The sequence below is a fragment of the Vibrio sinaloensis genome (assembly GCF_000808535.1).
Lineage (GTDB): Bacteria > Pseudomonadota > Gammaproteobacteria > Enterobacterales > Vibrionaceae > Vibrio > Vibrio sinaloensis_D.
Map to the genome: position 1 here is coordinate 1 of NZ_JWLV01000049.1, position 57,671 is coordinate 57,671.

At 46.9% G+C, this 57,671-nt stretch carries 56 protein-coding genes and 2 riboswitches (1 of these 58 running past the window's edge); of the genes, 38 read left to right on the forward strand and 18 right to left on the reverse strand.

All coding sequences use genetic code 11. From position 1 onward, the window contains the following. Nucleotides 1-325: 325 nt before the first annotated feature. The 6 genes from RJ47_RS21110 (at nt 326) to rplI (ending at nt 2,697) form a co-directional block, all read left to right on the forward strand. Entirely contained in the window at nt 326-514 is a 189-nt protein-coding gene (locus RJ47_RS21110) for a (2Fe-2S)-binding protein (protein ID WP_005472761.1), read from the forward strand. Between the two features lie 81 nt (nt 515-595). After that, entirely contained in the window at nt 596-1,072 is a 477-nt protein-coding gene (bfr, locus tag RJ47_RS19895) for a bacterioferritin (protein ID WP_038140490.1), read from the forward strand. Between the two features lie 205 nt (nt 1,073-1,277). Next, nucleotides 1,278-1,658 carry a 30S ribosomal protein S6 gene (rpsF, locus tag RJ47_RS19900; protein ID WP_005472655.1) on the forward strand — a complete coding sequence of 127 codons (381 nt, stop codon included), beginning with the start codon at nt 1,278-1,280 and terminating at the stop codon, nt 1,656-1,658. A gap of 8 nt (nt 1,659-1,666) precedes the next feature. Beyond that, nucleotides 1,667-1,969 (forward strand): primosomal replication protein N, encoded by a 303-nt coding sequence (priB, locus tag RJ47_RS19905; RefSeq protein WP_008073614.1) that lies wholly within the window; start codon nt 1,667-1,669, stop codon nt 1,967-1,969. Between the two features lie 16 nt (nt 1,970-1,985). Then, the gene (gene rpsR, locus RJ47_RS19910) at nt 1,986-2,213 is read left to right on the forward strand and encodes a 30S ribosomal protein S18 (RefSeq protein ID WP_000090472.1); all 228 of its coding nucleotides are present in this window, start codon (nt 1,986-1,988) and stop codon (nt 2,211-2,213) included. Nucleotides 2,214-2,244: 31 nt separating this feature from the next. After that, the gene (rplI, locus tag RJ47_RS19915; RefSeq protein ID WP_005472678.1) at nt 2,245-2,697 is read left to right on the forward strand and encodes a 50S ribosomal protein L9; all 453 of its coding nucleotides are present in this window, start codon (nt 2,245-2,247) and stop codon (nt 2,695-2,697) included. Between the two features lie 69 nt (nt 2,698-2,766). Here the strand turns inward: rplI and RJ47_RS19920 are convergent, their stop codons facing one another. Beyond that, the gene (locus RJ47_RS19920) at nt 2,767-3,534 is read right to left on the reverse strand and encodes a DUF481 domain-containing protein (RefSeq protein ID WP_039486439.1); all 768 of its coding nucleotides are present in this window, start codon (nt 3,532-3,534) and stop codon (nt 2,767-2,769) included. Nucleotides 3,535-3,706: 172 nt separating this feature from the next. On the opposite strand from RJ47_RS19920, the gene RJ47_RS19925 reads away from it, so the two are divergent. Further along, entirely contained in the window at nt 3,707-5,119 is a 1,413-nt protein-coding gene (locus RJ47_RS19925; RefSeq protein ID WP_005472719.1) for a replicative DNA helicase, read from the forward strand. Nucleotides 5,120-5,123: 4 nt separating this feature from the next. After that, on the forward strand, nt 5,124-6,209 hold the full coding sequence (alr, locus tag RJ47_RS19930; RefSeq protein ID WP_231565979.1) for an alanine racemase: 1,086 nt from the start codon (nt 5,124-5,126) through the stop codon (nt 6,207-6,209). A gap of 49 nt (nt 6,210-6,258) precedes the next feature. On the opposite strand, the gene RJ47_RS19935 is transcribed toward alr, so the two are convergent. Further along, nucleotides 6,259-6,684 carry a secondary thiamine-phosphate synthase enzyme YjbQ gene (locus RJ47_RS19935; RefSeq protein ID WP_005472716.1) on the reverse strand — a complete coding sequence of 142 codons (426 nt, stop codon included), beginning with the start codon at nt 6,682-6,684 and terminating at the stop codon, nt 6,259-6,261. 294 nt (nt 6,685-6,978) lie between these two features. Here RJ47_RS19935 and pgi point away from each other — a divergent pair, with 294 nt between their 5' ends. Further along, nucleotides 6,979-8,631 (forward strand): glucose-6-phosphate isomerase, encoded by a 1,653-nt coding sequence (gene pgi, locus RJ47_RS19940; RefSeq protein ID WP_039486441.1) that lies wholly within the window; start codon nt 6,979-6,981, stop codon nt 8,629-8,631. A gap of 201 nt (nt 8,632-8,832) precedes the next feature. Here the strand turns inward: pgi and RJ47_RS19945 are convergent, their stop codons facing one another. The 7 genes from RJ47_RS19945 to RJ47_RS19975 form a co-directional block, all read right to left on the reverse strand. After that, the gene (locus RJ47_RS19945) at nt 8,833-9,729 is read right to left on the reverse strand and encodes a TIGR03899 family protein (RefSeq protein WP_005472681.1); all 897 of its coding nucleotides are present in this window, start codon (nt 9,727-9,729) and stop codon (nt 8,833-8,835) included. Nucleotides 9,730-10,023: 294 nt separating this feature from the next. Next, on the reverse strand, nt 10,024-10,518 hold the full coding sequence (locus RJ47_RS19950) for a DUF3299 domain-containing protein (RefSeq protein ID WP_038140482.1): 495 nt from the start codon (nt 10,516-10,518) through the stop codon (nt 10,024-10,026). 4 nt (nt 10,519-10,522) lie between these two features. After that, entirely contained in the window at nt 10,523-11,782 is a 1,260-nt protein-coding gene (locus tag RJ47_RS19955) for an ABC transporter permease (protein WP_039486444.1), read from the reverse strand. Further along, nucleotides 11,779-12,486 (reverse strand): ABC transporter ATP-binding protein, encoded by a 708-nt coding sequence (locus RJ47_RS19960; RefSeq protein WP_039486447.1) that lies wholly within the window; start codon nt 12,484-12,486, stop codon nt 11,779-11,781. The genes RJ47_RS19955 and RJ47_RS19960 overlap by 4 nt, the downstream gene beginning before the upstream one ends. 55 nt (nt 12,487-12,541) lie before the next feature. After that, a complete protein-coding gene (gene zrgA / locus RJ47_RS19965; protein ID WP_039486449.1) occupies nt 12,542-13,285 on the reverse strand; it encodes a zinc uptake protein ZrgA in 744 nt (247 codons plus the stop codon). Nucleotides 13,286-13,382: 97 nt separating this feature from the next. Then, complete coding sequence (locus tag RJ47_RS21115) at nt 13,383-13,679, reverse strand: DUF2607 family protein (protein WP_231565980.1); 297 nt, start codon at nt 13,677-13,679, stop codon at nt 13,383-13,385. Nucleotides 13,680-13,751: 72 nt separating this feature from the next. After that, nucleotides 13,752-14,303, reverse strand: a complete 552-nt coding sequence (locus RJ47_RS19975; RefSeq protein ID WP_038140472.1) for a YtfJ family protein — start codon at nt 14,301-14,303, stop codon at nt 13,752-13,754. Nucleotides 14,304-14,504: 201 nt separating this feature from the next. On the opposite strand from RJ47_RS19975, the gene RJ47_RS19980 reads away from it, so the two are divergent. After that, a complete protein-coding gene (locus RJ47_RS19980) occupies nt 14,505-14,705 on the forward strand; it encodes a DUF1107 family protein (protein ID WP_005472658.1) in 201 nt (66 codons plus the stop codon). Between the two features lie 37 nt (nt 14,706-14,742). Here the strand turns inward: RJ47_RS19980 and msrA are convergent, their stop codons facing one another. Further along, complete coding sequence (gene msrA / locus RJ47_RS19985) at nt 14,743-15,372, reverse strand: peptide-methionine (S)-S-oxide reductase MsrA (RefSeq protein WP_039486453.1); 630 nt, start codon at nt 15,370-15,372, stop codon at nt 14,743-14,745. Nucleotides 15,373-15,490: 118 nt separating this feature from the next. On the opposite strand from msrA, the gene RJ47_RS19990 reads away from it, so the two are divergent. From RJ47_RS19990 to RJ47_RS20000, 3 genes are read left to right on the forward strand one after another with little or no spacing between them, the layout of a single operon-like run. After that, nucleotides 15,491-17,203 carry an autotransporter assembly complex protein TamA gene (locus RJ47_RS19990; protein WP_005472639.1) on the forward strand — a complete coding sequence of 571 codons (1,713 nt, stop codon included), beginning with the start codon at nt 15,491-15,493 and terminating at the stop codon, nt 17,201-17,203. Next, the gene (locus RJ47_RS19995) at nt 17,200-20,949 is read left to right on the forward strand and encodes a translocation/assembly module TamB domain-containing protein (protein ID WP_039486456.1); all 3,750 of its coding nucleotides are present in this window, start codon (nt 17,200-17,202) and stop codon (nt 20,947-20,949) included. Before RJ47_RS19990 ends, RJ47_RS19995 begins: the two co-directional genes overlap by 4 nt. A 31-nt stretch (nt 20,950-20,980) precedes the next feature. Next, nucleotides 20,981-21,328, forward strand: coding sequence for a gamma-glutamylcyclotransferase family protein (locus RJ47_RS20000; RefSeq protein WP_039478305.1), 348 nt, complete (start codon nt 20,981-20,983; stop codon nt 21,326-21,328). Between the two features lie 70 nt (nt 21,329-21,398). Here the strand turns inward: RJ47_RS20000 and ppa are convergent, their stop codons facing one another. Then, entirely contained in the window at nt 21,399-21,926 is a 528-nt protein-coding gene (ppa, locus tag RJ47_RS20005; RefSeq protein WP_039486457.1) for an inorganic diphosphatase, read from the reverse strand. 164 nt (nt 21,927-22,090) lie between these two features. Then, the gene (gene fbp / locus RJ47_RS20010) at nt 22,091-23,110 is read right to left on the reverse strand and encodes a class 1 fructose-bisphosphatase (RefSeq protein ID WP_039486460.1); all 1,020 of its coding nucleotides are present in this window, start codon (nt 23,108-23,110) and stop codon (nt 22,091-22,093) included. 312 nt (nt 23,111-23,422) lie between these two features. On the opposite strand from fbp, the gene mpl reads away from it, so the two are divergent. The 5 genes from mpl (at nt 23,423) to thiQ (ending at nt 28,977) form a co-directional block, all read left to right on the forward strand. Beyond that, nucleotides 23,423-24,784 carry a UDP-N-acetylmuramate:L-alanyl-gamma-D-glutamyl-meso-diaminopimelate ligase gene (gene mpl, locus RJ47_RS20015; protein WP_039486464.1) on the forward strand — a complete coding sequence of 454 codons (1,362 nt, stop codon included), beginning with the start codon at nt 23,423-23,425 and terminating at the stop codon, nt 24,782-24,784. Between the two features lie 18 nt (nt 24,785-24,802). Further along, a complete protein-coding gene (locus RJ47_RS20020) occupies nt 24,803-25,426 on the forward strand; it encodes a flavin prenyltransferase UbiX (protein ID WP_039486467.1) in 624 nt (207 codons plus the stop codon). Nucleotides 25,427-25,478: 52 nt separating this feature from the next. Further along, nucleotides 25,479-25,610: riboswitch (TPP riboswitch) on the forward strand. Nucleotides 25,611-25,667: 57 nt separating this feature from the next. Beyond that, complete coding sequence (gene thiB / locus RJ47_RS20025; protein WP_005472657.1) at nt 25,668-26,675, forward strand: thiamine ABC transporter substrate binding subunit; 1,008 nt, start codon at nt 25,668-25,670, stop codon at nt 26,673-26,675. A gap of 9 nt (nt 26,676-26,684) precedes the next feature. Further along, entirely contained in the window at nt 26,685-28,289 is a 1,605-nt protein-coding gene (gene thiP / locus RJ47_RS20030) for a thiamine/thiamine pyrophosphate ABC transporter permease ThiP (protein ID WP_039486469.1), read from the forward strand. Continuing rightward, entirely contained in the window at nt 28,273-28,977 is a 705-nt protein-coding gene (gene thiQ / locus RJ47_RS20035) for a thiamine ABC transporter ATP-binding protein (protein ID WP_039486473.1), read from the forward strand. The genes thiP and thiQ overlap by 17 nt, the downstream gene beginning before the upstream one ends. Before the next feature lie 55 nt (nt 28,978-29,032). Here the strand turns inward: thiQ and yjgA are convergent, their stop codons facing one another. Then, nucleotides 29,033-29,560 carry a ribosome biogenesis factor YjgA gene (gene yjgA / locus RJ47_RS20040; RefSeq protein ID WP_039486475.1) on the reverse strand — a complete coding sequence of 176 codons (528 nt, stop codon included), beginning with the start codon at nt 29,558-29,560 and terminating at the stop codon, nt 29,033-29,035. Between the two features lie 108 nt (nt 29,561-29,668). Between yjgA and pmbA the strand changes: the two genes are divergently transcribed. Further along, complete coding sequence (gene pmbA / locus RJ47_RS20045) at nt 29,669-31,012, forward strand: metalloprotease PmbA (protein ID WP_039486478.1); 1,344 nt, start codon at nt 29,669-29,671, stop codon at nt 31,010-31,012. Between the two features lie 62 nt (nt 31,013-31,074). Here pmbA and lysC read toward each other — a convergent pair whose 3' ends face one another. Continuing rightward, on the reverse strand, nt 31,075-32,427 hold the full coding sequence (gene lysC, locus RJ47_RS20050; RefSeq protein WP_039486480.1) for a lysine-sensitive aspartokinase 3: 1,353 nt from the start codon (nt 32,425-32,427) through the stop codon (nt 31,075-31,077). Nucleotides 32,428-32,534: 107 nt separating this feature from the next. After that, nucleotides 32,535-32,712: riboswitch (Lysine riboswitch) on the reverse strand. Nucleotides 32,713-32,938: 226 nt separating this feature from the next. Between lysC and RJ47_RS20055 the strand changes: the two genes are divergently transcribed. Continuing rightward, nucleotides 32,939-34,060, forward strand: a complete 1,122-nt coding sequence (locus RJ47_RS20055; RefSeq protein ID WP_039486482.1) for a pyridoxal-phosphate-dependent aminotransferase family protein — start codon at nt 32,939-32,941, stop codon at nt 34,058-34,060. Between the two features lie 29 nt (nt 34,061-34,089). Here RJ47_RS20055 and RJ47_RS20060 read toward each other — a convergent pair whose 3' ends face one another. From RJ47_RS20060 to RJ47_RS20075, 4 genes are all read right to left on the reverse strand, one after another. Then, complete coding sequence (locus tag RJ47_RS20060) at nt 34,090-35,874, reverse strand: PglL family O-oligosaccharyltransferase (RefSeq protein ID WP_039486484.1); 1,785 nt, start codon at nt 35,872-35,874, stop codon at nt 34,090-34,092. Between the two features lie 68 nt (nt 35,875-35,942). Beyond that, complete coding sequence (gene uvrA / locus RJ47_RS20065; protein WP_039486487.1) at nt 35,943-38,765, reverse strand: excinuclease ABC subunit UvrA; 2,823 nt, start codon at nt 38,763-38,765, stop codon at nt 35,943-35,945. A 131-nt stretch (nt 38,766-38,896) separates the two neighbouring features. After that, on the reverse strand, nt 38,897-39,772 hold the full coding sequence (gene galU, locus RJ47_RS20070) for a UTP--glucose-1-phosphate uridylyltransferase GalU (RefSeq protein WP_038216307.1): 876 nt from the start codon (nt 39,770-39,772) through the stop codon (nt 38,897-38,899). Nucleotides 39,773-39,888: 116 nt separating this feature from the next. Further along, nucleotides 39,889-40,536, reverse strand: coding sequence for a LuxR C-terminal-related transcriptional regulator (locus RJ47_RS20075; protein ID WP_038140438.1), 648 nt, complete (start codon nt 40,534-40,536; stop codon nt 39,889-39,891). A gap of 275 nt (nt 40,537-40,811) precedes the next feature. On the opposite strand from RJ47_RS20075, the gene RJ47_RS20080 reads away from it, so the two are divergent. From RJ47_RS20080 to RJ47_RS20715, 18 genes are all read left to right on the forward strand, one after another. Then, nucleotides 40,812-41,345 carry a single-stranded DNA-binding protein gene (locus tag RJ47_RS20080; protein WP_038140437.1) on the forward strand — a complete coding sequence of 178 codons (534 nt, stop codon included), beginning with the start codon at nt 40,812-40,814 and terminating at the stop codon, nt 41,343-41,345. A 156-nt stretch (nt 41,346-41,501) separates the two neighbouring features. Continuing rightward, nucleotides 41,502-43,499, forward strand: a complete 1,998-nt coding sequence (gene csrD / locus RJ47_RS20085; protein ID WP_039486490.1) for an RNase E specificity factor CsrD — start codon at nt 41,502-41,504, stop codon at nt 43,497-43,499. Between the two features lie 13 nt (nt 43,500-43,512). Then, nucleotides 43,513-44,952, forward strand: a complete 1,440-nt coding sequence (locus RJ47_RS20090; RefSeq protein WP_039486492.1) for a hypothetical protein — start codon at nt 43,513-43,515, stop codon at nt 44,950-44,952. Further along, nucleotides 44,949-45,599 (forward strand): type II secretion system protein GspM, encoded by a 651-nt coding sequence (gene gspM / locus RJ47_RS20095; RefSeq protein WP_038191664.1) that lies wholly within the window; start codon nt 44,949-44,951, stop codon nt 45,597-45,599. The genes RJ47_RS20090 and gspM overlap by 4 nt, the downstream gene beginning before the upstream one ends. After that, the gene (locus tag RJ47_RS20100; protein WP_043887017.1) at nt 45,592-45,915 is read left to right on the forward strand and encodes a hypothetical protein; all 324 of its coding nucleotides are present in this window, start codon (nt 45,592-45,594) and stop codon (nt 45,913-45,915) included. The genes gspM and RJ47_RS20100 overlap by 8 nt, the downstream gene beginning before the upstream one ends. 15 nt (nt 45,916-45,930) lie before the next feature. Continuing rightward, a complete protein-coding gene (gene mshL / locus RJ47_RS20105; RefSeq protein WP_038140431.1) occupies nt 45,931-47,565 on the forward strand; it encodes a pilus (MSHA type) biogenesis protein MshL in 1,635 nt (544 codons plus the stop codon). Nucleotides 47,566-47,568: 3 nt separating this feature from the next. Continuing rightward, on the forward strand, nt 47,569-48,411 hold the full coding sequence (locus RJ47_RS20110; RefSeq protein WP_038140430.1) for an ExeA family protein: 843 nt from the start codon (nt 47,569-47,571) through the stop codon (nt 48,409-48,411). Continuing rightward, on the forward strand, nt 48,411-49,484 hold the full coding sequence (locus tag RJ47_RS20115; RefSeq protein ID WP_039486496.1) for a tetratricopeptide repeat protein: 1,074 nt from the start codon (nt 48,411-48,413) through the stop codon (nt 49,482-49,484). The genes RJ47_RS20110 and RJ47_RS20115 overlap by 1 nt, the downstream gene beginning before the upstream one ends. Further along, a complete protein-coding gene (locus RJ47_RS20120; protein ID WP_039486499.1) occupies nt 49,484-51,208 on the forward strand; it encodes a GspE/PulE family protein in 1,725 nt (574 codons plus the stop codon). The genes RJ47_RS20115 and RJ47_RS20120 overlap by 1 nt, the downstream gene beginning before the upstream one ends. A gap of 8 nt (nt 51,209-51,216) precedes the next feature. Next, nucleotides 51,217-52,437: a type II secretion system F family protein gene (locus tag RJ47_RS20125; protein WP_005472745.1), complete on the forward strand. Its 1,221-nt coding sequence runs from the start codon at nt 51,217-51,219 to the stop codon at nt 52,435-52,437. Beyond that, nucleotides 52,421-52,900 (forward strand): hypothetical protein, encoded by a 480-nt coding sequence (locus RJ47_RS20130; protein WP_039486501.1) that lies wholly within the window; start codon nt 52,421-52,423, stop codon nt 52,898-52,900. Before RJ47_RS20125 ends, RJ47_RS20130 begins: the two co-directional genes overlap by 17 nt. A 76-nt stretch (nt 52,901-52,976) precedes the next feature. Beyond that, nucleotides 52,977-53,552 carry a prepilin-type N-terminal cleavage/methylation domain-containing protein gene (locus tag RJ47_RS20135; RefSeq protein WP_038140424.1) on the forward strand — a complete coding sequence of 192 codons (576 nt, stop codon included), beginning with the start codon at nt 52,977-52,979 and terminating at the stop codon, nt 53,550-53,552. 32 nt (nt 53,553-53,584) lie between these two features. Next, entirely contained in the window at nt 53,585-54,061 is a 477-nt protein-coding gene (locus RJ47_RS20140) for a type II secretion system protein (RefSeq protein WP_038140421.1), read from the forward strand. Nucleotides 54,062-54,196: 135 nt separating this feature from the next. Then, the gene (locus RJ47_RS20145) at nt 54,197-54,676 is read left to right on the forward strand and encodes a type II secretion system protein (RefSeq protein ID WP_039486503.1); all 480 of its coding nucleotides are present in this window, start codon (nt 54,197-54,199) and stop codon (nt 54,674-54,676) included. Beyond that, nucleotides 54,673-55,224 carry a type IV pilus modification PilV family protein gene (locus RJ47_RS20150; protein ID WP_039486504.1) on the forward strand — a complete coding sequence of 184 codons (552 nt, stop codon included), beginning with the start codon at nt 54,673-54,675 and terminating at the stop codon, nt 55,222-55,224. The genes RJ47_RS20145 and RJ47_RS20150 overlap by 4 nt, the downstream gene beginning before the upstream one ends. Beyond that, nucleotides 55,224-55,946 (forward strand): PilW family protein, encoded by a 723-nt coding sequence (locus tag RJ47_RS20155; RefSeq protein WP_038140414.1) that lies wholly within the window; start codon nt 55,224-55,226, stop codon nt 55,944-55,946. The genes RJ47_RS20150 and RJ47_RS20155 overlap by 1 nt, the downstream gene beginning before the upstream one ends. Then, nucleotides 55,936-56,370 carry a hypothetical protein gene (locus RJ47_RS20160; protein WP_039486505.1) on the forward strand — a complete coding sequence of 145 codons (435 nt, stop codon included), beginning with the start codon at nt 55,936-55,938 and terminating at the stop codon, nt 56,368-56,370. The genes RJ47_RS20155 and RJ47_RS20160 overlap by 11 nt, the downstream gene beginning before the upstream one ends. A gap of 2 nt (nt 56,371-56,372) precedes the next feature. Further along, a protein-coding gene (locus tag RJ47_RS20715) for a DUF6701 domain-containing protein (protein ID WP_052237995.1) crosses the window boundary here: on the forward strand, nt 56,373-57,671 show its 5' end (the start). It continues 2,619 nt past the right edge of the window; 1,299 of the gene's 3,918 nt are visible here — the first part of the coding sequence; the start codon lies at nt 56,373-56,375; its stop codon lies beyond the right edge, outside the window.

Consider the following 57,671-nt stretch of genomic DNA (forward strand, 5'->3'; position numbering starts at 1 on the left):
GCTAAGATCTTCGACTAATTATTAGTTGAGTCTTGCAGCCTTCTTCTTTAGAAGAAAGCGCATCTGAAAAGGGAAGCTTATGCTTCCCTTTTTGCATTTTGGTTATAAGGAATTTTCGTTTAGCTGTAACCGCTCGGTACTGTTTTAACTAAAAAATACAGGGAGTTGAATTTACTGCCTTCCATCCATCTCTTTTAACTAGAAGTGTTCACTCGATCTCGCTAAAACCGCTATAACCAATCGTTCTAGAAAGAGAATAAATACCACTGGTAATAATAATGATTCTTTTTTATATTTCTGCTGTAGATTTTATATAGGGTCCAGTATGTACGTTTGTTTGTGTCACGGTGTCTCGGACAAGAAAATTCGTAAGTTAGTGTCAGAGCAGGGAGTGACGGATATTAAGGGGATCAAAAAATGCACGGCATTGGGAACTCAGTGTGGCAAGTGCATTCGAATGGCGAAAGACATCATCAATGAATCAGCCGTTGTGCTGTACAAGCAGGCAAGCTAACCTGCGCAAAAAATAAGCTTTCTTTTTGACAGCTTCTCATTTGGAACTAGAGTTATAGGAGCCAAAGAGGAGGGCTTTGTCATGAAAGGCGATCCAATAATAATCCAACATCTCAATAAAGTGCTCGGTAACGAGCTCGTCGCAATAAACCAGTATTTTCTTCACGCCCGGATGTACAAAGATTGGGGCTTAAAACATCTTGCTGATAAAGAGTATCATGAGTCCATTGATGAGATGAAACACGCCGATCACTTGATTGAGCGCATCCTATTTTTGGAAGGTCTACCAAATCTACAAGACCTCGGTAAGTTGAGTATCGGAGAAGACACCAAAGAAATGCTCGAGTGTGATTTAAAACTTGAGATGGCGGCGATCCCTGATCTTAAAGATGCCATCGCGTATGCGGAAGACACACGTGATTATGTCTCTCGAGACCTGTTCCAAGAGATCTTAGAAGATGAGGAAGAGCATGTAGATTGGCTTGAGACTCAGTTAGGGTTGATTGAGATGTCTGGTATTGAAAACTACCTACAAGCTCAATATGTCGATGAAGATTAAGCTCTGTCGCTCTCAAAATTGAATTCTATAGACAGCTACTTTACCAAAGTAGCTGTTTTTGTATCTCTTCACATTTTCCTTGCTTCAACTGCTTTCTTTCTGTACTATTCGCTCTCCTTAAACTCGGTCAATTATCTTTAGTTCCTTGCTTCCTCTGGATGACCGGGCCATTTGTGGAAGCTGAATAATCCGTAAGGAGCAACCAATGCGTCATTACGAAATCGTATTCATGGTGCACCCAGATCAAAGCGAGCAAGTTGCTGGCATGATCGAGCGTTACACTGGTTCAATCACTGAAGCTGGCGGTACTATCCACCGTCTAGAAGACTGGGGCCGTCGTCAACTGGCTTACCCAATCAACAAGCTTCACAAAGCTCACTACGTTCTAATGAACGTTGAAGCTGACCAAGCTGTAATCGATGAGCTAGAAACTGCTTTCCGTTTCAACGATGCAGTTCTACGTAACATGATCATGCGTACTAAAACAGCGATCACTGAGCAATCTATCATGCTTAAGCAGAAAGAAGAGCGTGCTCCTCGTCGCGAAGAGCGTGCTGAAGCTAAGCCAGAAGCAGCTGCTGAGTAATTTCTCTTATGACCAATCGAATGGAGCTGAGCGGCACCATTGCCAAACCGCCCATTCGAAGTAAAAGCCCTAGTGGTATTGAACACTGTCGATTTTGGTTAGAGCATCGCTCAACGGTTATCGAAGCTGATTTACCGAGACAAGTTTATTGTCGCATGCCGGTAGTTGTCAGCGGGCAAAGGTCACAAGCATTAACTCAGAATTTAGTACAAGGCAGTAGCATTAAGGTAGGGGGCTTTGTCGCTTACCAAACCGGCCGAAATGGTGTGGGAAAATTAGTGCTTCATGCCGACAACATTACTCAAATTTAAGATCAGGAGATAGCCCATGGCTCGTTTCTTCCGTCGTCGTAAATTCTGCCGTTTCACTGCAGAAGGCGTACAAGAGATTGATTACAAAGACGTAGCAACTCTTAAAAACTACATCACTGAAGCTGGTAAAATCGTACCTAGCCGTATCACTGGTACAAGCGCTAAGTACCAACGTCAACTAGCTCGCGCGATCAAGCGTTCTCGCTACCTAGCTCTACTACCGTACACTGACAAGCATCAGTAATCGGTTCGTTTTTAAAAAGAGGAATTAAACAATGCAAGTTATTCTACTTGATAAAATCGGCAAACTAGGTGCTCTAGGCGAAACTGTTAACGTTAAGTCTGGTTACGCTCGTAACTTCCTTATCCCTCAAGGTAAAGCAGTTATGGCTACTAAAGCTAACGTTGAAATGTTCGAAGCACGTCGTGCTGAACTAGAAGCGAAAGCAGCTGAGCAGCTATCTGCTGCAGAAGCACGCGCTGAAAAGATCAACGCTCTAGAAGCAGTTGTTCTAGCGTCTAAAGCTGGTGACGAAGGTAAACTATTCGGTTCTATCGGTACTCGCGACATCGCTGATGCAATCACTGCAGCTGGCGTTGAAGTTGTTAAGAGCGAAGTTCGTCTTCCAGAAGGCGCACTACGTAACACTGGTGAGTTCGAGATCAGCGTTCAACTTCACTCTGAAGTTTTCGCAACTGTTACTCTTCAAGTTGTTGCTGCTGAATAATTCAGTATCAAGACGTATGTTAAAAGCACCTTTCGAGGTGCTTTTTTTATATCTGTAGAAAGGTAAGTGTTAAAAAACAAATAGTAGATTAACCGAGAAGATGCTGTCGGCTTTTTCCAAACCATCTGGTACCTTGTCATGGAACTGTCGCGAGTGTGACAGTTTAAGAGCGATATCTTCGGTTATGTTGTTGGTGACACTGATGTCACTGTCTGTGCGGGTATTGCTTTTACCTGAGACTAGAGTCATTGATGCGTCAATACTCAAGTTGTCGAGCGCTTGCCAGCGTGTTGTTACTTTACCTCGGAAGATAGCCTCTTCGACAATTTCTGGGAAGATGATGTCATCGTCATCTATTTCATCGAGATTGGGCTCCTGATATCGAAAACCTGGACCGAGTTCCATCTCGAGCACCCACTGTTCGGTATTGGAAAACTGGTAACCGAGACCGCCAGATAGTGTGAAATCACGAAAGTAGGCACTATACAGAGAGTCTACCCCTTTGAAGCTGCCGTAAAGGTAAGTTTTTGCGCCTAGCTTATAGTCACTTTGTACCGTGTAGGTGGATTGGCGCTTGTCCTCTTCGCCATCTTTGTAGAGCAAATAGTATTTCCATTCACCACTGCTGCGATGTCGACCTGATATATAGTCCGCACCAAGGCGCGCATTCATCGAACGAGAATCTGAGTTCCCCGTATGCGATTGGTAGCCAAACTCTACTTCCGTATTCCATGGTGAAGGTACATCAATATCTGTGCTTCCCTGATCCTTTTCTGCTGCTGCATAGCAGTGCGTCGCACTTAATAAGCCGACGGCAAGTAACCAATGCTTAGACACTAATGACCTCTTTGTGGATGAACTGAGTAACGGATAGTAAAGGGAATTTAGCCTGTATCCGTCAATGCTCGGTTAATTATCGATGAGAAGCCGATAAACTCTCTCTTGGCTACAGACAATAATTTCGATCTCGTTATAATGAGCGATCTAGAGAAAGTTGTAGAGCAATATCATGGCTGACCCAAGAACAGATAATCGAAATAAAAAATTCAGTGATGCACAGGTTGATGCTATCAAAGTACCACCACATTCATTGGAAGCAGAGCAGTCCGTTATTGGTGGTTTGTTATTGGACAACGAGCGTTGGGACACGGTTGCCGAGCGCGTGGTGGCCAAAGATTTTTACAGCCGACCTCATCGACTGATTTTCGAGGCGGTGAAATCCATTCTCGAAGAGAGCAAGCCTCTCGACTTGATTACCTTGTCAGAATTTTTAGAGCTTCGAGAGCAACTCGATGATGTGGGTGGTTTTGCTTACCTTGCTGATCTGGTGAAAAACACGCCAAGTGCGGCAAACATTAATGCCTATGCCGACATTGTTGCTGAGCGTGCCTTGGTGCGTGATTTGATCGGTGTGGCAAATGAAATTGCGGACGCAGGTTATGACCCTCAGGGCCGCTCTTCAGAAGACTTACTTGATCTTGCGGAAAGCAAAGTCTTCGCCATCGCAGAGTCGCGAACCAATGAAAACGAAGGTCCGCAAAACGTTGACAATATTCTAGAGAAGACACTTGAGCGTATCGAACTGCTGTACAAAACGCCGCAAGATGGTGTGACAGGTGTCGATACGGGCTTTACCGACCTGAACAAGAAAACCGCGGGTTTACAAGGGTCTGATCTGGTGATCGTCGCGGCGCGTCCATCGATGGGTAAAACGACCTTTGCGATGAACTTGTGTGAAAATGCGGCAATGTCACAAGACAAGCCTGTGCTGATTTTCTCGCTAGAGATGCCATCTGAACAGATCATGATGCGTATGCTGGCATCGCTTTCACGTGTTGATCAAACCAAAATTCGAACTGGTCAGCTTGATGATGAAGATTGGGCTCGTATTTCTTCGACCATGGGGATTCTCATGCAGAAGAAGAACATGTATATCGATGATAGCTCGGGTCTGACGCCTACTGAAGTGCGCTCTCGTGCTCGTCGTATAGCCAGAGAGCACGGCGGCCTATCTATGATCATGGTCGACTACCTTCAGCTCATGCGTGTACCTGCACTTTCTGACAACCGTACCCTTGAGATTGCGGAGATTTCGCGCTCTCTTAAAGCATTGGCCAAAGAGTTGAATGTGCCAGTGGTTGCGCTATCTCAGCTTAACCGTTCCCTAGAGCAACGTGCCGATAAGCGCCCTGTGAACTCAGACTTACGTGAATCAGGCTCTATTGAGCAGGATGCCGACTTGATTATGTTCATCTACCGCGATGAAGTGTACAACCCAGACAGCTCAATGAAAGGCACTGCAGAAATCATTCTTGGTAAACAGCGTAACGGTCCTATCGGCTCTGTACGTTTGACCTTCCAAGGTCAATGGTCTCGTTTTGACAACTACGCAGGCCCTGCGTTTGACATGGATGATGAATAACAGCATGAGTTACATGAAAGCGGCGACGGCTTACATTGACCTAAGCGCTCTACAACACAATGTCGAGCAGATTAAACAGCAGGCGCCAAACAGCAAGGTAATGGCGGTGGTTAAAGCCAACAGCTATGGTCATGGATTACGTCACATTGCCAAAAATGCCACCGGTGCGGATGCATTTGGTGTCGCGCGTATCGAAGAGGCGTTGCAACTGCGAGCGTGTGGCGTGGTTAAGCCGATTCTACTGCTCGAGGGTTTTTACTCTCCGGGTGACTTACCTGTTTTAGTGACCAACAACATTCAAACGGTGGTTCACTGTGAGGAGCAGTTGGTCGCTTTAGAGCAAGCAGAGCTAGAAACGCCAGTGGTAGTGTGGTTGAAAATTGACAGTGGAATGCATCGTTTAGGCGTGCGCCCAGAGCAGTATGATGACTTTGTATCGCGACTCAAGACTTGCAGCAACGTGGCTAAACCGCTGCGTTACATGAGTCATTTTGGCTGTGCCGATGAGCTGGACAAAGACACGACACATCAACAAACCGAGCTGTTTCTCAAGTTGACGCAAGGGTGTGAAGGTGAGCGCTCATTAGCTGCCTCAGCGGGGTTGTTAGCTTGGCCGGAGAGTCAGCTTGAATGGGTTAGACCCGGCATAATTATGTACGGTGTGTCCCCATTTAATGATAAACATGCCCAGCAGCTGGGCTATCAACCTGTGATGACGCTTAAATCGCACTTGATTGCAGTACGTGATGTGAAAGCCGGTGAGAGTGTCGGTTATGGTGGCAAGTGGACCAGTGAGCGCGACACTAAGGTTGGTGTTATTGCCATTGGCTACGGTGACGGCTATCCACGCACCGCACCGAATGGGACTCCGGTTCGAGTCAATGGCCGAGAGGTGCCGATAGCAGGGCGCGTCTCGATGGATATGTTGACCGTCGACCTTGGCCCAGAAGCGACAGATAACGTGGGTGATGAGGCAATCTTATGGGGGAAAGATCTCCCTGCCGAGCAAGTTGCAGCGCACATCGGGACCATCGCGTATGAACTGGTAACGAAGCTGACATCTCGTGTAGAGATGGAATACTCTCGCTAGTTGGAACTCGAGTCTTTACCCCTTTAAACGGAGCCTTGTGGCTCCGTTTCTATTTTAACTCACCTTGTAATGTGGCGATCACGTTGCGGTTGCCACCGTAGTCTCGATGCTCACCTAAATAGATTCCTTGCCAAGTGCCTAGAGCGAGTCGCCCGTTGCTGATAGGAATCGTCACACTACAACCAATCGTCGAGGCTTTGATGTGCGCGGGCATGTCGTCATCCCCTTCATAGGTGTGCTGATAATAAGGCGCACGCTCAGGGACAAATTTATTAAAGTGTTTTTCCATATCGTGTCTTACCGTTGGGTCTGCGTTTTCATTGATGGTCAGACTGGCAGACGTGTGTTGGATGAAGAGCTGTAATAATCCGACAGAATAGTCAGCAATTTGAGGTAATTGTTGTTCAATTTCATCGGTAATGAGATGAAAGCCTCGTGAGCGGGCGCGGAGACGTAAGACATTTTGCTGCCACATAACAGAGCCTGTAATCAATATTTCGTTAACCAGACGTTAAGCTTAACCTAGCTTGATGGTAATATCCTAAAGCGGGTAACAGATTTGTTTAAATTTGACTCAGGGAACGTGACCTAACTCAATGTGAGTGAGAGTCGGCTGGGTCATAATGCTAGCCTGAAAAAAAATTACAAAGTCTTGTTTTGTGGCAATTTGCCCTAACATACCTAATATTATTATTTTGCTTAATCGGGGATTCCTCAGTTTTCGCTAGACTGTATGGAATAGAACCTACTGAACATCGGGATCGTAACCATGTTGAAAAATATCAACCCAACGCAAACACAAGCTTGGAAAGCGCTAACCGCGCATTTTGAATCTGCACAAGATATGGATCTGAAAGCACTTTTCGCACAAGATTCAGCTCGTTTTGACAAATTCTCTGCTCGTTTTGGCAGTGATATTCTCGTTGATTACTCTAAGAACCTAATCAATGAAGAAACCATGCAGCATCTTTTCGCTTTAGCTAACGAGACTGAGCTAAAGTTAGCTATTGAAGCGATGTTCAGTGGTGAGGCGATCAACAAGACAGAAGATCGCGCCGTACTTCACACCGCACTTCGCAACCGCAGCAACAAGCCAGTGATGGTTGATGGCGAAGACGTAATGCCAGCAGTAAATGCTGTGCTAGAGAAAATGAAATCGTTCACTGAGCGCGTAATTGGCGGCGAGTGGAAAGGTTACACTGGCAAAGCAATCACTGACATCGTAAACATCGGTATCGGTGGTTCTGACCTTGGTCCTTACATGGTCACTGAAGCGCTAGCACCATACAAAAACCACCTAAACCTGCACTTCGTGTCTAACGTTGATGGCACGCACATCGTTGAAACGCTGAAGAAAGTAAACCCAGAAACAACGCTATTCCTAGTGGCGTCTAAGACGTTTACCACACAAGAAACCATGACTAACGCCCATAGTGCGCGTGATTGGTTCCTAGCGTCAGCTGGCGATGAAGCACACGTTGCTAAGCACTTCGCTGCACTTTCTACTAACGCGCCTGCAGTATCTGAGTTTGGTATCGATACAGACAACATGTTTGAGTTCTGGGATTGGGTTGGCGGTCGTTACTCTCTATGGTCAGCAATCGGTCTTTCAATCGCACTTTCTGTAGGCTACGACAACTTCATCGAGCTACTAGACGGTGCACACGAAATGGACAACCACTTCGCGTCTACTGAGCTAGAAAGCAACATCCCGGTAATCCTTGCGCTTGTTGGCCTATGGTACAACAACTTCCACGGCGCTGAATCTGAAGCTATCTTGCCTTACGATCAGTACATGCACCGCTTTGCTGCTTACTTCCAGCAAGGTAACATGGAATCAAACGGTAAGTACGTTGACCGTGACGGCAACGCTGTGACTTACCAAACTGGACCAATCATTTGGGGTGAGCCAGGAACTAACGGCCAGCACGCGTTCTACCAGCTGATTCACCAAGGTACTAAGCTGATTCCATGTGACTTTATTGCGCCAGCGCTAAGCCACAACCCAGCGGGTGATCATCATCAGAAGCTGATGTCTAACTTCTTTGCTCAAACAGAAGCATTGGCATTCGGTAAAGATGAAGAGACAGTGAAAGCGGAATTTGCTAAAGCAGGCAAGAGTGAAGAAGAAGCGGCGACACTTGCACCATTCAAAGTATTTGAAGGTAACCGCCCAACTAACTCAATCCTAGTTAAGCAAATTACGCCACGTACACTAGGTAACCTAATCGCAATGTACGAGCACAAGATCTTCGTGCAAGGTGTGATTTGGAATATCTTCAGCTTTGACCAATGGGGTGTTGAGCTAGGCAAACAACTAGCTAACCAAATCCTACCTGAGCTTGCGGATGAGTCTGAAATCAGCTCACACGACAGTTCTACGAATGGTTTGATTAACGCATTTAAAGCGTTCAAAGCTTAAATTTCTCGGTGAGATGAAACGGTAACTCGTATAAATCCAAGGTATATCAGCGGCTTGATTCACAGATAGCCGCTGTATTCACAAGGCAGGATTTATTGGTCGCTTTGCTTTATTAATTCTCACTTAGAAAATAGATCGACAAGCGCCAACCGAAGGGTTGGCGCTTTTTTTTGGAAGATGGATCTAACGTAGCGGTTGTTGTTACACAGTGGTGTCGACGCTAGGCTGTGCATCGGTGCTGGCGGTAAATTTCTGTCCTAACAGGGCGACCATTTGATCGTAGTACTGCATATTGGGTTTGTTACCTAACAGCTTGCAGAGTTCATTACCCGTTGGGCTAAAACGGTAGTAAAGCAACCTTACGCCTTTACTGTGCGCTTGGAGTGAGAGCTGTTTTCCTTGGTAGAGCAAAGGTAGAGGAGAATCCAATTCGATCTCGCCTGATTCCAGTTCGGTGCCATGCATCAGCCCCAATTCAAATAACACCAGCAGACTTGAATACGGCAACTGGTAGTTTCCAACGTTAATGTTGTTGGTGGTATTGCGTTTACCAAAGCTAAAAATCCCACCTTGAGCGCGATAGCCAACCAGAAGTTTGCGGCTATTATCCCCGCCAAAACTGCAGGCCAGTGATGCTGCGCGCTGTAGGATTTGCGCTTCTTTTGGCGTCATATCTTGTAGGACTTTTAACGCCTTCATCGAGGTAGAACCAGGATTCGTTACCTCTCGTTTGAGCACCTGAGCCCACAAACGTTGCATGGCACTGTTGTGAACTTCTTGCGCCATATCGAAAAAACGATACAGCCAATCCTGATCAGGGGCTCCTGCGGTTTCGTCTTTGCAAGAAACGTGGGCGAGCTTAAGGATTTGCTCGAGATTTTTTTGGCGTAATTCTTTGCGTTTTCGTTCTCGGATGAGCGCACGCTCTAAGGTGTTTTTTTCGGGTGTTTCTGGCTGAAGGAGAGCGTCTAAACCGTAAGTCTCGGCGATGTTAAAGATACGACTCGCACTGTCTTTGATGTAGTTAGACTTTTTTTCTTGTCGATTGGATTGAGTGGGCTCGTGATCTATAACGACGGGTTGGTTGCTCTCTGACATGGGATTTCCTTAGCCATCATAATGTTATCTATAAATGTACCTCGGATAATCATGGGCTGCCACAGAAAGTGTGTGAGACGGGTGTCAAAAATAGTGCTACCACACATGCTAACAAATTGTTAAAATCTGGTCGGTAATTATTGAGAGGGTTTATGAAGTATTTCAATGAGAATAAACTGAAAAAACACCTGTCAATCGCACTATTATTATTGGTTTACCTAGCGGTACTAGGTTATCTTTCTCAATACCTTTCTTAATATAGGCGATTAACAGGTTGCGGACTTGTTAATTTGCTTAGTAGTCGTCGTACTCTTCGATGGCTATTCCTTCAATCACATAGCCTGTTTCTGCGAGTTCATGGCTGACGGTTTCCGTTTTTAAGGTTCCGACTAAATAAATCACATCCCAAAGTTGCTGGATTGGTGCTCCTTTTGGGAACTTGACGTAGATGATTTGGTTTGGTGGCGGTGGTGGTACGTGAATACACGCCCCAAAGTAAGGAACCAATAAGAATTCTGTCACCATATTGGCGTCCCCTTCCAATGGAATCACAAAGCCTGGTATTTTGACTTTGCTTCCGTTGAGCTCTTGTCTGACCGAACCCACTTTTGATTGCTCCATTGCGCCACCTGAGTGGTCGGCGGCGGGCATTCCATAACTGTCAAATTGATTGCGTTCATTCTGAGGAATGAGATCAATCCAATCCAGTGTCAAGATGTCTTCTTGGTTGGCGAAACTTGGTAAGCTGAAGCTCAGCATTGCCAATGCCAGTAATATTACTTTCTTCATTTCTCTATACTCGTATTGTCATACCGTCGCTCAGAGACTGTCGGTAAGCTCTTAACGCAGGGATAAAACCGATGACTGTGCCAGCACATTGAACCATGGCAAGCAGCACTAACTCATAGTGTGATAAGGTCATCAATGAAAGGGTGATACCGTACGTTTGTTGAATGATTGGCGCTGCAATCGCTAACAAGGCGTAAAGACCAAGCGTGCCGATAATAATCCCGATAAAGGTGAGTGCGCTTGCTTCTAAGATAAGCAGGGCAAACACATGTCTTGGTCTTGCCCCCATTGCGCGCAAGATTGCCATTTCGCGGCGTCGCTCTTGTAGGCTAGTCAGCAAGCTCGAGAGCATCCCAAGCAAACCCGCAAAAACGACAAACACTGAGACCGCCATCAGCGCTTGTTCAGCCACCGACATCATGCCCCATAACTCATGAAGTGCGACCCCTGGCAAGATGGCACTGAGAGGCTCTTTGTTGTAGGTGTTGACTTGACGCTGGAGAGCGAAGGTTTGAATCTTTGACTTGAGACCAAGCAGCATGGCGGTAATCTGCTTAGGTTTAAAGTCCATCACTGCCAGTTGCTCTGCTGTCGGGTTATTGCCAAGGTTTGCGCCAGACTCCCAGCCGACATGAATCGCTTCAATCGCTTCCAAGGAGACGTGAACGGTTTTATCGACGGGGGTTCCTGTTGGCGCGAGAATGCCAACCACTTTAAAAGGTAAGTTGTCGTGGCGACTAAAGCCAACATCGCTTATGCCATGCGCAATGATGATCTCTGTACCAATGGTGTAACCCAGCTTTTTGGCCACATCTGCACCAATGACAGCTTCAAACAAGCGATTAAACTCGCTTCCTTCTTTGAACGCTAAATGTTGCTTCTGACCATAGCGATAGTGCTCAAAATAGCTGTGGTTGGTGCCCATCACACGGAAGCCTTTGTGAGAGTCTCCAAGTGAGATAGGAATTGCCCAATCGACCGCTTTGTGTTGGCTAAATTCTTGATAGCTTTTCCAGTCAATATTATTGGTTGCATTACCAATTCGAAATACCGAGTAAAGCAACAGGTTCACTTGTCCTGAACGCCCGCCTACGATCAAATCGGTTCCCGAGATGGTATTGGCGAAGCTGCTTTTTGCTTCTGTGCGAATACGCTCGACCCCAAGCAGCAGGATCACTGAAATCGCGACGGTTAAAATGGTTAGGATTGCCGTTACCTTACGGTTGCGAGCACTTTTCCAAGCGAGGGACAGGGTAGGGCTCATACGTGGTCTCCTATTTGATTCAACTCGCGGAGATCGAGACTGCGGTCAAACAATGGCTCCAATGTCGGGTCGTGGCTGACAAACAGTAAGGTTGAGTTCGCTTGGTTCACTTGATCAAGTAGCAGCTCGATGAAGGCAGTTCGATTATCGTAGTCAAGTGAGGAGGTTGGTTCATCGGCGATGATGATTTCAGGGTTGCCGATTAAGGCGCGCGCGGCCGCGACACGTTGCTGTTGACCAATACTCAATTCGACGACGGATTTATTACGCAGCGATTGGTCAAGGTGCAGTTTATCGAGGAGCTGCTCAGCACTGCGTTGCAAATCACCGAATACTTGCCCTTTCCGCTGCCTTGAAAACTGGCAAGGGAGGATGACGTTTTCGATGACACTTAAATAAGGAAGCAGGTTAAATTGCTGAAAAATATAACCAATATGGTCAGCTCTAAATTTATCTCTCATGCTGCCTGACAGTTGCCCAAGGTCGTTATCAAGCACTTTTACACTGCCTTCAGGTGTCGTGTTGATGCCAGTAAGTAGGCTGAGTAAGGTTGATTTGCCACATCCGCTTGGACCTTTGATAAACAGATGTTCGCCCTGATTTATCGTTAAGTGGGGAATATCTAGAGTTGGAGAGTCATTTCCAGGCCAGGTGTAGCGCACATGTTCCAGCTTTATGATGGCTGGATCTTTTATTGTATCCATCATGCTTTCCAAGTATGGCGTCAGTGGCTTGACCGATGCCAAGCCACTGTAAACCTTATAGAGAGATCTCTGTACGTTTAGGTTGTAGGCGAAGCGCTTCTTGCTTGGTGTCAGTCAATACGTTGACTTTCAACGCTTCTGTTGCTGGGAATTGTTTAAACCAAGCCGTGTCTATGCTTTCAAGCTTGGCGATATTGTCGCAATGGTAGTGGTATTCCACTGTGAATTCACCATGTCCCGAATGCTCGTGGTCATGATCATGATGGTCATCGTGCTTGTGCTCGTCGTGGTCATGATGGTCGTCGTGCTTGTGTTCATCGTGGTCATGATCGTGATGGTCATCGTGCTTGTGCTCATCGTGGTCATGATCATGATGGTCATCGTGCTTGTGCTCATCGTGGTCATGATCATGATGGTCATCATGCTTGTGTTCATCATGCTTGTGTTCATCATGGTCGTGATGATCACTCTCTTTACCCAATGTATGAGTCACGGCAACATGTTCAACGTGACAGCCAGCCGCCGCGCTTAATGTAAATACGGAGTCTGCTTGATTAAGTGTTGCTACAGCATCGGCTAGGATTTTCTTCTGCTCGTCATTTTTTGGAGCATGCTCAAAACCAACTACGTCGGCACCGGGTGCAGTGATTTCCATCAGTAGCTCTTTCCCGTCTTGGGCAATGTTTAGCTCAACTTCGCCATGAACATGCGCTTCATGTTGACGAAATCCTTCTTCAGCGATCGCAACGTGGCTAACAGCAACAGCGATGAGCGCGGCAATTGGTGATAATTTGTACATTTTCAATCCTAAGTGTCGTTGAGCCTATTCCAGAATTATTATGGCTCTGGATATTGGCATAGTAATAAAGATTGCTCCCTATCTGAGAGCTGAGTAACTAAACGAGGGATTGAGTCGGTGGTGAACGCGCTCGATATACGACAATCGAAGGTGCTTGATATTGATAACTTGGCTGTCGTTCAAAGCGATCGGGAAGTGATACGTTTTCTGTTTTTAGAGCCGTACTGCTTATCGCGTGGTGAACAGATGAAAACAGCTCACAATGATGCTCTTGATGATGGGAAGGGGCGAGATCGTATTGGTGCTGAATAAACGCAAAGTTCATCCACAGCAGCATGACGCCAAGGAGCGCGATAGCAGGAGAGGGTAGTGAAATCTTGCGAGATGTAAGCACAACAACAGACCGAGAAAAAAGGAACTGTTATACTATAACAATTCCTTATACAACGCTAAATCCAATTTGTGATTAGATGTTATCTTTGATGAGTCCAAGTACTTGTTGGATATCGGAATCACTTAAAGCGCCTTCTTTTACAAACAGCACTTTTCCTTGCTTGTCTTGAACGATGATCGCCGAGGACTCTTCCGCCAATTGCCATGCCTTGGCTACGTTACCTTCCTCATCTAATACCATAGACGACCATGGGAATTCCTTCTTGCTGTCTTCTGCTGATGATTTAACGAAAGAGCCGGTGCCCCAGATGGCATCATCTTGGTTAATGATGGACGTAGTTTGGTAGCTCTCAGAGGGGAACTTTGCTGCGGTAATTGCCGCCATAAGTGGGGCATTCATTTCTTTTGCGCTGCTGCGTCCTGCAATGGCTTGAATGACACGGACTTTGCCGACCAGATCTTGGCTTGTCCATGTTTGGTAGCTTGCGTCATCACCTTGAATGATAATTTCACCATGGCTATCGACATTGACTGCCGGAACGGTTTGGCCAAGTGTGATGTTGTGTGCCATCGCCAGCATTGGAGAGCATGCGATCGCGAGAGCGAGTAGAGTTTTGTTTTTCATTGTTATCTTCCTTTTGGTAAGCGCAAAAAGTATATACCGAAATTTGAAAAAGTGTTGTTCTCGGCGTTGATGGAGTGAAATGGTCCAAACTTTTGTAAAAACCGTATTAATTCACCGAAAGTGCTTTATAATGCGCCTTAGCTCTAAGGATAAGAGCTTAACTGCATAAAAGCAGTATCACGAAGGAATATTGGAGTGGTTATGCTACGTGAATTTACCCGTTATCGCCCGCATCAGGTGGCGCGATTCGTTAAGACACTGTTTAAAGGAAAGTTTGTTATCGCTGGTATTGGGGAGTTTTCGTTTGATAACGGCAAAGTGCTTCTGCCAGATGTGAATAACCCAGTCAAACTGGAAGCCTACAAACAGATCAACCAAGCCATTTTAGCGCTACCAGCGTAAAAACCGCCCATTTCGATAGGCGGTTGTGTCGAGGTCTTTACTTTTCTGGAGGGAAGCAGACTCCGGTTCCCCCAAGCCCACAATAGCCGTTCGGATTTTTAGCCAGATATTGCTGGTGGTAGTTTTCTGCGTAGTAATAAGGACCTGCTGGTAGAATCTCAGTGGTAATTGGCGAATGCTGATCACCCAGTAACTCTTGGTAGCGTTGTTTTGACTGCATGGCGGTTTGATATTGCTCGTCGCTGTAAACGTAAATAGCTGAGCGGTATTGTGTGCCACGATCATTACCTTGGCGCATTCCTTGAGTTGGGTCATGACGTTCCCAAAATGTCTCGAGTAACGCAGTGAGCGAGATCACTGTGGGATCAAATACAACACGTACCACCTCGGTGTGACCGGTTTGACCGCTACACACTTCTTCGTAAGTTGGATTCTTTGTGAAGCCACCAGCATAGCCAACCGAAGTATTGACCACGCCATCAAGTTGCCAAAACAAACGTTCAGCGCCCCAGAAACAGCCCATACCGAGAACAATTTTTTCGCAACCTTGCTCTGGCTCTGATGTCATACTGCTTTGATTGACGAAGTGAATGTCGTCAAGTGGCAGTGGCGTTTCGCGGCCAGGCAGTGCGTCTTGCGTGGAAATCATAGTTTGTTTGTCGAGCATCGTTATTTCCTTGTCGATTAAATTTATTAAACAGACCGACCAATTGACTGTTTTCATACAGACTTATCCATTTTCAGGCGGTATTATTCCCTAACCTGATATAGAAAGATAATTAAGCATGTTACGTAAACCTTTACCAGTTTTGATTGCGCTTCTTCTCTCTCCTACCGCATTGGCAAATGATGTGGATCTTACGATTGAGGGGTTGAAGGGATCGGTGAAAGACAATGTAGATGCTTACTTATCTTCAATCCCTGAAAAAGATTACGACACAAGTTTGCGCTTCCAGGCACGAGTAAAGCGAAACATTATCGAAGCACTCAGTGCCGTTGGTTATTACCATCCTACCTTTACTTTTGAAGTCTCTCCTGAGGGTGATGAGCTGATCGTTATTGTCGATCGCGGGCATTCGATACGTTTGACGGAAGTCGATATTCAAATCACTGGCGAAGCAAAAGATGATCCCGATTTCATTGCGCTGATCAAAAACAGCGGCCTGAAAAAAGGGGAGCGGCTAAACCACAGTTTGTATGATGGGTTGAAGTCTAAAATCCGCAATTTGGCGTTGCAGAAAGGCTATTTTGAAGGGGACTACACCTTAAGTCGCCTTGAGGTTGCTCCCGGAGTACGTAAGGCGTTTGTGCGTCTTCATTTTGATAGCGGGATTCGTTACCACTTCGGAGCGAGTACGATTACCGGCAGTCAAATTGAGCTTGAGCGTGTGCAATCTCTTTCGCCTTACGAAGAAGGGGATGAATACTTAGTGTCGCAAGTCGGAGAATATAACCAGAACCTGTCTAACACCGACTGGTTTTCGTCTGTGTTTGTTGAGCCTGATCTGTCTAAGCTCGGTGAAGGAAGAGAGCTGCCAATGAAGATCTCTCTCGCGCCGCAAGCTCGCAACAAACTCGAGACGGGTTTGGGCTACTCCACCGATGTGGGAGTGCGAGGATCGCTAAAGTGGAAAAAGCCTTGGGTGAACGATCGTGGCCATAGCTTCGACAGCAGTATCTCTCTTTCTAAGCCAGAGCAAACCATTACCGCAGGCTATCGCATTCCGCTAGATGACGTCTTGAAAGACTACTACCGCATTCAGTATGGAATGAAGAACCTCGATAATCGAGACACAAAAAGTCTGGAGTCCAACTTGGCGGTGGAGCGCCACTGGATTCTTGATAATGGCTGGCATAGAACGGTATTTGTTCGCTACTTGATCGAAAACTACGAGCAAGGTTTGCAAGATGATACCGCTCAATTTGTGTTGCCTGGTATTTCCTTCTCACGTAGCCGAATTCGAGGTGGGTCGATGCCGATGTGGGGAGACAGACAAAGTTTTACTCTTGAATATGGCGATCCAAGTGTCTTTTCTGAAACCAGAGTGGCACGTTTTCAAGGTGGCATGACATGGATACGCAGCGCTGGAAAGAACCATCGTGGCTTGTTCAGAATTGATGGCGGGGCAAACGTGGCGGAAGAGTTCGAGAAACTGTCGCCGTCACTTCGCTTCTTCGCGGGTGGTGACAACAACTTGCGTGGTTACGGCTTTGAATCTATCTCTCCCCGAGATGAAAGTAATGCTCTGACTGGTGCGAAATACATGGTCACCACGTCATTAGAGTATCAATATCGCGTCTATGGTGACTGGTGGGGCGCTCTGTTTTATGACTACGGTGATGCGTTCAATGAGTCACCTGAATTTAAACGAGGGACAGGTTTTGGAGTTCGCTGGGCATCACCAGTGGGACCGATTCGATTAGACTTTGCTTGGGGTCTTGATGAAGATCCAGATAAACGATTCAAAGTGCACTTTACCTTGGGGCCTGAACTATGACCAAAGTCGTATTAAAGTGGTCGAAATGGCTATCGTTTTCTCTGCTTGGGTTCGCATTGACGCTAATCTTAGCCGTGAGTTTTTTGCTCTTTACGCAACCCGGTCTAGGTGCAGCGTTATGGGCGGCAGAGAAATTTGTTCCTCAGCTTAAAGTCGCCTCTTATCAGGGAGCTCTTTTCCCACATTTTACGTTAAAGCAAGTTGCATTTAATGATCCCGATTTGGGTGTGGACACCCAGATACGTTCGGTTACGCTCGCGATTAACCCGACCTGTTTTACAGAGCCGAGCGTCTGCATTGATGAGATAGCCATTGATGGCTTGACCTTTTCCATGCCGGACAGCGCGCCATCAACCGAGCCAGAGCCGGAATCGACCGAAACTGGGAACATCTCAACCCCGGTGCCGATTCGTATTTCTCGAATTGCATTGAATGATATAACGCTTGATGTCCTTGGTAACAAAATTGACTGGCAACGTTTCTCGACTGGCCTGTTTTTTCAAGGTAATAAACTGCGTTTAAACAAAACCCTATTAAGTGGCATTAATGTAGAACTGGCCAAGTCAGAGGATCAGCCAGTCACACCGCCGCCAACACCCGCAGAACCCGCAACCATTGAATTGCCTGCAGTCGTGCTGCCATTGCAGATGGATATTGTGCGTATTGATATCCATGACTTTGAACTCAAGCAGGAAACGCCCGTTATTGTCCATCACTTAGGGTTGGAGGCTAAGGCATCGGCATCTCAAGTGACGATATCAACGCTAGAGCTCGACATGCCTGAAGTCGAGGCTACCCTCGACAGTAAAATTACGTTGAATCAGGGATATCCGCTTAACTTGAACTTGCAAGCGACGGTGAAAGAAGAGACGGCAAAAGGTCAACACTTGTCATTGTCTGCAAAGGGAAGCGTCGCTAATCTTAGCTTAGATGCGTCACTGTCTGGTTTGGCAAGCGCAGATATTCAAGCCACACTGCAGCCATTGGAGCCGGATCTGCCGTTCGATGTTGCCATCGAGAAAGGTAAGGTGCAGTGGCCATTACATGGACAAGGTGACTACTTTGTCGATCTTAAAACGTTAGAAACTCAAGGCTCATTAAAAGGCTATGATGTTAAGTTGGCGGCCGTTATCCAAGGTAAAGATCTGCCCGATCTTGATCTAAACGTTGAAGGCTCCGGTAACTTAGAGCAGATAACTTTGCGTTCCATTCTACTTAAAACGCTTGGGGGCTCCATCTCTGGGGATGTCATGGCCAATTGGCAGCAGCCAATCAACTGGGCGGCAAACCTCTCTCTCACTCATATCCAGCCTGGTTTGCAGTGGCAAGAAGCGGAAGGTGATATTAGCGGTTTAGTGTCAACAACCGGCTCTCTTACCGAAGCGGGTGGTTGGCAAGTGGCAGTGAGCCAGCTAGATATTGATGGTGTACTGCGTGACTACCCACTGAATATTGAGGGCACATTGAACGCCTCCGATATGAAAGGTAAAGGCGAGTTTAATATCGATACACCTGGACTCGTGCTCTCTCATGGCCCCAATAATATTCATGCAAAAGGTACGCTCAACGATACTTGGCGCATGGATTTATCACTCGATCTCCCGGAGCTGGCCAAGTCGGTCCCTGACTTAAAGGGCAAAGCGATTGGCGATGTAAGATTGCGCGGACCGCTCAAAGAGCCCGACGTTTCATTGGCGTTAGATATTGATTCTGTCGATTGGCAACAGCAAGCGCAGGTGCAGCATATCACCCTGAAAGGTGAGATCACACCATTGCCAGCTCCGAGTGGCGATTTGAGTTTGGTTGTCAAGAGTGCCAGTTATCAAGACTATGTGATTGATGATGTTGAGCTGCGTTTTAATGGTTCGCAGCAATCTCACCGTTTAACGTTGGACGTCATTTCAAATATTGCATCAACCAGTCTTGCCCTTGCTGGCACGTTAACGGACAAGCCGGATATCGCGTGGAATGGTGCGCTGGAGCGTATGCAGTTATCTAGCGAGCAAGGTGAGTGGGCATTGGAAAAGTCGACGGAGATCGGCTTTGATATGGCGACTCAACGTGTCGCGGTGGCTGCGCATTGTTGGTTGCAAGCGGATTCATCACTTTGCTTAAACGACAACATTGACGTAGGTAAAGATGGTGAAGCAAGCCTAAGCCTGAAACAGTTTGATTTCACGCAGCTTGAGGGCTTTATCCCAGAGGGGACCTCATTAGAAGGTCAAGTTAACGCTCAGGTTTGGGCGAAGTGGCGTGAAGGACAATCACCAGAAGTTAACGCGTCGGTCGAGCTTCCTAAGGGGGGCGTCACGCAAGATCTTGAAGTGCCACTGACGATCGGTTGGGAAACAATCAAGCTCAATGCCACGCTCAAACAAGATCGCTTGCAGGCTGATTGGCTGGTTGATATTACCGACAACGGTGATATTTCTGGCCAAGCGATGATTCCTAATGTCGCTGTGGATGACAAGCAACTCGATGGCAAGTTGACCTTAACGACCTTTGATTTGGATTTTCTTTCGCCGTTGCTTGGTCAATACAGCCAGTTGAAATCGAGCATCAGTACCGACCTCGCATTCACTGGGCCGCTATTGCAACCCAAGGTCGAAGGGCAATTCCTCGTAGACGATATTCTCCTCCAAGGCGAAATCTCTCCAGTTCAGATTGATTCGGGAAAGTTGAAAGTCAACTTTAACGGATATCAAGCGACTTTAACGTCGGCGCTGAATACGCCAGATGGCACATTGCAATTAACGGGTGATGCTGATTGGCTCGATCTGCAAGACTGGCGTAGTCATTTACGTGTTTTTGCGACTGAACTGAAAGTTGATGTGCCGCCTATGGTTGCGATCAAGGTGGTGCCAGATATGACGATTTCTGCGTCCCCTAAATACGCCAAGATTGAAGGTGACATTGCGCTGCCTTGGGGGCGTATCGTAGTTGAAGAGCTGCCACCAAGTGCGATCGGTGTGTCTAAGGATCAAGTTATTCTTAACAATGACTTACAACCGGAAAATATCAACTCGAGTATTCCGTTTGCGGTGGAAACGGACATCAACATTTCCATTGGCGATGACTTTAAGTTATCGGCGTTTGGTCTTGAGGGGGGCTTGATAGGCAAACTTAATGTCGCGCAGCGAGATAAGGGGCCGTTTATCACCGGCGAAGTCAACATCGTTGAGGGTTCGTACCGTTCGTTTGGTCAAGACTTGATAATAGAGCAGGGTAAGATCTTGATGAATGGACCCGTCGATCAACCTTATGTTCAAATCAAGGCGATTCGCAATCCGGACAATACTCGAGATGATGTTACCGCAGGGGTCAAAGTGACGGGGCCTGCGACTGAACCGGTCGTGACGATTTTCTCTGATCCCGCAATGCCACAAGCTAACGCGTTATCTTATTTACTGCGAGGGCAGGACATTGATGGCGAATCAGGTGGCAACGCCATGACAACCACTTTAATTGGTTTGAGCCTTGCTCAGAGTGGTCGTGTCGTCGGTGAGATTGGTGAAGCGTTTGGTGTGCAGGACCTTCAACTTGATACGGCAGGCTCGGGTGAGGACTCGCAGGTGACGGTTAGTGGGTATGTATTACCTGGGTTACAGGTCAAATATGGCGTTGGCATCTTTGATTCTGTTGGCGAATTTACGGTACGTTATCGACTGATGAAAGATCTCTATGTCGAGGCTGTAACAGGGGTCAGTAGCGCGGTCGACTTGCTTTATCAGTTTGAGTTCGACTAGATTTGAAAGATAGCTAAGTTAGGGACAGACAATGCAACACTTATTATTTGTTTACGGTACCTTGCGCAAAGGTCAAAGCAATCAAAGCTTCTTAGATACGGCGGAGTTTCTTGGCCAACATGAAACTTTGCCAGAGTATGCATTGTATGACTTGGGGGCTTACCCAGCGGTCACGGCAGGGCACAGCTCAATCGTTGGTGAGGTATACCTTATTGATGACGACACCTTGGCTAAAATTGATGTGCTTGAAGATGTGCCGGTTGAGTACCGCCGTGAGCAAATAGACACGCCATTTGGTCGCGCTTGGATCTACCTCTATCAAGATACCAGCCAGTTGGATAGCTTGTTGGCTTCAGGGGACTGGTGCCAACGCATCTAGATGTGTCTGAGAGTGTTGACGCAAAAAGAAAAAGTCCGCTATGTGCGGACTTTTTTGTGTTTTGAGGGCGCTATTTTTGCGCTCTTTCGTAAGATTCTAAAATTTCTTGGCGAGCGGCAGCGACGTCTTCCCAACCATCGACTTTCACCCACTTGCCTGATTCAAGCTCTTTATAACGCTCAAAGAAGTGCGTGATTTGCGCTTTAAGTAGCTCAGGAATATCGCCCACATCTTGAATGTGGTCGTACTCTTTGGACAGTTTAGAGTGTGGCACTGCGACGACTTTAGCGTCTTCTCCTGATTCATCGGTCATTTTCAAAACGCCGACTGGACGACAGCGAATCACTGAACCTGGCATCAGCGGGTACGGTGTTGGTACGAGTACGTCTACTGGATCACCATCGAGTGATAGCGTGTGGTTTACGTAACCGTAGTTACATGGGTAGAACATTGGGGCAGACATAAATCGGTCGACAAATACCGCGCCAGAATCCTTGTCGACTTCGTATTTTATCGGATCAGCATTGGCGGGTATTTCAATCACAACATAGATGTCATCGGGTAGAGATTTGCCTGCTGGTACGTCGTTTAAGCTCATTGCTAAAGTTCCTTTTTGTCTAAGTATGGGCTGAAATTTAACCAAAATACCTTACTGCTAAACTCGGTTTTTTGTAAATATTTGCGGCGAGACTTTGCTCAAGAAAATCAGATTATTCATGTATGAATAAAGAAAAGGCGCTCGATGAGCGCCTTTGTAGAAGATTATTGATCGTCTTCTCGATTGAGCTCGAGGAACTCCTCAACCTTTTTCACCATGTTCTTCGAGCCAACGAAAAACGGTACACGCTGGTGTAATTCGGTAGGTTTGATGTCCATAATGCGATTCACGCCGTCTGATGCTACACCACCAGCTTGCTCGATGATGTAAGCCATTGGATTACATTCGTATAGCAAGCGCAGTTTGCCGCTTGGGTGACTTTGCGTGCTTGGGTAGAGGTAAATACCACCCTTGAGTAGATTGCGGTGGAAGTCCGCGACCAGTGAGCCGATGTAGCGCGAAGTGTAAGGGCGCTTCTCGCTTGGCGCATTTTCTTGGCAGTACTTGATGTACTTTTTCACACCCATTGGGAAGCGAATGTAGTTTCCTTCGTTAATGGAGTAAATAGTGCCGTCTTCTGGGATCATCATGTTTTCATGTGACAAGCAGAATGTGCCAAGTGATGGGTCATAAGTGAAACCGTTAACCCCGTTACCTGTGGTGTATACCAACATGGTCGACGAGCCATAGATCACGTAACCAGCCGCAACCTGTTTGTGACCAGGTTGCAGAAAATCTTCTTCGGTTGGCGGAGTGCCAATCGGTGAAACACGACGGTAGATAGAGAAAATCGTACCCACTGAAACGTTCACGTCGATGTTTGACGAACCATCAAGTGGGTCCATCAGCACAACATATTTTGCGTTTTTGTTGAGTTCTTTATTAAACGCTACTGCTTCGTCTTCTTCTTCACTCGCAACACCACAAACTTGGTCGCGAGCTTCTAGCGCTGCTTTAAACTTCTCGTTGGCGTAGACATCGAGCTTTTGCTGATCTTCACCTTGGACATTTTCTGTCCCGACTGCACCTGTAATGTCACCAAGGCCTGCGGCGTTGATTTCACGGTTTACAATTTTTGCAGCAAGGCGAATTGAAGAAAGTAGGGATGATAGATCACCGCTAGCGTGGGGGAAGTCCGCTTGCTTTTCAACAATGAACTCGCCAAGGGTGCGCATTCCAGACATGGTTATTCCTTAAAAGTCGCTTCTAAATAGTGGGGGATGTGGCATGGATGATCTCTATTTGGATCGTTTCGAAATGCCTGAGCTAAGTGTAAGAGCAGGATCTTTTTATTGGTAATGAACTAACTGCTTGAGATCTCAATTTATTTGTCGACTCTTTGCGGTGTTTTCATGACTCGTCTGGCTGGAATCAAGCTGTACACGGAGTGTGCGGTTGAGTAAGGCTTGTGTCATACAGTGATCAAAGTTGTTCGCTTTTTAAGGCTTTATCGCCATAATGAGTCCACTATTATTTGCCTGAAACAGGGTCAGTTTATGCATATTCATATCTTGGGGATTTGCGGCACATTTATGGGTGGTGCTGCAGTGTTAGCTCGTCAACTTGGTCATAAAGTGACGGGGAGCGATGCCAACGTTTACCCGCCGATGAGCACGTTACTTGAATCTCAAGGTATTGAAATTATAGAAGGATTTGATCCTTCTCAGCTTGAACCAGCGCCAGACCTCGTGGTGATAGGCAATGCGATGAGTCGCGGCAACCCGTGTGTCGAGCACGTACTTAACACTAATCTGCGTTACACCTCTGGACCGCAATGGTTACAAGAGTTTTTGCTGCATGATCGCTGGGTTCTAGCAGTCTCAGGCACGCACGGTAAAACCACTACATCAAGTATGCTAGCTTGGATTTTGGAAGCCTGCGGTTACCAGCCTGGATTCTTAGTTGGTGGCGTACTCGGCAATTTTGGCGTTTCTGCTCGATTGGGCGAAAGTATGTTTTTTGTTGTGGAAGCAGATGAATATGACAGTGCTTTTTTCGATAAGCGTTCTAAGTTTGTCCACTACCACCCGCGCACGTTAGTGATGAATAATCTAGAGTTCGACCACGCAGATATTTTTGATGATCTTGAAGCGATTAAGCGTCAATTTCACCATTTAGTACGAACTGTGCCGGGCAATGGCCGTATCTTTGCTCCGAAACAAGATAAGGCTTTAGCCGATGTGCTCGAACGCGGCTGCTGGAGCGAAACGGAGTCCAGTGGCGAGCAGGGCGACTGGCAAGCAGAAAAAGTGGTGAATGATGGGTCTCACTTCAAGGTTTTCTTCCAAGGCAACCAAGTTGGGGAAGTGCGCTGGGATTTGGTGGGCGATCATAATGTCGACAACGCTCTTATGGCTATTGCAGCAGCAAGGCACGTCGGTGTAACGCCAGATCTTGCCTGTGAAGCGCTCGGAAAGTTCATTAATACTAAGCGACGTCTGGAGTGTAAGGGAGAAATCGCAGGCGTGACGGTTTACGATGACTTTGCCCATCACCCAACGGCGATTGAACTCACTTTGGGTGGCTTACGTAACAAGGTAGGTCAACGTCGAATTCTTGCCGTACTTGAGCCTCGCAGTGCAACCATGAAGCGCGGAGTCCATAAAGAGACACTGGCTTCATCGTTGCGCGCCGCTGATTCTGTATTCCTCTATCAGCCTGACTCCATTGATTGGTCTGTGGAGGATGTGGCTCAGCAATGCACTCAACCCGCTTGGACATCTAAAGATGTCGATGCGCTTGTCGAGATGATTGTTGCTGAGGCTCAGCCTGGCGATCAGATTCTGGTGATGAGTAACGGTGGCTTTGAAGGCATTCACGGTAAATTACTCGACCAATTGGCAAACAAGGCAAATTAGCAAAGAAGTATGCATTCAATGAACAATAAACAGAAAGCGATCACATTGGCCTTCACGGGGGCATCTGGCGCGCCTTATGGGCTGCGCCTGCTAGAGTGCTTGATCGCTGCCGACTACCAAGTTTTTCTTTTGATCTCCTCAGCTGCCCGCGTTGTGTTAGCCACAGAGCACGGCTTAAAGTTGTCTGCAAACCCTGAGTCGGCCAAGCAAGCGTTGGTCGAACACCTAAAGTGTGACGCTAACAAACTGATTGTCTGTGGTAAGGACGATTGGTTCTCTCCGGTTGCGTCGGGCTCTGCGGCGCCGAAGCAGATGGTGGTTTGCCCTTGCTCTGCAGGCAGTGTGGCAGCGATTGCTCACGGCATGTCTGATAATCTGATTGAACGCGCAGCCGATGTGGTGATGAAGGAGCGCGGTCAACTATTGTTGGTTGTTCGTGAAACCCCATTCTCGACGTTACACCTTGAGAATATGCACAAATTGTCCCAAATGGGCGTTACGATCATGCCAGCTGCGCCCGGTTTTTATCATCAGCCCAAGTCGATTGAGGATTTGATCGATTTCATGGTCGCTCGTATTTTGGATCATCTGGGTGTGGAACAAGGTTTGGTTCCTCGCTGGGGATATGATCACCGAGATTGATGGTTAGAGGAACGACTCTAGCTATTGAGTCTCATAACTATTACAATCAAGCCGATACTCATCGGGGAGCTATTCATTGAGTCAATGAAGCTGAGATCGAACCCTTACCATGTCGCGGTAAGTGTGCGGGACCCGTAGACCTGAACCAGATAATGCTGGCGTAGGAATTGAGTTAGGACATGCTGATTTTCAATTCAATTGTCCCTCAAACCTGTGCCGCTCAACAAGGAGAGAGCGAGCAGTGAAAACCACTCTGAGCACCATTTCATTCAGCGCAGTTGCGTTGGCCACACTATCTTCATTTTCCGTTACCGCCGCAGAAAAAGCGCTGACGGTTTACACTTATGACTCTTTCGCAGCCGATTGGGGCCCAGGTCCTAAAGTCGAAAAAGCTTTTGAAGCACAATGCGGTTGTGACGTGAACTTTGTTGCGCTAGACGACGGTGTCTCTATCCTTAACCGCCTACGTCTAGAAGGAGAGAACAGCAAAGCTGACATCGTTCTTGGTTTAGACAACAACTTGATGGCGGAAGCAAAAAAGACAGGCTTACTCGCTGAGCACAGTGTCGATACGACTTCAGTGACACTGCCAAATGGTTGGAACGACAGCACTTTTGTCCCTTACGATTACGGCTACTTTGCGTTTGTCTACAACAAAGAAAAACTCGCGAATCCACCCAAAAGCCTCAAAGAGTTAGTGGATTCTCGTGATGACTTAAAGGTGATTTATCAAGACCCGCGTACCTCAACACCGGGTCAAGGTCTGATGTTGTGGATGAAGTCGGTGTATGGTGATGAAGCGACTCAAGCATGGCAAAACCTTGCGAAGAAGACCGTCACTGTGACTAAGGGATGGTCAGAAGCGTACTCCATGTTCTTAGAAGGGGAGTCTGATTTGGTTCTCTCTTACACCACCTCTCCTGCGTATCACTTGATTGCTGAAGGGGACGCGAAGTTTGCTGCGGCCGATTTTGCGGAAGGTCACTACACGCAAGTTGAAGTGGCAGCAAAGGTGAAAGGCTCGAATAATCAGGCTCTTGCAGATCAATTTATGGCATTCATTCTCAGTGATGAGTTCCAATCTGTGATGCCAACGGGTAACTGGATGTACCCAGTAACAAGCGTAGAGTTACCTCAAGGATTTGAAACCTTGACTGTGCCAAACAAGGCATTGAGCTTCAGTGCGGATAAAGTTGCGGAAAACCGTAAGACTTGGATCCGTGAATGGCAAAGTGCGCTGACTTTCTAAGGGTATTTCTTGCGTAGCATTCCCAAGATAGGCTTATGGGTCGCGATGTTTATCGCGACCTTTGTTATTTCAGCCTTAGCCGCTTTACTGATTGAAGCGCCCTCTTTAAATCTTGCTCAGGTGTGGCAAGACCCGTACTACCGCCACGTTACCAAGTTCAGTTTTTACCAATCTTTTCTTTCGACGCTGTTAAGTGTTGGGCTCGCCATACCAGTAGCTCACGCGCTTTCTCGTCGTCAATTCATGGGTAAAAACCTGTTGCTGAAACTGTTCGCAACCACGTTAGTATTGCCTGTCTTAGTCGGTGTGTTTGGCTTGCTTGCCATTTATGGCAATAGTGGTTTATTGGCCGATGGGTTTGCCTACTTTGATAGCAAACTGCCTTTTTCAATTTATGGTTTGAACGGTATTTTACTGGCACACCTGTTTTTTAATTTGCCCTATGCGAGTCGGCTTTTGCTGCAATCTTTAGAGTCCATCCCCGAAGAACAGCACAAACTCTGTGCGCATCTTGGCATGGGGGCGTGGCAAAAGTTTGTTTGGGTTGAGTGGCCACGTATGAAGCAGCAGCTTGCTCATGTTTGTGGTTTAGTGTTTATGCTCTGCTTTACCAGTTTTGCGACCGTAATGGCGCTTGGTGGCGGACCAAAATCGACGACCATTGAACTTGCCATCTATCAAGCGATCAAATTTGATTTCGATTTGCAAGCCGGTGCGCTATTGGCCATTTGGCAGATGACGCTTTGTGGCATCATGGCGCTGATCATTCAGCGTTTGGGTAAACCGATATCAGTAAGCTCCGTGAGTACTACGAACAACCTCTATTTAGCCGGCAATCATTGGCGCAATAAAGTGTGGGATTACAGTTGGATTGGGCTCGCCGCCATATTGGTTCTGCCTCCTTTGGCAATGGTCATTGTCAGCGGTATCAATAGCCATGCGGTACAAGTGTTTACGGATCCGCGTTTTTGGCATGCACTGTGGGCATCGCTGAAAGTGGCGACCCTAGCGAGTATGATCGCTTTGTTGGCGGGTATTACCATCTTGATCACCAGTCGTCGACTCCGGCTTAATGCTCGAGCGCGGCAAGCGGATCATATTGAACTGATAGGCACCATTATTTTGGTCACCCCTGGTTTGGTTGTTTCGACTGGGTTGTTTTTGTTGCTGCGCTCATTTACGGATGTGTTCAGTTTGGCTTTTATGGTGGTCGTGGCAGTGAACGCGCTGATGGGTCTTCCCTATGTGATTAAAACGCTCTCTCAGCCGATGCTACAGGTCGAGCAACAGTATCAGTATGTGTGTGCAAGCCTTGGGATGAAAGGGTGGCAACGGTTTAAAGTGGTTGAGTGGCGGGTGCTTAAAAAACCGATGGCGCATGCATTTGCTATTAGCTTTATGTTTGCAATTGGCGATCTGAGCGCGATTGCCTTGTTTGGTAGCCAAGAATTTCGCACTCTACCACTCTATCTGTTCCAGTTGCTGGGAAGCTATCAGATGGATGCGGCGGCGGTCGTTTCCCTGACATTGCTTCTTCTCAGCGTTGGCTGTTTCACGCTCATCGAAACGTTGTTTAAAGCGAACAAAAAGGTCAATCATGTTATCTCTGACTAAAGTGGATTATTACTACCACAACGAGTTGTTTCATTTTGATGTTTCCGTTGAGCAAGGTTCGATCACTGCCTTGATGGGACCAAGTGGAGCGGGCAAGTCGACGTTACTGGCATTAGTGGCGGGATTCATTGAGCCAGTCAGTGGTTCGATTAGCGTGGAAGGGCATGACATTGTTGGTCTAGATCCGCACCGGCGACCTTTTGCGATGTTATTTCAGGAACACAACCTATTTGCTCACCTGACCGTCAGACAAAATATTGGGCTTGGTTTGCACCCTGGGCTAAAGCTCAGTGATGAGCAGCAACGGAAGGTGGAGTTGGCGGCGCAGCAAGTGGGCGTGGCTGACTATCTTGACCGATTGCCAGAGCAGTTATCTGGCGGACAGCGTCAACGAGTCGCCTTGGCGCGCTGCTTTGTTCAATCTCATCCAGTTTGGCTGCTCGATGAGCCGTTTTCCGCGCTCGATCCTATCTTACGTGAAGAAATGTTATCGCTGGTGGCAAAGTTAGCCAAAGAGAGAAATATCACCGTGCTGATGGTGACGCACCACATCAGTGACGCTAAAGCCATTGGTTCCGATTTTATCTTTGTTGCCAACGGGCGAGTGGCAGTGGCAGCAGGCGTTGAACAGCTCGTTTCCAACCATAGTAACCAAGCATTGAGCGAGTTCGTCAGAGCAGGCGAATAGAGAGCTTAAAGAAAAAGGATTGATGTGAGAGCATCAATCCTTTTTGTATTTGGTGCTAAACGTCTTCGTCGCTCAGCGCTTTTAGAACTTGGAAGATTTCGCGGTAAGATTTCGCAGGCTTACCTGCTTTTTTCTCTTTTGCCGCTTGGCGAGCAAGTTGACGCAGGCGCTGGCGATCCGCGTTTGGATAGAGTTCCATTGCATCGCCAATGGCCGAATCACCCTCTTCAACAATGCGGTCACGCAACTGCTCTAGCTTATGCAGGTGTGCTGTTGCTTGTGAGTGCTTATTGCGAACCTTATCTAACGCGGCTTGCAGTGGCTCAGGATCTTCAAAGCGCATCAATTTACCAATGTATTGCAGTTGGCGGCGACGCGCTTCGTTTTTGAATCGTTGCGCATCTTTGATCGCTTCTGCGAGATCTTCGCTAAGCGGAAACTTTTCCAGCACAGAAGGTTTTAGGCTCACGAGCTCTTCACCTAACTGCTGCAGCTCTTCCATGTCGCGTTTCATCTCGGTCTTACTTACCCAGATGATTTCTTCTTCCTCTTCCCATGGCGCTTTTTGGTTTTTACGTGCCATTTCTCTGCCTTAATTTGACCATCTATTTCTCTATTTTAACAAGAATCGTGGGGAGAAAGCGAAATTCTTGTTATCCTAGAGAGAACAAATCTTTAGAACTAAGTTGATATGGACGTAAGAGAGCAAGTTGCTCAACAGCGCGTTGAGTTAGAAGCCGCAGTCGCTAAAGCGTTAGAGATGGCGGCAGAGAAGTCTGATGGTGCAGAAGTCGCGATCACGAAAACCACTGGCCTAAGTGTCTCTACTCGCATGTGTGAAGTGGAAAATGTGGAATTCAACAGTGATGGTGCGTTGGGCATTACGGTTTACCGTGGTCAACGTAAGGGCAGTGCATCAACCTCTGACTTAAGTGAAAAAGCGATTCAACAAACCGTATTGGCTGCGCTCGATATTGCTCAGTATACCTCTGAAGATCCTTATGCTGGTCCTGCGCCTAAAGAGTTGATGGTCAAAGAGATCCCAGATTTGGATCTATTCCACCCAGACACGCCTGATCCAGATTATGCTGCTCAGGTCGCCATTGCCGCTGAGAAAGCGGCGCTTGAGTACAGCGACAAAATTAAACAAAGCGATGGTGCGAGTTACGATAGCCATTATGGGCTGAAGGTATATGGCAATAGCCATGGTTTACTGGCGAGTTATGCTTCGAGCCGTCACAGTACAAGTTGCTGTGTGATTGGTCAGGGCGCTAATGGTGAGATGGAGCGAGACTACGACTACACCTTGTCACGTCATAAAGACGATCTTTGGTCTCCTGAAGCGGTAGGGCTAAAAGCGGCAGAAAAAACCATCAGTCGTTTGGATGCGCAAAAGCTTAAAACGGGTCAATACCCGATCATGTTTGCTGCAGATGTGGCAACCGGTCTGATTGGTCATTTGGTGATGGCGATCAGCGGTGGCAACTTATACCGCAAATCCTCATTCTTGCTCGATCAACTGGGTGAAAAGGTTCTGCCTGATTGGTTTAACATCGCAGAGAAGCCTCATGTACTACGTGGTCTTGCCTCTAGTCCCTTTGATAGTGAAGGCGTCTTCACCCAAGACCGAGAGATCATTACCGACGGTGTGCTAGCGACGTATCTGCTAACGAGCTACGCCGCACGTAAAATGGATATGACGCCAACAGGCCATGCTGGTGGTATTCATAACTGGTATGTGCAATCAACGGGGCAGAATTTCGAACAAATGCTGAAAGAGCTAGGCACAGGCTTATTGGTTACAGAGACCATGGGCCAAGGTGTCAATATCGTGACAGGCGATTATTCTCGTGGTGCTGCTGGCTTCTGGGTGGAGAATGGTCAGATCCAGTTCCCTGTGTCAGAAATTACCATCGCTGGCAATCTTCAACAGATGTTCCAGAACATTGTCGCTGTCGGTAATGATGTGGAAACGCGTTCACAAATTCAAACGGGTTCTATATTGCTTGAATCTATGAAGGTGGCAGGCGAGTAGCAACTCCCTATATTTTGGCTTGAATAGAAAAAGGTTGGCGTAGTGCCAACCTTTTGTTTTTCTTAGCCCTCAAACAACTCAGTGTGCAGCTTTTGAATGGCTTGCTTTGAGACGGACTCATGCACTAAGAAGCAGAGGTTGTGCGGACTTGCACCGTAACAGATCATGCGTAGATTGAAGTCTTCCAATGTGCCAAAGACTTGTTTCGCGTAGCCTTTACTTTCACTCATGTTGTTGCCGATTAGCGCAACCAGACATAAGTTGTGCTCGACGTCGACGCTACATAGCTCTTCTAACTCAATACGAGCGGCTTCCGGCAGCTGAGGGGCTCCGCCTGAGGTATCAGTTTGATCCAATGTGAGTGAGACGCTGATCTCTGAGGTCGTGATTAAATCCACCGATACCTTGTGCTTGGCTAGAATCTCAAAAACACGGGCTAAAAAGCCGTATGCGTGGAACATTTTTGCACTGCGTAGTGTCACCATTGTCTGGTTGCAGCGAAGGGCTAATGCTCGAAATAGCGGTGAGCTCTCCACTTGATGGCGAATCCAAGTCCCGCCCTTTTCTGGCTCTTTTGATGAGCCGACAAAAACTGGAATATCATGACGCAATGCTGGAACGAGAGTCGATGGATGTAAGATCTTCGCGCCAAAGTTTGCCATCTCAGAGGCTTCGCTAAAGCTGATTTCTGGGATTGGGGACGCTTTCGGTGCGATACGAGGATCGGTGGTGTAGATACCGGGAACGTCAGTCCAAATCTCCAAGCCTGAGGCTTCAACCGCCTCCGCAATCAGTGCGGCGCTGTAGTCACTGCCGCCGCGACCTAGGGTTGTGGTATTGCCTTCTGCGTCTGAGCCGATAAAGCCTTGAGTGATCACTACGGATTCTTGGCAAAGTGGAATGAGCTTTTCTTCGGCAAGCTGACGGATGCTATCTAGCTCTGGTTCCGCTTTGCCAAAATTGCTGTCGGTACGCAATACTTCTCGAATATCGAAACGTGTGGCGGCGATTCCTCGCTCTCTCATTAATTGGGTAAGCAGGTGAGTCGACATCAGCTCACCACACGCGACTAAGTGGTCTGTGAGCTTACGGCTGGCTTGGATTGAAGCGGCTTCTGCAAGGCTCGTCACCGTATCTAGAATGGTGTAGACCTCGGCTGCAGCCTGGGTTGAATCTTCGAGTTGGTCCAAAACAGCATTATGGATCTCAGCCAGTTTGGTTAATATTTCACTTCGATGTGTTTGGTCTTGCACACCATTGGCTAACTCGACCAATAAGTTGGTGACACCTGAACACGCACTGCTAACAACTAATTTGGTATTGGGGTTTGATTCGATAATGGCTGCACAGCGACTCATCGCCTCAAAATTTGCAACACTTGTCCCACCAAACTTAGCAACATTGAAACTGCCCACGGCATTTCTCCCACGACTTCCTGAAAATAAAACTGGGGGTTAACCCAACATCCGATGTTTGCTTGAAGAGAGAATGAGCGAAAAAGAGGTATTTTTGAAATGCTATTGACCTCAGAAGCTCATCATCAGGCTGTGCTGATGACAGTTGATGGGACTCAACCCAAGTCAACCGACAAACCAAAACCACACTTTTGGCTTACCTCGGCACTGCTCCCCCTCAATGTGTTGTCTCGGAATTGTGGTTCCACGACACATCTACCTGGGCAGTGCTCCTCTTCTGCAACAATTTAAGTTGCGTGGCATAAATATTCGCCACCTATCCAGCATTGAACGTTTTTATGTGACCAATGTCAACGGTATTTTGTAACTTTATGCTCTTGGTAAATTAACAAACTTGTGACACTGGTTTGACCTCAAGACTTTGGGCTAATTGCTGAGGCGTTTGAATTGGATTAAGGTGAATCAATAACCTTCAACAGAACAATAAAATAGTTTGCAAAAGGAGCTGCCAATGACGATTCAAAGTTTTATTCCACCTCACCGCATCCTGATGGGACCGGGACCTTCGGACATTTCACCTCAAGTGCTGCAGGCGTTGAGTCGTCCAACGGTTGGTCACTTGGACCCTCTATTTATCAAGATGATGGACGAACTTAAGCAGCTACTTAAGTATGCATTCCAAACGGAAAATGACTTCACGATTGCAGTTTCTGCGCCCGGGAGTGCAGGAATGGAAACTTGCTTCGTCAATTTGATTGAGCCAGGTGACAAAGTAATTGTTTGTCGAAATGGCGTATTTGGCGAGCGCATGAGAGAAAACGTCGTCCGTGCAGGCGGTGTGGTTGAGCTTGTTGACGACGAGTGGGGCGCACCGGTCTCGGTAGAGAAAGTGGAACAGGCTCTGAAAGCCAACCCAGATGCGAAGATTCTTGCTTTTGTTCATGCTGAAACCTCGACAGGTGCTTGCAGTGATGCAGAGGCTCTCGGTAAGCTCGCTAAGCAGCACGGCGTGTTATCGATTGTGGATGCGGTAACGTCTTTGGGTGGCGTTCCACTAAAAGTTGATGAGTGGCAGTTGGATGCGGTTTACTCAGGTAGCCAGAAATGTTTGTCGTGTGTACCAGGTTTATCGCCAGTGACACTCTCTCAAGCAGCCATTGATAAAATCCAAGCGAGAAAGACACCTGTCCAGAGTTGGTTCCTTGATCAAAGCCTTGTGTTGGGGTACTGGAGCGGGGAAGGCAAGCGCAGCTACCATCACACTGCGCCCGTTAATAGCCTTTATGCGCTTCATGAATCATTGCTCATTTTGCAAAATGAGGGGCTAGAAAATGCTTGGCAACGCCATCGCGAGATGCACGAAAAGCTAAAAGTTGGATTAGAGAAGCTGGGTTTTGAATTTGTTGTTGAGGAGCAATCTCGCTTGCCTCAGTTGAACGCAATTTATGTACCTCAAGGGGTAGATGAGGCAAAAGTGCGTAGCCACTTGCTTGATACTTATAACCTAGAAATTGGCGCGGGCTTAGGTGCTCTCGCAGGAAAAGCTTGGCGTATCGGCCTAATGGGATATGGAGCGAAATCGGAGAATGTCGCTCTTTGTTTGAGAGCATTAGAAGAGTCACTGACGCAATAAATGACAAGGCGACCTAAGGTCGCCTTTCTTTATTCTGCTGGTTTACTTGCCTCTGTGGTCAGTGCGTCGATGTTTGGTGGAACATACTGCACTTCACTAAAGTCGCGATTTGGGAATAGGAACTGTGCTTCACTTCGGATCTGCTGCGCTTTCTCTTCTTCGCCAATACCTTGATAAGCCAAGATCAGGTTGTTATAAAAAGCCGGTCTTGGTTTGTCTTTGATGATCTCCAGTGACCAATCGATGTATGGCTGAATAAACTCAGGGTCATGTTTATACAGGCCAATATTGAGATAAGTGCTGTAAATGTCCCAGTCATATCGATCTTGCCATGCAATTGGGTTGGTGACTTGATTCAAAATCTCAGGATCTTTGGGGTTAGACTTTTCAAACTGAGTGAGAACGTAATTGGTATGCAGGGCACTCACCATATAAAAGCTAACTAAGATGGGCATCACCAAACTGGAGACACGCAGTCCAGTTTGAGAAACAAAACTAAAGGTCACGCTCCGATACTTATTGGCTCTTTGGTCAACCCAATAGAGTAGGGTGATGAAGGTGATCCAATGGATCGCCGAGTGATAGAAGGGGTATTCCAACTGCGAATGCAGCACAATTGGAATGAACAACGCAAAGAGCGCCAATCGGGTGCCTTTTTTACCTTGATAGACCCGTATCAATACTAGAGTGGCCGCTAAGAAAATAGCCAGTATTGGCACTAACCCACCTTCAACGCCCCAATACAACAGCTCGTTGTGTGGATGGTCAAGAGCGGGGAGACCTGGATGATACTCTGGATTAAGTTGATGTTGGCGAGCGCTATAGACAATGTATTCAGACTCAAATTTACCATAACCATATCCGGAAAACGGCTTCTCGATTAGCATATCTAGCGCTTGAGGAATGTGGTATTCCCTTGGACTTTTAAGGTTTACTTTTTGAGCCGATAGGTTTTTGGGTGAATCTACATTATGTTGAGCGACATTTGGTATCAAGCCCAGCATTACCCCTAAACTGAGTGAGACAACCCAACCCCAAAAACGTTTTTTTGTCGCAAATCTGTAGAGATAAGGTAGTACCCCAAGGATCACGAGAATCGCACTTAGCCATCCCGTTCGTGACGCAAGTACTATAAGTAGGGGGACGGTGAGTGCAGGGATTAAATACAGAAGCGCAACATCACTGATTTTGGTTTGATATTTAATTGGTTGTCGCGTTAGTAGGTAGCCTGATATGGCAAGCCCTGTTGCGAGAAAAGTCGCCATGACATTGGGCTGCTGAAAAATTCCATAAGGGCGGTTGATTAGCGTGTTGTAGCCAATAAGATTGCCGGGCTCTAACAGTAAGTATTGTACCCAACCAAAGAGAGCTTCAATGGTAACGGCGATGACGATGAACCATAGCAAGCGCTGCTTCTGTTTATTGCTGAAACGAAACTGTTGCAAGACGACGAACAAAAGATAGCCTGCCCACAAGCCAGTTAACTTGCCAATAGAGAGCTCTATAACCGAACTTGGATAGAAAACAGGTAACGTGATAAGCAGACAGCAAATGAAGAAACCAATCGTGAGCTTGTTGTAACGTAAGGCTCCCTCGGTTCCGACTTGATAAAGGCCAATAGCGAGAGCAAAACTGAGTGCGAGCCAAGTGGTCGGGTTGAATGAAAGCGCCAACCCAGCCCCTCCGGGGTTAGGCATAAAAAAGTGCATTGCGATGATGTAGATGGCGCCAAATGCGACCAAGAAGGGTTTATTCAGCGGTACCTTTGGTTTTTGCTTTGCTAGTTTTGTCCCGGAAACGTGTGTGGTAGCCATGGGGTCCATATCCTAATAAAAACAGGCCAGTGAGAATGACACTGGCCTGTTTACTTTACTATTAATCGTTATTTTAACATAGGCTTAAGGAACCTTGCCGTATGAGAACCTTCGACCAAGGACACATCTTCAGGTGTTCCTTGAGCGACAATTTCACCGCCTCCTTGACCACCTTCTGGACCTAAGTCCACAATCCAGTCTGCGGTTTTTATGACGTCTAGGTTATGCTCAATGACGACCACGGTATTACCATGGTCTCGTAGGCGATGTAGTACCGTGAGTAACTGTTGAATATCATGGAAATGCAATCCCGTGGTTGGCTCATCCAGAATGTACAAGGTTTTACCCGTATCTCGTTTCGATAGCTCACGCGCCAATTTCACTCGCTGAGCCTCACCGCCAGATAGCGTCGTAGCGGCTTGACCTAAGCGAATATAGGACAAACCGACATCAATGAGAGTTTGCAACTTGCGCGCGATGACAGGCACCGGGTCAAAAAACTCGCGAGCATCTTCTACTGTCATCTCGAGTACTTCATCAATGGTTTTGCCTTTGTAGCGTACTTCCAAGGTTTCTCTGTTATAGCGCTTACCCTTACAGACATCACACGGCACATAGACGTCAGGTAGGAAATGCATTTCCACTTTGATGACACCGTCGCCTTGACACGCTTCGCATCGGCCACCACGCACGTTAAAGCTAAATCGGCCAGGTTTATAACCACGAGAGCGAGACTCTTGCGTACCCGCGAATAGTTCTCGAATCGGGGTAAAAATACCCGTATAGGTTGCTGGGTTTGAACGAGGCGTTCGGCCGATTGGGCTTTGGTCGATGTCGATCACCTTGTCAAAATGCTCAAGCCCTTTGATTTTTTTGTATGGTGCGGGTACCGCCGTCGTCGCACCGTTAAGTTGGGTGTGGGCAATTTTAAAGAAGGTATCGTTGATTAGAGTTGACTTTCCTGATCCTGAAACACCTGTAATACAGCTGAAAAGGCCAACAGGAATCTCTAATGTAACGTCTTTTAGGTTGTTTCCTGATGCACCGAGCAATTGTACCGTTTTCTTAGGATTTCGTGTTGTACGCTCCTTTGGTACAGCAATTTCCTTGGTGCCACTCAAGTACTGGCCAGTGAGAGAGTTTGGATTCGCTACAATTTGTTCCATTGTGCCTTCCGCTACGACAGTACCTCCGTGAACGCCAGCTCCTGGGCCGATATCAATGACATGGTCAGCCATGCGGATTGCGTCTTCATCATGTTCCACAACAAGGACGGTGTTACCCAAGTCACGAAGGTGAGTTAGTGTTTTCAGCAGGCGTTCATTATCTCGTTGGTGTAAGCCAATCGAAGGTTCATCGAGTACATACATTACACCCACTAAACCCGCACCAATTTGGCTTGCGAGTCGAATGCGCTGCGCTTCGCCACCGGATAAGGTCTCTGCACTGCGAGAAAGGTTTAAGTAATTGAGTCCTACATTAACTAAAAACTGAAGGCGGTCATTAATCTCTTTCATCACTTTTTCCGCGATTTGAGCGCGTTGACCTTCTAACTGTAGCGAAGAGAAAAAGTTCAGTGCATCAGCAATACTTAGCTCAACGATTTCTGGCAGAGTCGTATCGCCTATAAAGACATTTCGAGCTTCTAAGCGAAGTCGGCTTCCATCACAGCTTGAGCAGGTTTTTGTTGAGATATACTTGGCCAAGTCTTCACGTACGGCGTTAGACTCGGTATCTCGATAACGACGCTCCAAGGTATTTAATATCCCTTCAAACGGATGACGTTTTACCCGAATGTCGCCTCTGTCGTTGATGTATTTAAACTCGACTTCTGTACGCCCAGACCCAGTTAAAATTATGTCACGAATTTTCTTGGGCAAAGCGTTGAATGGGGAATGCAGATCAAACCCATAATGGTCCGCTAATGATGTGAGCATCTGAAAGTAATAGTAGTTCTTCTGATCCCAACCTCGAATTGCACCTTCAGCTAGGCTAAGAGAGTCATCAACTATCACGCGGGCTGGGTCAAAATACTGTTGCACACCTAAACCATCACAAGTGTGGCAAGCCCCAGCAGGGTTGTTAAATGAAAAGAGGCGAGGCTCTAACTCTTGCATACTGTACCCACAATGAGGGCAGGCAAAGTTTGCGGAGAACACGATTTCGTCGCCGGTGCCGTCCATAGGTGCGACAACTGCGATGCCACCGGACAGTTCGAGTGTGGTTTCGAAGGATTCAGCTAATCTTTGTTGTAAGTCGCTGCGTACTTTAAAGCGGTCAACAACGACTTCGATGGTATGCTTTTTATGTAGCTCTAAGGTTGGAGGATCAGAGAGATCACACGTTTCGCCGTCAATACGAGCGCGAATAAAACCTTGCGCGGCTAAATTTTCCAGCGTTTTGACATGCTCGCCTTTCCTTTCTTTGACAATCGGAGCGAGCAGCATCATTTTTGCCCCTTCAGGCAGCTCAAGCACTTTATCTACCATTTGTGAAACAGTTTGGGCGGCGAGGGGAACGTGGTGCTCTGGACATCGAGGTTCACCGACTCGAGCATAAAGGAGTCGTAAATAGTCGTAAACTTCGGTAATGGTACCAACCGTTGATCTTGGGTTGTGTGAGGTTGACTTTTGTTCGATAGAAATAGCGGGGGATAACCCTTCGATGTGGTCAACGTCAGGCTTTTCCATCAAAGATAAGAATTGGCGAGCATAGGCGGATAGAGATTCTACATAGCGTCGTTGGCCTTCTGCGTACAAGGTATCAAAGGCTAGTGATGACTTACCCGAACCTGACAAGCCTGTAATCACGATCAGCTTGTCTCTGGGTATCGTAAGATTGATATTTTTCAGGTTGTGCGTGCGTGCACCACGAACTTCTATCTGATCCATTCTTATCACTCAATGCAAAAATTAGTCAGCTAAGTATTACATAGTGTGAGAAATGTTCAAAGAAATACTGGATAAAAAAACAGTAATAAAAAAGGCAGCTTGATGAGCTGCCTTTTAAACGAAGCGTCGGTTTATGCCTCTTCTTTGGTCGTTTTTTGTTTGCCAAGCTCTGACTTTTTAGAGTCTTTCAGGTATAGGTTTTCGAAGCAGTAATTGGTTGCCTCGATATAACCTTCGACACTACCGCAGTCGAAACGTTGGCCCTTAAATTTATAAGCAAGAACACAGCCTGCTTGCGCCTGTTTAAGCAAAGCGTCGGTAATTTGTATTTCACCGCCTTTGCCAGGCTCTGTATTTTCAATCAACTCAAAAATATCAGGGGTTAGAATGTAGCGGCCAATGATGGCGAGGTTGCTTGGCGCAGTTCCTGGCTCCGGTTTTTCGACCATATCGTCAACACGGAAGATATCGTCTTTGATCATTTCACCAGAGATCACGCCATACTTGTGAGTTTCATCTTCAGGTACTTCTTGTACCGCGACAATAGAGCAACGGAACTGTTTGAAGAGTGCGACCATCTGCGCTAGTACACCTTCTTGATCGTTAACACAAAGGTCATCAGCGAGTACCACAGCAAACGGTTCATCTCCCACCAGTTCACGTCCGGTTAAAATCGCGTGGCCAAGACCTTTCATTTCACGTTGACGAATATAGGTAAAGTTTGCGCTTTCAATGATGTCGCGAATATCGACTAGTAGCTCTTCTTTATTGGTTCCACTGATTTGGTGTTCAAGCTCGTAGTTCTTATCGAAATGGTCCATGATTGAGTGCTTACCACGACCGGTAACGATACACATACCGTTCATTCCAGCTTGGATTGCTTCTTCAACGCCGTACTCGATGAGTGGTTTGTTTACCACTGGCATCATCTCTTTTGGCATGGATTTAGTGGCAGGTAAAAAGCGTGTACCGTAGCCTGCTGCCGGGAAAAGGCACTTCTTGATCATGTTAAACCCTATATATTTTTATTCGAAAATTAGCTGACGCGACAATAACATGCTTTGGGCGAAGTGATCATCGATCCATTCGCCCAAAGTAATGAAATTGTACGTGCGTAGTAAAATTAAGACAACAGGTGTTGCTTTGCCCAAGCGGCAGCTTGTACTCGATTTTTTACGCACAACTTTTTGAATATCTGATAGAGATGGGATTTGACGGTGAACTCACTGATAAATTGGTCTTCTGCTATTTGGCTATTGGAAGCACCTGTCATTAAACTTCTTAAGATGTGGATTTCGCGAGTGGTGAGATCAACGGTAACTGGTGCTGACTGAGTTTCTACCATGTTGCGATAGTGAAATAACAGTTGTGCGGCGACCTTGCGAGGTAACCAGTTCTGTCCGTTGATTATTTCGCTACAGCCTTTACTGATTACCTCTACGGAGTCGTTTTCATAGAACAACCCTTTTAGATGACCAAAATTGAGAATTTCATCTGTGGTTAAGCGGCATTGAACATTAATGACGATGTTTTCAAAGGTTTTGTTTGCCAGTGGAAGATCGCGTATCTGATTATTCAGACGAGAATAGTCATGGTGGTCGATCATCAAAATGCGATGTTTGCTCGTTTGGAGTGCGAGCATAAGATCTTGCGGTTCGATATAGGGAATGTTGATCTCTAACGCTTGTTCTATTTTTTGAACTATCGGATGAGTAACCTTCTTATCTTCACATAAGAAATGAATGGTACGCATATAACTATTCTTCATAATAAAACCTTTGTGATTTTAGTTTATGGAATGAGCTTGAAGGATTTTTTCAATCAGAGCGAATTAAGGTTGAATCATTGCGTTTAGTTTCAAGCAGATAAGTAATTAACTTATCGCTCACCCAAAATAATCTTTGATTTTTCTCGAAAAATTAGCGGCTCATTGGATTGCGATGAAGATTGGTCAGGCATTGCGTAGACAGGCTTTTGTCCCAAAAGCAAAGCGTGTTATGCTATTGGGCTATTCAAATATACCTAAATTTTTAGACGGAGCGAAACATGGCCAGCCGTGGAGTAAACAAAGTTATTTTAGTCGGTAATCTGGGTTCAGATCCGGAAGTTCGTTACATGCCAAGTGGTGGTGCTGTCGCTAATATCACCATCGCAACGTCTGAAACATGGCGAGATAAAGCGACAGGCGAACAGCGTGAAAAAACAGAGTGGCACCGTGTGGCACTGTTTGGCAAGTTGGCGGAAGTGGCTGGTGAGTACCTACGTAAAGGCTCACAAGTGTATGTTGAAGGTCAATTGCAGACGCGCAAGTGGCAAGATCAAAGTGGTCAAGACCGTTACACTACCGAGGTCGTAGTACAAGGCTACAATGGCGTTATGCAAATGCTAGGTGGCCGTGCTCAGGGTGGTGCTCCAGGCCAAGGCATGGGTCAACCTCAACAGCAAGGTTGGGGGCAGCCTCAGCAACCTGCAGCTCAGCAGAGTCAGCCGCAACAGCAATACTCTCAGCCACAACAGCAGCAAGCTCAGCCTCAATACAATGAGCCGCCGATGGATTTTGACGACGACATCCCATTCTAAGAGTCCTGAACTGAAAAAAAGCCGCGAAAATCGCGGCTTTTTTATATAGTTAGAGTAATCAATTGCCCTAACGTTATAGCGTGGAATTGCCCAATGCCCGCTTGTAGCTCAGCACCATCTTTATTGAAGCTGCATTAGAAAAGGAATTCTATTTCTATGAGGTATACCCCTACCTTAAAACTGAGTACCCGCTTGGTCGCTTTTGTCACTATGATCGTGATTATTGCCATGTTCATTCTCTTTTTGGGAGGAACATTGTCGTTTAAGCGCCTTGGTCAAGAATACTTAGATCATTCTCTCAAGGGGATCGTCAACGTAGTAGATAAGGAGATGGAAGATCCGGATGCTGCGTATTCACTGCAACGCTGGATGCCGAAGATGCTGCAGGCGTCGAACATTGTCGAAATGGAGCTAGCATCGACGTACGGTACGATTTATCGCTTCAAAGATACGTCATCGAAAGTGAATCCTGCACTGCTTTACCAAGTTGAATATCAACTCGAACGCAACGATGGGTATCAAATTCGGTTTAAAGCTGTTCCTCCCTATATTGGCTACGGCTATTCGATGCAGGCACTATGGTCCATCACGTTAGCGGTGGTACTCATTATCTTCTGTTTGATGCAAGGGGTGAAATGGCTGAAAGAGCAGCTGAGCGGATCTGAGATGCTGGAAGAACGAGGCAGAATGATCCTAGCGGGAAGGGTTGAAGAGTATGCGCAAGGCGATCCCAAAGAGTGGCCTTTTACCGCCAGTGAAGCGCTTGATCGCTTGATTGAAGAGCTAAGAGATGCGCGTCAAGAACGCAGTCGCTTTGACACCTTTATTCGTTCGCAAACTTTTCTGGATAAACTGACTGGTACCGCAAACCGTGTTTTATTTGACAGTAAACTCGAAGCAGCGCTGTCAGAAAGTGGCTCTCATGGCGGTGTGCTTCTTATTCGCATTGATGATTGGGAGCAACTCAAAGAAGAGTATGGGAAAACCGTTGCCAATGATTTCTTAATTGAGGTCGGAGATAGTCTGACCACGGTCATCCAGCGTTACCCTGATGTCATCTTATCTCGCTATTACAATTCTGATTTCGCTATTTTTGCACCGAGTTTATCGAGCAAAGAAGTCTCTGCGATTGCTGCGAGCTGTATTAAGCAGTTAGCCCGTCTTACGCCACCCGACGTACTGGACCCAGAAAACTGGGTTCACATTGGCGTCAGTCTCTATCGGGAGGGCGAAAGTCAAGGTCGAATTATTGATGAATCAGAAACGGCACTTAAGAGTGCTCAGTTGCAGCGCTCTAACACATGGAGTCGCTTCCACAAGCATGTCAGTCCAGAGGAAGAGCGAGGTAGCGTTCGTTGGCGCACGCTTTTCGATCAAGTGTTGAAGCCTGACAAGTTGCACGTCTTTTCGCAGCCGTGTTTCCAGTTAGATGATCAGCAAGATAACCAACTAGAGCACTGTGAACTGTTTGCCCGAATCAACGATCCAGAGAAGGGAGTAATCAAAGCATCCCGTTTTAATTCAGCAATTGAATCAGTTGGTTACGAAATAATCTTAGACAAAGCAGTATTGAGAACTATCCTGCGTTATTTGAAAGTTTCTAAGGATTCAATGTGTTACTCTATAAATTTGCATGTCGTCCCTTTTGCCGACCGAGCCTACTTTAAATGGTTTCGTGATGAGCTATTGCAGTTGTCTACTGAGCAGCGAAAACAGCTGATTTTTGAGTTTGCTGAAGCGCGTTTAGTGAAGCATCTCGATTATATGAGACCTGTCGCTAAAATGATTTCTGGTCTAGGTTGTAAAGTAGCGGTTGGTCAAGCTGGGCGCTCCATTGTTAGCACTTACTACTTAAAAGAGTTACCGATTAGCTACTTGAAGTTGCATCGAAGTTTAGTGAAACAGATCGATCAGCGTCATGAAAACCAGTTGTTCATTCGTAGCTTGCTTGGGGCTTGCGCGGGTTTAAACACCAAACTGATTGCGGTCGGAGTCGACAGTAAGCAAGAGCACAAAACAGTGCTTCAACTTGGTGTTCATGGGGTTCAGGGGCGATATTTTGAATCAGAGAAACAACTGATTCCTCAACACATTCAGCATAAGCAAACCGCTGAGTTTAAGAAAGTACAAATTGGTCGACGAAAACGCTGGTGACAAATAACGACAAATGAATATGCAATCCTTATTCGGTAAATTCAGGCAAACCGCTCACAAACAGACGCAACTTACGGTTGTTGTTTTACCCCATGCCTTGTTTTTTTCGCCGCTACCAAGCTGTAATCTACCCAGTCAAGTCAACTACGATGGTGCGTCTTGGCAGGATGCCCTAGTTAAGGCACTTAAAGACGCTGACGTTTCTGATTTGTCGGCACAAGTCGTGCTGAGCGCAAACCTATATCAAACCTATCAAATTGATAAGCCCTCGATGCCGGAAGAAGAACTCTCTGCGGCATTGCCATTTCTTCTGAAAGATCTGATTTCAGAGCGCGTTAGCGACATCATCGCTGATTTTACCCCATCACCAATCGGCAATAAGTTACAAGTTTTTGTCGTCAATCGTCACTTGGTCGAGGCTCTTAACAGTGCTTTGGGGCAGTTTAATATCGAACTGACACGAATATTGGTCGAGGACGAAGTGTGGGCTCACTCTGCAGGGGAGCTAGCACAGTTCTTACTGCTTCATCGGAGCCACAAAGGGCAATTTAAAGTCAGTGCGTTTGTGGATGGCCAGTGTGCGTTCCAAAGAACGATTCGCGGAGTCGCTTCTCCATTGACTGGGGTTGCGAGTAGCGCGTTGCAGCTAGACAGCTTGGCGTTGGAGCTCCAACGCTCAGTCGACTATCTCTCTTCCCAATTGCGTTCGGCGTCATTGCACCAGATGAAAGTGTGCTGTGACGAAGAAGATCAAGCCACGGTCGCTACGGAGCTTTCTGAACGTTTGAGCGTCAAAGCCTCACCACTCGTTGAGGGAGAAGAGCCGTCCGGGCTTATCTTGCTCAAGAGTGTTGCTGCGGTTGGTGACAAATCAGTTAACTTATTCCCAGACCACTTAAAGCCAAAGAAAGAACACTTTACGTTAAAAAACGTCGCCTTAGGGTGGGGGATAACATCTCTGTTATTGGGCGGAGCCTATTTTGTGCTTGTCACCCAAAAGAGTGGTTTGAGTAGTGAGCTATCCGCTCTGAAATCTCAGGAATCTGAGTTTCGCCTTCAAGTGGATACATTAACCCAGCGTTTGGCTAAGCACCAACCAACGCTCGCTAAAGTCGCAGCGGTAACTCGATTGGAACAGGAAATAGAATCCAAGCGCCAATCTTTGCAAGCCGTTAGTGAATACGACGATGCCCAGCAGATGGGCTACTCGGGCGTTATGCGTTCGTTGGCTCAACTTGGGCGAAACGACATCTCACTAAACTCAATTACGATTGATAGTACGGGGTTGGATTTACAAGGTTATGCAAGGGAGCCACAAGTCATCCCGAATTGGATCAACCAGTTTAAAACAGAGCTCAACTTAGTAGGACGAACGTTTGAAAAGTTACAGATTGGTCGAAATGATCAAGACATTGTGATCTTTGAGTTGAAAACACGAGGAGATAAGCAATGAAACACTATTGGTCGCAAGCTAGCGATAAATTTGCTCAGCTCTCTGCTCGAGAAAAGTGGTTGATCACATTGTGTGGGTTTGTCGCAATTATATTGGGGCTTTTTACGCTCTTGGTGGAACCGGCTTATTTAGCCAAGAAACAGCTTGAGCAACAAATCTCGACCACAAAGCTCAATAGCCAACGTTTGGAAGCGGATGTGCTTTTGATGACGGCCAAGCTCTCTAAAGATCCTGATCAAGAGATCAATATGCGCTATAAGCAGCTAGTGACAGAAAGTCAGCTACTTTCAGAACAGCTATCGAACATCATCGAGAATTTGATTTCTCCCAGTGAAATGGCAAATCTTTTAGAAAGCGTTCTCAGAGAGTCTAAGAAACTCAAGTTAGTTTCTCTGGTTTCACAGCGCGCAGAGCCGATAGTGAGCCGCGAGAATGACAATCACGGTTCGGGCTACTATCTACATCCCGTTCGTATTGAGCTGACAGGCAGCTATTTTGACATTGTTCAATACTTAGAGTCACTTGAGTCAATGCCAGTCAAATACTATTGGCGTACTTTTAGCTATAAAGTCGAAGAGTACCCAAGTGCGCGTTTGATCCTAGAGGTCTACACCCTTGGCACGAGAGAGGAGTTTATCGGTGGTTAGATTTTTTGCCTTTCTGCTGCTTGTAAATACTTCACTGGCTTGGGCGCAGCAGGACCCGACGGCACCGTTAAATTGGCAGAAGCCAAAAGTCGCTCAACCGGCAAAAAAGCCAGTCAGTTATCGACTGCCAAAACTGCAAAGTATTGTCTGCGTTGCCGACGTGCCTTGCAAAGCAATATTGAATGGAGAAGTAGTCATGGCGGGGGAGCGTGTCAGTGGCTACTACGTAAATAACATTGAATCGGAAAGAGTCGTGCTGTCTCGCAAAGGCAAGCAATGGACGTTAGAACTCTTTTCTTTGGATATAAAACAGTAAGGTATTGGGAATTATATGCGTAGACTCGCCGTAGCCGTGATGATTGCGTCGTTGATGGGATGCTCCATGGGGCACAGAGATCCCATAGAGGCGAAAGAAACATTGAATGAAGCAATCAATGAAGCGAATAGTCGTAGCTTAGCGCAATTACCTGCGTCTGTTGAAGCAGACCTAATGCCTGAGCTTTCTTCTGACAGTGCTACTTCATTCGACACCGTAAAGCGCTTTCGTATTCAGGCGAATGCTGTGTCAGCGAAAGCCTTTTTCACCAGTTTAGTTAAAGGGACAGAGTTTAGTGCAGCAATCCACCCAGACGTGACTGGAACGATTACAGTTAACTTGACGGACGTTTCTTTGGATGAGGTGCTTAACGTCGTCAGAGATATGTATGGCTATGACGTTGTGAAAACAGGCAATGTTATTCAAGTCTACCCAGCCGGCCTGCGCACCGTCACAATCCCTGTCGACTATCTACAGTTCAAACGATCAGGTCGCTCATTAACCTCTATCTCTACCGGTACCATTACCAATACCGACAGCGGCTCTTCTGACTCTTCTGATAGCTCAAGCTCTTCACGCTCAACGAGCTCTGCGAAAGGTGGTACAGAGATTGAGACCATCAGTGAAAGTGATTTTTGGCCTCAATTACAACTGGCAGTGACACAGTTGATCGGTGGTGGTGAGGGGCAGAGTGTGGTTGTAACGCCTCAAGCTAGCGTGATTACGGTAAGAGCTTACCCAGATGAAATCCGCGAAGTGCGAGAGTTTTTAGGCGTGTCACAGCAGAGAATGCAGCGCCAAGTGATCCTCGAAGCCAAGATCTTAGAAGTCACCTTGAGTGATGGTTATCAACAAGGGATCAATTGGTCTAAGGCATTCAGCTCTAATGGTACCAACTACACCATTGGTCAGGGCTCCATCGTGAAAGACACCAGCGGCAGCATTATTCCCGCAGTGCTACCGGGGTTAGATGCAATCGGAACCTTGCTTGGTGGGCAATCAAACTTGGTGATCTCGAGCGGCAGTTTCGATGCCGTATTGAGCTTTATGGCAACTCAGGGTGACTTGAACGTCCTTTCTAGCCCGCGTGTGACGGCGTCAAATAACCAAAAAGCGGTCATCAAAGTGGGTACTGACGAATACTTCGTTACCGATCTCTCCAGTGTGGTGGGTAACGGTGACAACTCAGAGCCTTCTCCTGAGGTGGAGTTGACGCCTTTCTTCTCAGGTATTTCTCTCGACGTGACGCCACAAATCGATGACCAAGGTAACGTGCTGTTGCATGTGCACCCCGCCGTTATCGATGTTAATGAACAAGTGAAAGAGATTGGTTTTGGGGATTCGCGTATTACTTTGCCGTTAGCGCGAAGCTCTATTCGCGAGTCTGACTCGGTGATTCGAGCGCAAGACGGAGACGTGGTCGTGATAGGGGGCTTAATGAAGTCCAACACTGTTGATCAAGTGTCGAAAGTGCCAGTTTTAGGTGATGTGCCAGTCTTAGGGCATCTATTCCGAAATACGTCGAAGCTGACGCAAAAAACCGAGTTAGTCATCCTACTCAAGCCTACCGTCGTTGGTGTAAATACGTGGCAGAAGGAATTAGAGCGATCTCGAGATTTGCTTCAAGAGTGGTTTCCTGACGAGCAATAACGGATGTACTTGGACTATTTTGGCTTCGAACAACTACCGTTCGGGCTAACCCCTTCGACTGAGCTCTTTCTCGGCTTAGGGCCACACTATGAAGCGATTCATACTGTCCATTCCGCTTTGGAGCTTGGCGAGGGGCTGGTGAAGGTGATTGGGGAAGTGGGCACTGGAAAAACGATGGTGTGCCGCATGATGGTCAAGTATCTGCCTGATCACGTTCAGTTGGTTTACTTGCCCAACCCCGCACTCAATGGTGAGGAACTGCGGGTTGCGGTCGCTGCCGAGTTAGGTATTGAAGAGCACGCCACCAATACATTGGTCGAGTTGATTCAACGCCGTTTGATTGAGCTGGCAAGAGAAGGAAAACAAGTGGTGGTGTTTGTCGACGAAGCGCAAGCTCTGCCTGATGATGCCCTTGAAGTGCTTCGTCTTTTTGGCAACTTGGAAACAGAAGATAGGAAACTGCTTCATATTGTTCTCATAGGTCAGCCAGAGCTAGAGGCAAGGCTGCAGCAACATCATTTACGCCAGCTTCGTCAAAGAATTACCTTCAGCGCCTATATTCGCACGCTGAATCTCAATGAAGTGGTGGCGTACATTGATAATCGGCTGGAAAAGTCGGGCGGTAGTCGACAATTGTTCAGCAGTGAGCAGAAAAAAGCTATCTGGCGCGCAAGCCGTGGAATTCCTCGGTTAATCAATCAAATTGGTCACAAAGCACTGGTTGTAGCGAGCAGCCGTGATGAAAAAAAGGTCTGCAACGAACATCTTTATGACGCAATCCACGATACGTACGACAGCAGAAAACCAAAATTTAAACGTCCCATATTTTGGGGGTGGAGAGAATAATGAGTGCAATCAACCAAGCATTGTCTGAATTAGCTCGTAAGAAAGGGGGAAAGCTTTCTGAGATTGAGCAGATTCGCGTGTCACCCGTAAAGCAACGCTCTGTTGTGCCTTGGGTTGTTGGAACGTTTGCGATCAGTTTAGGTGTCGGCGGGTGGGCGATCTCCTATCAACAACCTTCTCAGATAGAGCAAATAGCACCGGAACCGTCCTCGGTTTTTAATGAGTCTGTAGCAACTAATAGTCATGTGCCCTCTCCAACGGCGAAAGCGACCACTCAAGGTGGAACCATTTATCGCTCCGAAGTGCCGCGTTTTCCTTCTACGGTATCTGAAACGGATCAAGCCTCGCCTCTTGTTGCGACGTCTCAGTCTGTAGTGGCCCTTGCTCAAGTTGAGTCATCTTCTCAGCCAAAAGTGACGGGTAATAAATCCGAGCAGGTAAGCTCAAAAGCCAACTCAGGTGACATAGTGATTCAGCAGGTCGAGCTAACGGCAGAGCAGCTTTCTAATAATGCACAAAAACGAGCTCAGAAGGCCCTAGATAGCAATAACCTAGATGAAGCATTAGCAAATTACAGTGAGGCGCTGAAATACACGCCGTATGACACAAAGGTTCGCCAAACTTTGTCAGCTCTCTATTACGGCAAAGGTGATGTGCGTAGAGCGGGCGAGCTTTTACAAAAGGGTATAAGCCTTGACAAAGAGAGCGTCGTGTTGCGACTCGCGCTAGCAAAACTGTTAATGAAAGAGAAGCAAAACGCTGCTGCTCTAACGGCTTTGTCGGCGCTACCTGAAGAGGCAAGTGTTGAGTATCTCTCTCTTCGTGGTGTGCTCGCGCAGCAGAACAATCAAAATGAGATGGCGTTATCGAGTTATCTAAAGCTAGTAGAGATTGAACCGGAAAGTGGTCGCTGGTGGTTAGGCTTGGCGATTCAGCAAGAGCGAGCACTTGAATTTGAGCAAGCGCAGCAGTCGTACAACAAAGCGCTAGCTGGATTCGGTTTGTCGGGACAGTCGCAGCAATTTATTCATGACCGTTTGGCTTTGATCAAGCAGTTAGGGGAGTCAAAATAGTGCAAATCAAACTTCGAAAACGTCTTGGCGATTTGCTGGTTGAAGAAGGCATTATCTCCGAACAGCAGGTAGAACAAGCTCTGGCTGCGCAAAAGTCGACGGGTAGAAAGTTGGGCGCGGCTTTAATTGAGCTAGGGTTCCTCACCGAACATCAAATGCTGACTTTCCTCTCTCAACAGTTGGATATTCCGCTGATTGATTTGAGCCGAGCAAACGTCGATGTCGAGGCGGTCCAGTTATTGCCAGAAGTGCATGCACGTCGACTGCGCGCTTTGGTCATTGGTCGCCAGCAAGATACGTTACGTATTGCGATGAGTGACCCGGCAGACTTGTTTGCTCAAGAAGCTTTATTGGGGCAACTGCCTCAATATGGTATTGAGTTTGTCATCGCTCCTGAAAAGCAGCTCGTCGATGGGTTTGACCGCTATTATCGTCGGACGAAAGAGATCGCGTCCTTTGCTGAGCAACTTCAAGCGGAGCACCAAGTTACAGAAGCCTTCGATTTTAGTATTGAAGGCGAAGACAGCGATGAAGTTACCGTAGTCAAACTGATCAACTCTCTATTTGAAGATGCGATCCAGATCGGCGCATCCGATATTCATATCGAGCCTGACGCTGATGTATTGCGATTAAGGCAGCGGATTGATGGTGTGTTACACGAGACTTTGCTCAATGAGGTCAACATCGCACCAGCCCTTGTGCTACGTTTGAAGCTGATGGCCAACCTCGATATTTCTGAGAAGCGTTTACCACAAGATGGCCGTTTTAATATCAAGGCGAAGGGGCAATCGGTTGATATTCGTATGTCCACGATGCCCGTCCAGTACGGCGAATCGGTGGTAATGCGTCTCCTAAATCAGTCGTCGGGCGTACGTAAATTGGATGACTCTGGTATTCCTTCCCATCTACTTGAGCGTCTTCGTCGTCAATTGAAACGTCCTCATGGCATGATTCTCGTAACTGGCCCTACTGGTTCCGGTAAAACCACGACACTTTACGGGGCGCTCAGTGAGCTTAATGTACCAGGGAAGAAAATCATTACCGCAGAAGACCCTGTTGAGTATCGCTTACCTCGTATCAATCAGGTTCAAGTTAACCCTAAAATCGACCTCGACTTCTCCACGGTGTTAAGAACCTTTTTACGCCAAGACCCAGACATTATTTTGATTGGTGAGATGCGCGATCAAGAAACCGTCGAAATAGGACTGCGAGCCGCATTAACCGGTCACCTTGTATTGAGCACTTTGCACACTAATGACGCGGTCGATAGCGCGCTGAGGATGATGGATATGGGCGCACCAGGCTACTTGGTTGCAAGTGCAGTGCGAGCGGTCGTGGCTCAGCGTCTGGTTCGTAAGATCTGTCCTGACTGCAAAACCGAAGAGCAGGTTGATGAAGCGAGGAAGCAGTGGCTTGCGCAGCGATTCCCTAACCAAGTAGAGACATCATTCTCTCGTGGTCGCGGGTGCCAAAACTGCAACCTTACCGGCTATCGAGGTCGAATTGGTGTTTTTGAGATGCTTGAATTGGAGCAAGATATGATGGATATGCTTCGTGCGAGTGATGCTGTGGGTTTTGCCCGCGTTGCTCGTGAATCTGCGTCATACAAGCCGTTACTCGCTTCTGCGATGGAGCTTGCGATAAGCGGAGTCGTCAGCCTCGATGAGGTGATGAGCCTGGGTGAAGGTGATTCATCAGGCGTAGAAAAAGCGATCTATATCTAGGTTCGGGCATGGCATTATTTCAGTATCAAGGTCGAAACTTAGATGGTTCTGCTGCTTCGGGACAAATTGAAGCGGCTAATCAAGAAGCGGCTGCAGAACAGTTGATGAACAAAGGCGTCATCCCGACCAAGTTGACGCTCGGAGGCGGTAAATCTGCGTTTGAGTTTGACCTCAAGCAGCTATTTACGCCCGCGGTTCCGCTTGAAGCCTTGGTTATTTTTTGTCGTCAGCTCTACAGTTTGACCAAAGCGGGCGTCCCCTTATTGCGTTCAATGAAAGGGCTAAGTTCCAATTGTTCAAACAAACAGCTTCAGCACGCGCTTGAAGAAGTGACTCAGGAGCTCACAAATGGTCGCAGCCTAGCGGGTTCGATGCAGATGCATTCGAAAGTCTTCAGTCCGCTCTTTGTCTCAATGATCAATGTTGGTGAAAATACGGGTCGATTGGATCAGGCGCTGTTGCAGCTGGCGAATTACTATGAACAAGAAGTGGAAACGCGCAAACGAATCAAAACGGCGATGCGTTACCCAACATTTGTTATTAGCTTTATTGTTATCGCGTTGTTCATTTTGAACGTGAAAGTGATTCCCCAGTTCTCAACGATGTTCAGCCGCTTTGGGGTCGACCTTCCTCTGCCTACTCGGATTCTGATTACTATGTCAGATTTTTTCGTCAACTACTGGTTGGTCATGATCGCGGTGATAGTGGGCGTGTTGTTTGGCTTTAATGCTTGGGTCAAAACGGCCAATGGACGTGAAAAATGGGACAAGTTTCGCCTAAAAATGCCAATCGTTGGTCCCCTTGTTAATCGAGCTCAGTTATCGCGGTTTTCTCGGACATTTGCGTTGATGTTAAAAGCAGGGGTTCCGTTAAACCAATCTCTTGCACTTGCGGCTGAGGCGCTGGGGAATAAATTTCTTGAAAACCGCTTGATTGAAATGAAATCTTCCATTGAAGCGGGTGGAACCATCTCCTCTACGGCAATAAACAGCGGCATCTTTACACCTCTCGTCATTCAAATGATTTCTGTCGGGGAAGAGACAGGGCGTATTGATGAGCTACTGTTAGAAGTAGCGGACTTTTATGATCGAGAAGTTGATTACGATCTTAAAACCCTAACCGCGCGAATTGAACCGATACTTCTGCTTGTTGTTGCGGGCATGGTGTTGATTCTCGCACTGGGTATTTTCCTACCTATGTGGGGAATGTTGGATGCGATCAAAGGGTAACGCCATCCTGATGCTGAGGCGGATGCGCTTCTCGGCTTGGTTACTTGTTGTCATGGTGTTAACCGCGAGTTTTTTGTCAGCTTTTCAAAAAGTGGAAATTGAGGCTAATGACAGCGCGTTTTTAGTTGCTACCAAGCGAATCATTGAAAGAGCAAGCTTTTATAAGCAGAAGTGGCTACTACAACAGCAACCGAGTCATCTCGAAATTGACTCTGAGCTGTTAACTCTTTCGCAAAATGGTTGGGTGCTGCCTATCAACGAGGCGGGTGACATTGATTGCGATTATTGGCTGAAGGTACTCTATCCGGATAAGCAGATTTTGGAGAGTTTACCTATCAATATTCATAATCATTCTGACGGCTCTCATTATCGTTGTGATTATGATTACGGCATGAATCGACATGTTGTTATCGATCTGAACTATAAGCATTTTTCTGCTAAAATTGTTTTGGTCGCAGAGTGATATTTTTGCCCAAGAGCAATAGCGATATTGTGGCTTGGCAGTATAATAAACAGTACTGATACGTGGATTAATTTATATGTTTAGAAAACAGTCTGGCTTTTCGTTAGTCGAACTTGTGGTTGTGATTGTTGTGGTGGGTTTACTCGCGGTTGCTGCATTACCTCGGTTTTTGGATGTTACTGATGAAGCTAAAAAAGCGAGCATTGAAGGTGTAGCGGGCGGCTTTGCTACAGGTGTCCTGTCAGCACGAGCTCAGTGGGAAGCCTTGGCTCGTCCTTCAAGGACTGTCGGCACAGAAAAGTACAATACCGTCGATTATGATGGCGTTGATTTCTGGTTAACGCGCTCAAAAGACAGCAGCGGAGCGGATACAGGATTTCGCGACGGTTATCCTTATGCTCTGAATGAGGATGATACGTCGTTCCCAACAAGCTTAACGGATCAGGCTTGTATTGATTTGATGGACAATCTTTTGCAAAACCCACCAAGTGTCGACACTGTGGCGAATGCAAGAACTAACTCAAACGTAAAATATTCAGCACAGGCTGACAATGGCGCCTCAACTTGCACTTATATTCAGCAAGAGGGAGGCACCGAACATCAGTTCGTGTATGAAATAGAGACTGGTCGTGTGACCGTAACGCTGCAGTAGAGCTGCGCTAACAACATAGAGAGACAGAAACTATGAAAAGACAAGGCGGTTTCACCCTGATTGAACTCGTGGTGGTAATTGTTATTTTGGGTATCTTGGCTGTAACTGCGGCACCGCGATTCCTTAACTTACAGTCAGATGCACGCGAGTCCTCGCTACAAGGTTTGAAAGGGGCGATGGCTGGCGCAGCAGGTATTGTTTATGGTCGCGCTGCAATTGATGGCGTTGAGGGTGTAAGCTCAGTGACCGCTGCGTCAAGTGCAACAGGCATTGCACTTACATTCGGTTACCCTTCTGCAACCACAGATGGTATTGGCAACGCGGTAGATGGCCTAGGCGCAAATGATGGAGACTGGATTGCAGTCTCGGGCTCTGGTTCGACAGCGACACCACCTGTAATTCACTACAGCTTTTCCGGTAGCGCCAGTGATACTACATGCTTTGTTTCCTACGAAACTAACGCATCTGCGGGGGCTCCTACTATTACTGTGACTAACACTGGTTGCTAGTGATACTCAAGGCCAGCATTGCTGGCCTTTTCTTTTCTCATCTTCTAAATCGTTCTCAAAACTGCATAAATTTGCCTCTCACGCACGTAATCTCATTTATAATCAAAGCAGTAAATTTCATTACTTAGGGTTTCTATGAAACTTAGACGGGCACAAGGGTTTACCTTGGTTGAGTTAATTGTTGTCATTCTGTTGTTGGCAATCATTTCTGCCTATGCCGCAAGTCGCTATTCAGGGCGTGGTGATGTAGCCGCTGCTGTGTTGCAACATCAAGTGGTCTCCGTTGTGCGTCAAGTGCAAGTGAATCGAATGCAATCAAACATCACCGCGAGTGCAGCCTTGGCGAGTAATCAAAACTTTACATTGGATGTCCAAACCAGTTGCGTCGGCTCAGAGGCAGCTTGTTCGGAGCGCTCTGATTCTCGCAGTGACTGGGTTGCCTCTCAAATGGTCCGTTTTTCTTCATCGCCTAGCGCGCCTATTTCGTTCGATTTGTTGGGTAATCCGGTTGGAGCAGCCGCATCTGGGGCGTCTATCTCGATTGTGTCCAGTGAGGAAAGCTGCGTCGTGGCGATAAATGCTCAAGGGTATGTGTCACTCGGAGGGTGCTCATGACGAGAGCGCGTGGTTTTACTTTGATTGAGAGCGTTATTGTCATTGTTGTCATAGGGTTTGCCATGATAACCATTACCCAGTTTTTAGTGCCTCAAATTACTCGCTCAGCCAATCCACATTATCAGGTTAGGGCCGCGGCATTGAGCCAGAGCGTCATGTCGATGGTTTTGGCCAGAGGATTTGATGAGTACAGCAATTTTGCTGGTGGTGAACTGCGCTGTGGTGAAGGCGCCGCAGTGGGTACCTCTTATCAATTTTGTTCAGGGATGGATGCATCGGTCAATGGCCTTGGTCCTGATGGAGAGGTGATTGCTGCCTATAATGATGTGGATGACTATATTGGGTGTTGGGAGCCAAATGGCGCCAATGGGTGTCGAGACTTAAACGTATTGGTTGGAGATGGTGTGGGGAATACGACTTATCAAAACTTTCGCTTAGATATTCAAGTAACTTACCAAGAGCCAAGCCTTATTAAGCAGATAGTATTGACCGTCTCTGCGCTTAACCAAACTCCCATCGAATTACGAGCCTATAAAGGAAACTACTGATGAAAAAGTCGGGGTTTACTCTGATTGAAATGGTCATCACCCTAATCGTGGGCAGTATTCTGGTGCTAGGAATTGCGGGTTTTGTTGATCTTGGTGCGCGAGGTTATCGCGATACCATTGATCGCCAGCGGATGCAGACGCAAGCTAAGTTCGTATTGGAGAAAATGAGCCGAGAAGTTCGTCATGCTGTCCCGAATATGTTTAGCAATGATCTATTGGCAGGGGCGACAGACTGTATTTCCTTTTATCCGATTATGACGTCAGGTTTCTACGCGGTGTCGGGTGCGGATCTACAGTTTGTTATTGGTAGTGAATCGATGACGGTGGATGACTTAAATTCACTTAATTTGGTAATCAATCCAACAGAGTCGATGCCAAGCAGCAATGTTTTTCCACTGAATAGCGTCTCGAGTGCGAACAATGTCTTTGTTTTGACGGGCGGAGCGAATGACTTGGTGGGTAATTCGGTATCCCGTCGCCACTACATCTATGATCCCGATGGTGAGGTGAGTTATTGCCTGATTAACCAACGAGTTCAGCGTTTGGTGAATCGTACCAGTCTTCTTCCTGTTTCAGACCAAGGAGTAACTGGCAGTTTGAATTACTCACCTGCTACGTTTGAGAATAGTGGTGGCATACACATTAATCTCAACTTTACCAACGAAGACGGTGATGAGTCGACAAACTTCCGCCAAAATGTGCAGGTGTTGAATGTCCCATAGTAAGTTTCAGTCCGGTAGCCTATACATTGTCGTCGTTTTTGTCTTGGTGGTAATGGGCTTTCTTGCCACCAGCTTAAGTCGAATTGAGTGGTCAAATAATGATGCCCACACCAAAGACGTCATCGGTCTTCAGGCCGCTTTTTCTGCTCACTCTGCGAATGAAATGGTGCTCAGAGAAATTTATCCGCCAAGAGATAATATTGCGGATGAATTTGATGTGTCAGCCGCTTGCAGCTCTGTAAATGGAACCAAAAGAACGATTCCAGCGGTGATCAACTGCGCTGATGCTCAAGTGACGTGTGGTGCAAGAGGTGGAGTGTTAGCTGATGGTAGTCAGATGTTTGTCCTAAGCTCTGAAGTAACGTGTGGTTCGGGCGTGAATCAGATGCGTCGTAGTCAAGAAGTGTGGTTAAGAGGTCAATAGCGATGGTTAGATGGATCAAGCTATGTATTTTTGTTGGGTTGAGTTTGCTTTCAGCGAATTCAGTTGCCTTTGACCTTACAGAAGCGTGTCGGACATTTCCCAACCCAGCTCAGGGGTGGCAATCGAGCACAAGTAGGTTAACCATTAATCAGGAGAAAACGGTTAACTCGCCACATCTCGATTATTATATTGCCGGCTGGAGTAATGACTTTGTTCGTGACAATGTTAGAAACTGTACCGACTCAGAGACGGAATGTGGCAGCTCAAAAACAAAGCTGCTAGTGCCTTTTGATAGGGTCACTGACTACAGTAAGTTCACCAGTTGTGAAGCTGGGCTTTGTGCGTCAGGCGCGACGAGTTACAAAGGCAGCAAGCCGACAGTGACTACCTATGATTTTAGAAACGTAAATAAGCGTTTGACGGTTAATGACTTTGAATCCGTCAACTGTGGCAATGATTGTACGGTAGATATTGATGATGTTAAAAAGCAAGTGACGTTAGCGATTACAGGCAACTTTAGAAATCTCATCATTAACGCTCCGTATTCTAATTATGAGATCAGGGTAAAGCTTAACCCTGGATACGTAATCAAAGACTTTACTGCCAATGTTACAACCACCTTAGATTTCACTTCTCCTGGCAGGTATCTACATCACAAACTGTCCGTGTTGGCGCCAGGATCGAAGCTTGAGTTTGGAAATGATGTACAGCTTAAAATTGTGGTTGATGCAGCCGCGCCATCAGACAGGGGCTTTGTCTACATCGGTGCTTCTGTAGATATTGAAACTCAGGAAACTGAAACTGACACACTTTGGATTAATGCGCCAGAAGGGGATGTATGGTTTCGTGACAGAGTGAGCCCTGTTGATATCCATGCTCTTATCTCTGCAAGACACGTCAGAATTGGCAGCGGGACGTATGTGTTTGGTGCGGTCTCAACGCCGGAGTTGACCATGTCGAGCCAACATAGCGCCATCATCGGTCAAAGTGCGTGTTTTAGCGATCCTACTCCTTCGCCTGTTGCGAAATACCATCTAGAGGAGTCTTGGTCTGGTAACAATGGTGAAGTGAAGGATGTGTCAGGCAATAATCACCATGGCACCGCGATTAATAGTGCAACCACGGCGGTGGATTTACCAGCTTGGCCTAATGATGCAAATCGCTTTGGTACTTGTGGTTACGGCAGCTTTACCCGTAGCAGTAATCAATATGTGGAAGTCCCTCACTCTTTACCGTTAAGTATGAGTGAAGAAGTCTCTGTATCTGCATGGATCTACCCTAAGAGTTATCCTTCTTCTGAT

Coding starts and splice junctions, on each gene's coding strand:
- RJ47_RS21110 (WP_005472761.1), top strand. CDS start 326: ATGTACGTTTGTTTGTGTCACGGTGTCTCGGACAAGAAAATTCGTAAG.
- bfr (WP_038140490.1), top strand. CDS start 596: ATGAAAGGCGATCCAATAATAATCCAACATCTCAATAAAGTGCTCGGT.
- rpsF (WP_005472655.1), top strand. CDS start 1,278: ATGCGTCATTACGAAATCGTATTCATGGTGCACCCAGATCAAAGCGAG.
- priB (WP_008073614.1), top strand. CDS start 1,667: ATGACCAATCGAATGGAGCTGAGCGGCACCATTGCCAAACCGCCCATT.
- rpsR (WP_000090472.1), top strand. CDS start 1,986: ATGGCTCGTTTCTTCCGTCGTCGTAAATTCTGCCGTTTCACTGCAGAA.
- rplI (WP_005472678.1), top strand. CDS start 2,245: ATGCAAGTTATTCTACTTGATAAAATCGGCAAACTAGGTGCTCTAGGC.
- RJ47_RS19925 (WP_005472719.1), top strand. CDS start 3,707: ATGGCTGACCCAAGAACAGATAATCGAAATAAAAAATTCAGTGATGCA.
- alr (WP_231565979.1), top strand. CDS start 5,124: ATGAGTTACATGAAAGCGGCGACGGCTTACATTGACCTAAGCGCTCTA.
- RJ47_RS19935 (WP_005472716.1), bottom strand. CDS start 6,684: ATGTGGCAGCAAAATGTCTTACGTCTCCGCGCCCGCTCACGAGGCTTT.
- pgi (WP_039486441.1), top strand. CDS start 6,979: ATGTTGAAAAATATCAACCCAACGCAAACACAAGCTTGGAAAGCGCTA.
- RJ47_RS19945 (WP_005472681.1), bottom strand. CDS start 9,729: ATGTCAGAGAGCAACCAACCCGTCGTTATAGATCACGAGCCCACTCAA.
- RJ47_RS19950 (WP_038140482.1), bottom strand. CDS start 10,518: ATGAAGAAAGTAATATTACTGGCATTGGCAATGCTGAGCTTCAGCTTA.
- RJ47_RS19955 (WP_039486444.1), bottom strand. CDS start 11,782: ATGAGCCCTACCCTGTCCCTCGCTTGGAAAAGTGCTCGCAACCGTAAG.
- RJ47_RS19960 (WP_039486447.1), bottom strand. CDS start 12,486: ATGGATACAATAAAAGATCCAGCCATCATAAAGCTGGAACATGTGCGC.
- zrgA (WP_039486449.1), bottom strand. CDS start 13,285: ATGTACAAATTATCACCAATTGCCGCGCTCATCGCTGTTGCTGTTAGC.
- RJ47_RS19975 (WP_038140472.1), bottom strand. CDS start 14,303: ATGAAAAACAAAACTCTACTCGCTCTCGCGATCGCATGCTCTCCAATG.
- RJ47_RS19980 (WP_005472658.1), top strand. CDS start 14,505: ATGCTACGTGAATTTACCCGTTATCGCCCGCATCAGGTGGCGCGATTC.
- msrA (WP_039486453.1), bottom strand. CDS start 15,372: ATGCTCGACAAACAAACTATGATTTCCACGCAAGACGCACTGCCTGGC.
- RJ47_RS19990 (WP_005472639.1), top strand. CDS start 15,491: ATGTTACGTAAACCTTTACCAGTTTTGATTGCGCTTCTTCTCTCTCCT.
- RJ47_RS19995 (WP_039486456.1), top strand. CDS start 17,200: ATGACCAAAGTCGTATTAAAGTGGTCGAAATGGCTATCGTTTTCTCTG.
- RJ47_RS20000 (WP_039478305.1), top strand. CDS start 20,981: ATGCAACACTTATTATTTGTTTACGGTACCTTGCGCAAAGGTCAAAGC.
- ppa (WP_039486457.1), bottom strand. CDS start 21,926: ATGAGCTTAAACGACGTACCAGCAGGCAAATCTCTACCCGATGACATC.
- fbp (WP_039486460.1), bottom strand. CDS start 23,110: ATGTCTGGAATGCGCACCCTTGGCGAGTTCATTGTTGAAAAGCAAGCG.
- mpl (WP_039486464.1), top strand. CDS start 23,423: ATGCATATTCATATCTTGGGGATTTGCGGCACATTTATGGGTGGTGCT.
- RJ47_RS20020 (WP_039486467.1), top strand. CDS start 24,803: ATGAACAATAAACAGAAAGCGATCACATTGGCCTTCACGGGGGCATCT.
- thiQ (WP_039486473.1), top strand. CDS start 28,273: ATGTTATCTCTGACTAAAGTGGATTATTACTACCACAACGAGTTGTTT.
- yjgA (WP_039486475.1), bottom strand. CDS start 29,560: ATGGCACGTAAAAACCAAAAAGCGCCATGGGAAGAGGAAGAAGAAATC.
- pmbA (WP_039486478.1), top strand. CDS start 29,669: ATGGACGTAAGAGAGCAAGTTGCTCAACAGCGCGTTGAGTTAGAAGCC.
- RJ47_RS20055 (WP_039486482.1), top strand. CDS start 32,939: ATGACGATTCAAAGTTTTATTCCACCTCACCGCATCCTGATGGGACCG.
- RJ47_RS20060 (WP_039486484.1), bottom strand. CDS start 35,874: ATGGCTACCACACACGTTTCCGGGACAAAACTAGCAAAGCAAAAACCA.
- uvrA (WP_039486487.1), bottom strand. CDS start 38,765: ATGGATCAGATAGAAGTTCGTGGTGCACGCACGCACAACCTGAAAAAT.
- galU (WP_038216307.1), bottom strand. CDS start 39,772: ATGATCAAGAAGTGCCTTTTCCCGGCAGCAGGCTACGGTACACGCTTT.
- RJ47_RS20080 (WP_038140437.1), top strand. CDS start 40,812: ATGGCCAGCCGTGGAGTAAACAAAGTTATTTTAGTCGGTAATCTGGGT.
- csrD (WP_039486490.1), top strand. CDS start 41,502: ATGAGGTATACCCCTACCTTAAAACTGAGTACCCGCTTGGTCGCTTTT.
- RJ47_RS20090 (WP_039486492.1), top strand. CDS start 43,513: ATGAATATGCAATCCTTATTCGGTAAATTCAGGCAAACCGCTCACAAA.
- gspM (WP_038191664.1), top strand. CDS start 44,949: ATGAAACACTATTGGTCGCAAGCTAGCGATAAATTTGCTCAGCTCTCT.
- mshL (WP_038140431.1), top strand. CDS start 45,931: ATGCGTAGACTCGCCGTAGCCGTGATGATTGCGTCGTTGATGGGATGC.
- RJ47_RS20110 (WP_038140430.1), top strand. CDS start 47,569: ATGTACTTGGACTATTTTGGCTTCGAACAACTACCGTTCGGGCTAACC.
- RJ47_RS20115 (WP_039486496.1), top strand. CDS start 48,411: ATGAGTGCAATCAACCAAGCATTGTCTGAATTAGCTCGTAAGAAAGGG.
- RJ47_RS20125 (WP_005472745.1), top strand. CDS start 51,217: ATGGCATTATTTCAGTATCAAGGTCGAAACTTAGATGGTTCTGCTGCT.
- RJ47_RS20130 (WP_039486501.1), top strand. CDS start 52,421: ATGCGATCAAAGGGTAACGCCATCCTGATGCTGAGGCGGATGCGCTTC.
- RJ47_RS20135 (WP_038140424.1), top strand. CDS start 52,977: ATGTTTAGAAAACAGTCTGGCTTTTCGTTAGTCGAACTTGTGGTTGTG.
- RJ47_RS20140 (WP_038140421.1), top strand. CDS start 53,585: ATGAAAAGACAAGGCGGTTTCACCCTGATTGAACTCGTGGTGGTAATT.
- RJ47_RS20145 (WP_039486503.1), top strand. CDS start 54,197: ATGAAACTTAGACGGGCACAAGGGTTTACCTTGGTTGAGTTAATTGTT.
- RJ47_RS20150 (WP_039486504.1), top strand. CDS start 54,673: ATGACGAGAGCGCGTGGTTTTACTTTGATTGAGAGCGTTATTGTCATT.
- RJ47_RS20155 (WP_038140414.1), top strand. CDS start 55,224: ATGAAAAAGTCGGGGTTTACTCTGATTGAAATGGTCATCACCCTAATC.
- RJ47_RS20160 (WP_039486505.1), top strand. CDS start 55,936: ATGTCCCATAGTAAGTTTCAGTCCGGTAGCCTATACATTGTCGTCGTT.